The sequence below is a fragment of the Janthinobacterium sp. PSPC1-1 genome (assembly GCF_049897625.1).
Lineage (GTDB): Bacteria > Pseudomonadota > Gammaproteobacteria > Burkholderiales > Burkholderiaceae_D > Janthinobacterium > Janthinobacterium tructae.
In genome coordinates this window covers 340,750-395,549 of record NZ_JAFCWP010000002.1, presented here as the reverse complement: position 1 = coordinate 395,549, position 54,800 = coordinate 340,750, and the positions used below count along the sequence as shown (strand labels likewise).

At 63.7% G+C, this 54,800-nt stretch carries 59 protein-coding genes and 1 tRNA gene (2 of these 60 only partly in view); 24 read left to right on the top strand and 36 right to left on the bottom strand.

Features of this window, described 5'->3' with window-relative positions; genetic code table 11:
* Positions 1-540 carry the 3' portion of a diaminopimelate epimerase gene (dapF, locus tag ACP7EG_RS09340; RefSeq protein ID WP_426087407.1) on the top strand. The gene continues 324 nt to the left of window position 1, outside the view, so the window shows 540 of its 864 coding nt (coding positions 325-864); its start codon lies off the left edge, out of view; its stop codon occupies positions 538-540.
* 11 nt (positions 541-551) lie between these two features.
* On the opposite strand, the gene ACP7EG_RS09335 is transcribed toward dapF, so the two are convergent.
* Entirely contained in the window at positions 552-2,054 is a 1,503-nt protein-coding gene (locus ACP7EG_RS09335) for a tetratricopeptide repeat protein (protein WP_096233312.1), read from the bottom strand.
* Positions 2,055-2,469: 415 nt separating this feature from the next.
* Between ACP7EG_RS09335 and ACP7EG_RS09330 the strand changes: the two genes are divergently transcribed.
* The 8 genes from ACP7EG_RS09330 (at position 2,470) to ACP7EG_RS09295 (ending at position 9,888) form a co-directional block, all read left to right on the top strand.
* Positions 2,470-3,546, top strand: a complete 1,077-nt coding sequence (locus ACP7EG_RS09330) for a porin (RefSeq protein ID WP_426087406.1) — start codon at positions 2,470-2,472, stop codon at positions 3,544-3,546.
* A 178-nt stretch (positions 3,547-3,724) separates the two neighbouring features.
* Positions 3,725-4,402, top strand: coding sequence for a DUF484 family protein (locus ACP7EG_RS09325; protein ID WP_426087405.1), 678 nt, complete (start codon positions 3,725-3,727; stop codon positions 4,400-4,402).
* A gap of 7 nt (positions 4,403-4,409) precedes the next feature.
* Positions 4,410-5,357, top strand: a complete 948-nt coding sequence (locus ACP7EG_RS09320) for a tyrosine recombinase XerC (protein WP_426087404.1) — start codon at positions 4,410-4,412, stop codon at positions 5,355-5,357.
* A 139-nt stretch (positions 5,358-5,496) separates the two neighbouring features.
* Entirely contained in the window at positions 5,497-6,597 is a 1,101-nt protein-coding gene (locus ACP7EG_RS09315) for a CobW family GTP-binding protein (RefSeq protein WP_426087403.1), read from the top strand.
* 481 nt (positions 6,598-7,078) lie between these two features.
* Positions 7,079-7,531 (top strand): RNA polymerase-binding protein DksA, encoded by a 453-nt coding sequence (gene dksA, locus ACP7EG_RS09310; RefSeq protein ID WP_071079830.1) that lies wholly within the window; start codon positions 7,079-7,081, stop codon positions 7,529-7,531.
* 211 nt (positions 7,532-7,742) lie between these two features.
* Positions 7,743-8,279, top strand: coding sequence for an ATP-dependent protease subunit HslV (gene hslV, locus ACP7EG_RS09305; protein WP_010394217.1), 537 nt, complete (start codon positions 7,743-7,745; stop codon positions 8,277-8,279).
* Between the two features lie 37 nt (positions 8,280-8,316).
* Complete coding sequence (gene hslU, locus ACP7EG_RS09300; RefSeq protein ID WP_426087402.1) at positions 8,317-9,675, top strand: ATP-dependent protease ATPase subunit HslU; 1,359 nt, start codon at positions 8,317-8,319, stop codon at positions 9,673-9,675.
* Between the two features lie 18 nt (positions 9,676-9,693).
* Complete coding sequence (locus ACP7EG_RS09295; RefSeq protein ID WP_426087401.1) at positions 9,694-9,888, top strand: hypothetical protein; 195 nt, start codon at positions 9,694-9,696, stop codon at positions 9,886-9,888.
* Between the two features lie 66 nt (positions 9,889-9,954).
* On the opposite strand, the gene ACP7EG_RS09290 is transcribed toward ACP7EG_RS09295, so the two are convergent.
* The gene (locus ACP7EG_RS09290; protein WP_426087400.1) at positions 9,955-10,569 is read right to left on the bottom strand and encodes an outer membrane protein; all 615 of its coding nucleotides are present in this window, start codon (positions 10,567-10,569) and stop codon (positions 9,955-9,957) included.
* Positions 10,570-10,737: 168 nt separating this feature from the next.
* Between ACP7EG_RS09290 and ACP7EG_RS09285 the strand changes: the two genes are divergently transcribed.
* A complete protein-coding gene (locus tag ACP7EG_RS09285) occupies positions 10,738-11,511 on the top strand; it encodes a helix-turn-helix domain-containing protein (RefSeq protein ID WP_071079832.1) in 774 nt (257 codons plus the stop codon).
* Here the strand turns inward: ACP7EG_RS09285 and ACP7EG_RS09280 are convergent.
* The 17 genes from ACP7EG_RS09280 to gpmA form a co-directional block, all read right to left on the bottom strand.
* On the bottom strand, positions 11,484-13,745 hold the full coding sequence (locus tag ACP7EG_RS09280; protein ID WP_426087399.1) for a patatin-like phospholipase family protein: 2,262 nt from the start codon (positions 13,743-13,745) through the stop codon (positions 11,484-11,486). The genes ACP7EG_RS09285 and ACP7EG_RS09280 overlap by 28 nt on opposite strands.
* A 70-nt stretch (positions 13,746-13,815) precedes the next feature.
* Positions 13,816-14,364 carry a type II secretion system protein N gene (locus ACP7EG_RS09275; RefSeq protein ID WP_426087398.1) on the bottom strand — a complete coding sequence of 183 codons (549 nt, stop codon included), beginning with the start codon at positions 14,362-14,364 and terminating at the stop codon, positions 13,816-13,818.
* 16 nt (positions 14,365-14,380) lie between these two features.
* Positions 14,381-15,601 carry a type II secretion system inner membrane protein GspF gene (gspF, locus tag ACP7EG_RS09270; protein WP_426087397.1) on the bottom strand — a complete coding sequence of 407 codons (1,221 nt, stop codon included), beginning with the start codon at positions 15,599-15,601 and terminating at the stop codon, positions 14,381-14,383.
* Positions 15,602-15,611: 10 nt separating this feature from the next.
* Complete coding sequence (gene gspE, locus ACP7EG_RS09265) at positions 15,612-17,033, bottom strand: type II secretion system ATPase GspE (RefSeq protein WP_426087396.1); 1,422 nt, start codon at positions 17,031-17,033, stop codon at positions 15,612-15,614.
* A 10-nt stretch (positions 17,034-17,043) separates the two neighbouring features.
* The gene (gene gspD, locus ACP7EG_RS09260) at positions 17,044-19,281 is read right to left on the bottom strand and encodes a type II secretion system secretin GspD (protein ID WP_426087395.1); all 2,238 of its coding nucleotides are present in this window, start codon (positions 19,279-19,281) and stop codon (positions 17,044-17,046) included.
* A complete protein-coding gene (locus ACP7EG_RS09255; protein ID WP_099760994.1) occupies positions 19,278-20,054 on the bottom strand; it encodes a type II secretion system protein N in 777 nt (258 codons plus the stop codon). Before ACP7EG_RS09255 ends, gspD begins: the two co-directional genes overlap by 4 nt.
* Positions 20,051-20,584, bottom strand: coding sequence for a type II secretion system protein GspM (gspM, locus tag ACP7EG_RS09250; RefSeq protein ID WP_426087394.1), 534 nt, complete (start codon positions 20,582-20,584; stop codon positions 20,051-20,053). The genes ACP7EG_RS09255 and gspM overlap by 4 nt, the downstream gene beginning before the upstream one ends.
* A complete protein-coding gene (gene gspL / locus ACP7EG_RS09245; protein WP_426087393.1) occupies positions 20,581-21,810 on the bottom strand; it encodes a type II secretion system protein GspL in 1,230 nt (409 codons plus the stop codon). Before gspL ends, gspM begins: the two co-directional genes overlap by 4 nt.
* 19 nt (positions 21,811-21,829) lie before the next feature.
* A complete protein-coding gene (gene gspK, locus ACP7EG_RS09240) occupies positions 21,830-22,804 on the bottom strand; it encodes a type II secretion system minor pseudopilin GspK (protein ID WP_426087392.1) in 975 nt (324 codons plus the stop codon).
* On the bottom strand, positions 22,801-23,436 hold the full coding sequence (locus ACP7EG_RS09235) for a PulJ/GspJ family protein (protein ID WP_096233280.1): 636 nt from the start codon (positions 23,434-23,436) through the stop codon (positions 22,801-22,803). Before ACP7EG_RS09235 ends, gspK begins: the two co-directional genes overlap by 4 nt.
* Positions 23,436-23,831: a type II secretion system minor pseudopilin GspI gene (gspI, locus tag ACP7EG_RS09230; RefSeq protein ID WP_426087391.1), complete on the bottom strand. Its 396-nt coding sequence runs from the start codon at positions 23,829-23,831 to the stop codon at positions 23,436-23,438. The genes ACP7EG_RS09235 and gspI overlap by 1 nt, the downstream gene beginning before the upstream one ends.
* Positions 23,828-24,307: a type II secretion system minor pseudopilin GspH gene (gene gspH, locus ACP7EG_RS09225; RefSeq protein WP_096233276.1), complete on the bottom strand. Its 480-nt coding sequence runs from the start codon at positions 24,305-24,307 to the stop codon at positions 23,828-23,830. Before gspH ends, gspI begins: the two co-directional genes overlap by 4 nt.
* A gap of 12 nt (positions 24,308-24,319) precedes the next feature.
* Positions 24,320-24,772 (bottom strand): type II secretion system major pseudopilin GspG, encoded by a 453-nt coding sequence (gspG, locus tag ACP7EG_RS09220; protein WP_426087390.1) that lies wholly within the window; start codon positions 24,770-24,772, stop codon positions 24,320-24,322.
* Positions 24,773-24,865: 93 nt separating this feature from the next.
* Positions 24,866-25,627, bottom strand: coding sequence for a HesA/MoeB/ThiF family protein (locus tag ACP7EG_RS09215; RefSeq protein WP_426087389.1), 762 nt, complete (start codon positions 25,625-25,627; stop codon positions 24,866-24,868).
* Positions 25,628-25,711: 84 nt separating this feature from the next.
* Positions 25,712-27,205 carry a S41 family peptidase gene (locus ACP7EG_RS09210; RefSeq protein ID WP_071079847.1) on the bottom strand — a complete coding sequence of 498 codons (1,494 nt, stop codon included), beginning with the start codon at positions 27,203-27,205 and terminating at the stop codon, positions 25,712-25,714.
* Between the two features lie 34 nt (positions 27,206-27,239).
* A complete protein-coding gene (locus ACP7EG_RS09205; protein WP_426087633.1) occupies positions 27,240-28,700 on the bottom strand; it encodes a murein hydrolase activator EnvC family protein in 1,461 nt (486 codons plus the stop codon).
* A gap of 76 nt (positions 28,701-28,776) precedes the next feature.
* Positions 28,777-29,523, bottom strand: a complete 747-nt coding sequence (gene gpmA / locus ACP7EG_RS09200; RefSeq protein ID WP_141171394.1) for a 2,3-diphosphoglycerate-dependent phosphoglycerate mutase — start codon at positions 29,521-29,523, stop codon at positions 28,777-28,779.
* A gap of 106 nt (positions 29,524-29,629) precedes the next feature.
* On the opposite strand from gpmA, the gene ACP7EG_RS09195 reads away from it, so the two are divergent.
* The 5 genes from ACP7EG_RS09195 to ACP7EG_RS09175 all read left to right on the top strand — a co-directional run bounded on the left by ACP7EG_RS09195 (position 29,630) and on the right by ACP7EG_RS09175 (position 32,703).
* Complete coding sequence (locus ACP7EG_RS09195) at positions 29,630-30,046, top strand: rhodanese-like domain-containing protein (RefSeq protein WP_071079850.1); 417 nt, start codon at positions 29,630-29,632, stop codon at positions 30,044-30,046.
* Positions 30,047-30,071: 25 nt separating this feature from the next.
* Positions 30,072-30,338, top strand: coding sequence for a glutaredoxin 3 (gene grxC / locus ACP7EG_RS09190; protein ID WP_096233262.1), 267 nt, complete (start codon positions 30,072-30,074; stop codon positions 30,336-30,338).
* 160 nt (positions 30,339-30,498) lie between these two features.
* The gene (gene secB, locus ACP7EG_RS09185) at positions 30,499-30,972 is read left to right on the top strand and encodes a protein-export chaperone SecB (RefSeq protein WP_010394167.1); all 474 of its coding nucleotides are present in this window, start codon (positions 30,499-30,501) and stop codon (positions 30,970-30,972) included.
* 180 nt (positions 30,973-31,152) lie between these two features.
* The gene (locus tag ACP7EG_RS09180) at positions 31,153-31,614 is read left to right on the top strand and encodes an SH3 domain-containing protein (RefSeq protein ID WP_116742969.1); all 462 of its coding nucleotides are present in this window, start codon (positions 31,153-31,155) and stop codon (positions 31,612-31,614) included.
* 36 nt (positions 31,615-31,650) lie between these two features.
* Positions 31,651-32,703 carry an NAD(P)H-dependent glycerol-3-phosphate dehydrogenase gene (locus tag ACP7EG_RS09175; RefSeq protein ID WP_426087388.1) on the top strand — a complete coding sequence of 351 codons (1,053 nt, stop codon included), beginning with the start codon at positions 31,651-31,653 and terminating at the stop codon, positions 32,701-32,703.
* Between the two features lie 138 nt (positions 32,704-32,841).
* Here ACP7EG_RS09175 and ACP7EG_RS09170 read toward each other — a convergent pair whose 3' ends face one another.
* From ACP7EG_RS09170 to mscL, 4 genes are read right to left on the bottom strand one after another with little or no spacing between them, the layout of a single operon-like run.
* Positions 32,842-33,186 (bottom strand): cupin domain-containing protein, encoded by a 345-nt coding sequence (locus ACP7EG_RS09170; protein WP_426087387.1) that lies wholly within the window; start codon positions 33,184-33,186, stop codon positions 32,842-32,844.
* A gap of 15 nt (positions 33,187-33,201) precedes the next feature.
* A complete protein-coding gene (locus ACP7EG_RS09165) occupies positions 33,202-33,894 on the bottom strand; it encodes a DUF2461 domain-containing protein (protein WP_426087386.1) in 693 nt (230 codons plus the stop codon).
* Between the two features lie 21 nt (positions 33,895-33,915).
* The gene (locus tag ACP7EG_RS09160; RefSeq protein WP_096233252.1) at positions 33,916-35,076 is read right to left on the bottom strand and encodes a Do family serine endopeptidase; all 1,161 of its coding nucleotides are present in this window, start codon (positions 35,074-35,076) and stop codon (positions 33,916-33,918) included.
* A gap of 39 nt (positions 35,077-35,115) precedes the next feature.
* On the bottom strand, positions 35,116-35,565 hold the full coding sequence (gene mscL, locus ACP7EG_RS09155; protein ID WP_070223752.1) for a large conductance mechanosensitive channel protein MscL: 450 nt from the start codon (positions 35,563-35,565) through the stop codon (positions 35,116-35,118).
* Between the two features lie 412 nt (positions 35,566-35,977).
* Between mscL and petA the strand changes: the two genes are divergently transcribed.
* The 7 genes from petA to ACP7EG_RS09120 all read left to right on the top strand — a co-directional run bounded on the left by petA (position 35,978) and on the right by ACP7EG_RS09120 (position 40,688).
* Entirely contained in the window at positions 35,978-36,586 is a 609-nt protein-coding gene (gene petA / locus ACP7EG_RS09150; protein WP_099761011.1) for a ubiquinol-cytochrome c reductase iron-sulfur subunit, read from the top strand.
* A gap of 2 nt (positions 36,587-36,588) precedes the next feature.
* Entirely contained in the window at positions 36,589-38,001 is a 1,413-nt protein-coding gene (locus ACP7EG_RS09145; RefSeq protein ID WP_141171390.1) for a cytochrome b, read from the top strand.
* 36 nt (positions 38,002-38,037) lie between these two features.
* The gene (locus ACP7EG_RS09140; protein WP_071079858.1) at positions 38,038-38,802 is read left to right on the top strand and encodes a cytochrome c1; all 765 of its coding nucleotides are present in this window, start codon (positions 38,038-38,040) and stop codon (positions 38,800-38,802) included.
* Positions 38,803-38,922: 120 nt separating this feature from the next.
* Positions 38,923-39,534 carry a glutathione S-transferase N-terminal domain-containing protein gene (locus ACP7EG_RS09135; protein ID WP_010394154.1) on the top strand — a complete coding sequence of 204 codons (612 nt, stop codon included), beginning with the start codon at positions 38,923-38,925 and terminating at the stop codon, positions 39,532-39,534.
* Between the two features lie 105 nt (positions 39,535-39,639).
* Complete coding sequence (locus ACP7EG_RS09130; protein WP_071079859.1) at positions 39,640-40,152, top strand: ClpXP protease specificity-enhancing factor; 513 nt, start codon at positions 39,640-39,642, stop codon at positions 40,150-40,152.
* Positions 40,153-40,178: 26 nt separating this feature from the next.
* A tRNA-Thr gene (locus ACP7EG_RS09125) sits at positions 40,179-40,254 on the top strand.
* Between the two features lie 227 nt (positions 40,255-40,481).
* Entirely contained in the window at positions 40,482-40,688 is a 207-nt protein-coding gene (locus tag ACP7EG_RS09120; protein WP_034753599.1) for a dodecin, read from the top strand.
* A 14-nt stretch (positions 40,689-40,702) separates the two neighbouring features.
* Here ACP7EG_RS09120 and ACP7EG_RS09115 read toward each other — a convergent pair whose 3' ends face one another.
* The gene (locus tag ACP7EG_RS09115) at positions 40,703-41,014 is read right to left on the bottom strand and encodes a hypothetical protein (RefSeq protein WP_426087385.1); all 312 of its coding nucleotides are present in this window, start codon (positions 41,012-41,014) and stop codon (positions 40,703-40,705) included.
* 151 nt (positions 41,015-41,165) lie between these two features.
* On the opposite strand from ACP7EG_RS09115, the gene ACP7EG_RS09110 reads away from it, so the two are divergent.
* Both ACP7EG_RS09110 and ACP7EG_RS09105 read left to right on the top strand, forming a co-directional pair.
* Positions 41,166-41,540 carry a hypothetical protein gene (locus ACP7EG_RS09110; RefSeq protein WP_426087384.1) on the top strand — a complete coding sequence of 125 codons (375 nt, stop codon included), beginning with the start codon at positions 41,166-41,168 and terminating at the stop codon, positions 41,538-41,540.
* Positions 41,541-41,752: 212 nt separating this feature from the next.
* Positions 41,753-42,742: an EDSAP-1 family PEP-CTERM protein gene (locus ACP7EG_RS09105; RefSeq protein WP_426087383.1), complete on the top strand. Its 990-nt coding sequence runs from the start codon at positions 41,753-41,755 to the stop codon at positions 42,740-42,742.
* Positions 42,743-42,811: 69 nt separating this feature from the next.
* On the opposite strand, the gene ACP7EG_RS09100 is transcribed toward ACP7EG_RS09105, so the two are convergent.
* The 12 genes in view from ACP7EG_RS09100 to ACP7EG_RS09045 are tightly spaced (at most 56 nt apart) and all read right to left on the bottom strand, a layout consistent with a single transcriptional unit that may run on beyond the window.
* Positions 42,812-43,876 carry a LytR C-terminal domain-containing protein gene (locus tag ACP7EG_RS09100; protein ID WP_426087382.1) on the bottom strand — a complete coding sequence of 355 codons (1,065 nt, stop codon included), beginning with the start codon at positions 43,874-43,876 and terminating at the stop codon, positions 42,812-42,814.
* A gap of 11 nt (positions 43,877-43,887) precedes the next feature.
* The gene (locus tag ACP7EG_RS09095; protein ID WP_426087381.1) at positions 43,888-44,826 is read right to left on the bottom strand and encodes a type II secretion system F family protein; all 939 of its coding nucleotides are present in this window, start codon (positions 44,824-44,826) and stop codon (positions 43,888-43,890) included.
* A 14-nt stretch (positions 44,827-44,840) separates the two neighbouring features.
* Positions 44,841-45,818: a type II secretion system F family protein gene (locus tag ACP7EG_RS09090; RefSeq protein WP_426087380.1), complete on the bottom strand. Its 978-nt coding sequence runs from the start codon at positions 45,816-45,818 to the stop codon at positions 44,841-44,843.
* 12 nt (positions 45,819-45,830) lie between these two features.
* A complete protein-coding gene (locus ACP7EG_RS09085) occupies positions 45,831-47,177 on the bottom strand; it encodes a CpaF family protein (protein WP_426087379.1) in 1,347 nt (448 codons plus the stop codon).
* Between the two features lie 50 nt (positions 47,178-47,227).
* Entirely contained in the window at positions 47,228-48,397 is a 1,170-nt protein-coding gene (locus tag ACP7EG_RS09080; RefSeq protein WP_071079867.1) for an AAA family ATPase, read from the bottom strand.
* Between the two features lie 56 nt (positions 48,398-48,453).
* The gene (locus ACP7EG_RS09075; protein WP_426087378.1) at positions 48,454-49,065 is read right to left on the bottom strand and encodes a TadE/TadG family type IV pilus assembly protein; all 612 of its coding nucleotides are present in this window, start codon (positions 49,063-49,065) and stop codon (positions 48,454-48,456) included.
* Entirely contained in the window at positions 49,055-49,537 is a 483-nt protein-coding gene (locus ACP7EG_RS09070; RefSeq protein WP_426087377.1) for a TadE/TadG family type IV pilus assembly protein, read from the bottom strand. The genes ACP7EG_RS09075 and ACP7EG_RS09070 overlap by 11 nt, the downstream gene beginning before the upstream one ends.
* Positions 49,534-50,958: a pilus assembly protein TadG-related protein gene (locus ACP7EG_RS09065; protein WP_426087376.1), complete on the bottom strand. Its 1,425-nt coding sequence runs from the start codon at positions 50,956-50,958 to the stop codon at positions 49,534-49,536. The genes ACP7EG_RS09070 and ACP7EG_RS09065 overlap by 4 nt, the downstream gene beginning before the upstream one ends.
* A complete protein-coding gene (locus ACP7EG_RS09060) occupies positions 50,948-51,250 on the bottom strand; it encodes a hypothetical protein (RefSeq protein ID WP_426087375.1) in 303 nt (100 codons plus the stop codon). Before ACP7EG_RS09060 ends, ACP7EG_RS09065 begins: the two co-directional genes overlap by 11 nt.
* 16 nt (positions 51,251-51,266) lie before the next feature.
* Complete coding sequence (locus ACP7EG_RS09055) at positions 51,267-52,700, bottom strand: type II and III secretion system protein family protein (protein ID WP_426087374.1); 1,434 nt, start codon at positions 52,698-52,700, stop codon at positions 51,267-51,269.
* 18 nt (positions 52,701-52,718) lie between these two features.
* Positions 52,719-53,573, bottom strand: a complete 855-nt coding sequence (cpaB, locus tag ACP7EG_RS09050) for a Flp pilus assembly protein CpaB (RefSeq protein WP_426087373.1) — start codon at positions 53,571-53,573, stop codon at positions 52,719-52,721.
* Positions 53,570-54,800: the 3' portion of an ATP-binding protein gene (locus ACP7EG_RS09045; protein ID WP_426087372.1), read on the bottom strand. Its footprint extends 143 nt past the window's final position; the window shows 1,231 of its 1,374 coding nt (coding positions 144-1,374); its start codon lies beyond the right edge, outside the window — the gene reads right to left on this strand; its stop codon occupies positions 53,570-53,572. Before ACP7EG_RS09045 ends, cpaB begins: the two co-directional genes overlap by 4 nt.

Sequence of the window (54,800 nt, the reverse complement as noted above, 5' to 3'; positions counted from 1 at the left end):
CGCCTGGAGGCGGATGGCAGCATCACGGTCGACATGGGCGCGCCTGTGCTGGAACCGGCACTGGTGCCGTTCGATGCCGCTGGCCTCGCCGGTGTAGCGGAAGGCAGCGACACCTTGTGGCCGCTGGTCCTGGCGCTGCCGGGCCACAGTAGCCCCGTGCTGGTGTCCGTCGTCTCGATGGGCAACCCGCATGCCGTGCAAGTGGTCGAGGATGTCGATGCGCAAGACCTGGAACAATCGGGCCCGCTGATCGAGCACCATCCGCGCTTTCCCCGCCGCGTCAACGCCGGCTACCTGCAGATCGTCGACCGGCATCACGTGAAACTGCGCGTGTATGAACGGGGCGCGGGCGAAACCCTGGCGTGCGGCACGGGCGCCTGCGCCGCTGCCGTGGCCGGCATCCTGCGCGGCCGGCTCGATTCCCCCGTGCGCATCAGCGCGCGCGGCGGCGAACTGTCGATCGCCTGGCAAGGCCCAGGTCATCCCGTCCTGATGACGGGCCCGGCCGTGACCGTGTTCGAAGGCACGATCGAGCTGTAAGCAAATAAACGTCAGGCCGCCAGGAACTGCTGTTCCTGCGCGACACCCAGTTCAGCCAGATAGCACTTCAGGCGGTACAGGCGTTGCCGGTAATTGCCTTCCGGCCCCGTCACGCCGCAATCGACGCGTTCGAACAGGCGCACCACCTGATCGAGCAGCTGGCGCTCCTGCGCCGTGCGGATCAATACCAGGCGCCGCTTGCCGCGCCCATGCGTGGCACTGATATCGATCAACAAACAATGCCCCTGGTCGGCCGCATGCAGATCGAGCAGCAAGGCCTCGGCACGCGACAGGTGAAAGCGGCGCGCCAGCTCCAGCCGCGCCGCCAGCAAAGGGTGGCTCTGGCCCAGCTGGCGCAGTTGTCCATCGGCATGCAGGGCGGCACACTGGCCCCAGTCGCCGGATTCGCCGTGTGGCGCGATCTTCGCCAGCGCCGCCTCCGCTTCACTGCTGCCCTGCGCCTGCGCCTGCAGCAGCCAATAGGCGGCACGCACATCGTTGTTGACATCGTCGCGGCGATTGCGCCAGGCATGCATGCCGCACTCGAGCTGGGCCGGGCCATGTCCCAGGTCGGCGGCACGCTCCAGACAGGAATGGGCTTCGATCACATTGCGCTGGGAAAATTCCGGTTTTGTATAGATGCGCGACAGCACGAACCAGGCTTCGGCCAGGCCCTGCTCGCCCGCCTGCGTCAGCCAGCGCACGGCCCGCTTGAAATTGGCCGCGCCGTTGCGCGTGGCCAGCCGCTGGCCATGCGCATCCATGCGCGCATAGCCGAGTCCCAGCTCCAGCTGCGCCGTGCGGTCGCCGCCATGCGCGGCCAGCTCGCAACATTGCCATCCCTCAGCATCGCCGCCTGGCGCCAGTGCCTGGGCGCAACGCGACAGCAACTGCACCTGCTGCGTATCCAGCGCAATCGTGCGCGCCCCCGCAGCGGCCTGGCGCTGCAACAGCTCGCGCGCCAGCGGCAAGCCTTGCGACAGGAAGCCGGCGTGGTTGCCCTGGCTCCAGGCCTGCTCCAGCCAGGCGTACAGGGGCGTATCGCCATCGAGGGCATGCTTGCCAGCGACGCCGGTATCCGGCACGCAGCTTGCGGACGATCCTTCTTGCATGGATAACAACCATTGCGCGTCGGGCAAGCCGGCGCGCACGGCGGCGTCCAGCGCCACGCGTGCCTTGGCGCGCAAGGTTTCACAACTGCTGGCGGCGTTGCCCAGCACCAGTTGCGCCAGCACCAGGCCCGCCTGCACCAGACCCGCATCGAACGCCTGCGCGTAATACGGAATCAGCGTCCTGGCAGCCGGTTGCGCCACTTCAAACGGCACGTGCGTACCGATCAGCAAGCATGCTTCCTGGCTATCTTCCTGGGCCGCCCGCGCCAGCCAGTGCAAGGCGGTCGGCAAGCTCTGCGGCACACCCTGTCCGAACAGATACAGCCGTCCCAACGCCAGCTGGCAAGCCACATCGCCCGCGCGTGCGCCCTTGATCAATCCTAATGTTTCGCGATTTGCCATCGATTCTCGATATTGAGTCAATGATTCTAATAATAGTGCGTCGTCTCCGGACCCATCAGCGCAGGCCGTCCCTTAGTGTACCGTCCTTGTGTCATAAATCCGCCACAGCCGGCTCAAGAACTTGATTCAACGCAACAATGTTCCGGCCAAAACACGCCAATATGGCAAGGTGCCGCCACCGTGGCGATGGGAGAACGCCGGCTATCGGCGCAGGATCGGCAGAAACCGCGCGTTACAAAAATACAACAGGGCCATGGATTTATGACGCTTTTCACCAATCTTTTCACGCACATTTGACCAATCCCGCACGTCTTGCGCGCCGACGAATTAAGGTTCACTCATCGAAACGCGGTAATTGGCGCATTTCAATCTGCTCGGATCTCGGACGGAACTCACTTTTAATAGGGAATAAGACATGAAAAAATCACTCGTTGCCCTCGCACTCTTCGGCGCCTTTGCCGCAACCGCACAAGCGCAGTCGTCCGTCCAAATCTACGGCACGGTCGATGCTGGCCTGGGCAAAGCGACTGGTTCGACCACCTCTGTCACCAAGCGCGACAACAACAAGCTGGGTTTCAAGGGCACGGAAGATCTGGGCAATGGCTTGAAAGCTATTTTCCAACTGGAAATTCGCTATGAATCCGATACGGGTACGCTGGAAAGCAACTCCCGTCCGCTGTTCCAGGGTCAAAGCCGCGTCGGCCTGCAAGGCAACTTCGGTACCGTACGCCTGGGCCGTGGCCTGACCGCCTTCCAGGAATCGAGCACCGCGTTCGAACCATGGTCGGGTATGCCTACGCCAGCCGGTTTCCAGACCGACATCACGGTCGCCGGTTACACCAGCGATCCGCTGAGTGCGGATGGCAACTCGCGTAACCGCTTCTCGAACGCCGTGTTCTATAACTCGCCAGTCATCAGCGGCTTCCAGTTCAACGCCACCGTGGCCGCCAAGGAAGCCAATAACAATGCCGTCGTCCCAGCGCGTGCGCCGATCAACGCATTCACATTTGCCTCGGGTAACTACGCGGTGGCAGCAAACGTTGCGCCAGCGTCGAATCCGTACTCGATGTCGGCTACCTATACCAACGAACAGTTCGCCGCCATGGCCGCTTACGAGCGCAATGGCCTGCAAGCCAAGCTGTGGTCGGTTGCCGCATCGTTCAATCCGAGCAAGGAATTGAAACTGATGGCGTCGTACCAGCATCAGGATGATGGCAACTTCAAGATCATCAATACAGATACCAAGGCATGGCTGATTGGCGCCAATTACGACGTCGGCCCAGGCAAGATCCGCGCTGGCTATGGCCAGAAAACACCAGATGGCGTCGTCAAGACCAAGCAAGCATCACTGGGCTATGACTACAATCTGTCGAAACGCACCTACCTGTACGCGGATATTTCGAACAAGAAAGCAGCCGTTGCTAACAGCATCAACTACACCGTTGCGAAAAGCGTCAACTACATCGGTCTGGGCGTACACCACAATTTCTAATGCCCCGCACGTCACCCGCCACGGGTGATTGCTGAGCAAGAAATGCAAGGCGGCATGGGTAACCATGCCGCTTTTTTCATGCGCGCGCGGAAAATGCATCGGCGCCCTGCCCTTTGCGCCTATGCCGGCGCACTCTCGGTTAGAATGAAGCGTTCATCCTTCTCTCTTCTGACTATCAATGACCGCCACACTCGATTCCAGCACCGTCGCCCAGTACCTGAGCGAGCATCCGACTTTCTTCGCAGAGCATACCGCGCTGCTCGGCGAGGTCAAGCTGAGCAGCCCGCTGACGGGACGCACCATCTCGCTGCAGGAGCGGCAGATGGAAGTGATGCGTGACAAATACAAGGCGCTGGAACTGCGCATGTCCAAGCTGAGCCGTCTGGCCGAGGAAAATGGCGACATCGCCAGCAAGTTCCACGGCTGGAACCAGGCCATGCTGCAAGTGCGCAGCGATGCGGCCATGCCGCGCGTGCTGGTCGATGCCCTGCAAAGCAATTTCGACGTGCCCTATGTCAGCCTGCGCCTGTGGCAAGTACTGCCGGAACACGCCAATGGCTGGTTCACGGAAGATGTCACGGCCGACGTGCGCATGTTTGCCAACAGCCTGCAAGCGCCGTACTGCGGCAGCAACCGCGATTTCGAAGCCGTGCACTGGTTGCAGGCGGATAAAATCGAATCGACCGTCATGATCGCCCTGCGCGCGCCCGGCACCACAGGCACCTTCGGCTTGCTGGTGCTCGGTTCGCCCGACAGCGAACGCTTTACCTCCAGCATGGGCACGGACTTCCTCGTGCACATCGGCGCCACGGCCAGCGCCGCCCTGGCCGCGCTGCGCGCCGGCTCGCCTGCCTGAGAACCCCGTGGGCGAGACGCGCAGCAAGGCCGAATGGCTGGCCGCCTATCTGGCGCAGCTGGCCACGCAGCGCAAACTCTCACCGCATACGCTGGACGCCTACGGGCGCGACCTGCGCGCCTTGCTGGAACTGAGCGGCAATACGCCCTGGACGGCGCTGGCGCACAACGAAGTGCGCCGCTACACGGCCAAGTTGCATGCCGGCGGCCTCGATCCGCGCTCGATCGCCCGCAAGCTGTCGTCGTGGCGGGGCTTTTTCAACTGGCTCAGTGGCGAAACGTCTCTCGACGCCAACCCCGTCGACGGCATCCGCGCGCCCAAGCGGGCCAAGACCTTGCCCAAAGCCCTGTCGGTGGACGACGCCGTGCGCCTCGTGGCGCCCGCGCAACACCAGCAGGGCGCTGCCGAGCCCGAGCAAGTGTGCAACCGCGCCATGTTCGAGCTGCTGTATTCGAGCGGCTTGCGCGTGTCGGAACTGACCAGCCTGGATACTCACTACTGCAAGGCCGAGGGCGGCCAGCCCGCCTCACTGGGCTGGCTGGACATGGCCAGCTTCGAAGTCATCGTCACGGGCAAGGGCAGCAAGATGCGCAAGGTGCCCGTCGGCAAGGCCGCCCTCGTGGCGCTGGCCAGCTGGCTGGCCGTGCGTCCGCCTGCAAAGGATGGCAGCGCTGCCTTGTTTTTAAGCACGCGCGGCACGCGTATCTCGCCGCGCGTATTGCAGCTGCGCCTGAAGGCGCATGCGCAGGCGACGGACATTCCCGCGAATGTGCACCCGCACGTGCTGCGCCACTCGTTCGCCTCGCACCTACTGCAATCATCGGGCGACTTGCGCGCCGTGCAGGAAATGCTGGGCCATTCCAGCATCACCTCGACCCAGGTCTACACGGCCCTCGATTTCCAGCATCTGGCGCACGTGTATGACCAGGCGCACCCGCGCGCCAAGCTCAAGTAGGCAGCCGCAGCCGTGGGCCAGCCTGATCCATATCAAGCGGGTGGGCGCGCATTTGCAAGCATTTGCAAAATTCCGGCATAATCGTCCGCATTCTTCCGCTTGCGCGGCGGCACCATCGATTACAGCATAGGCATCTCTCATGGCACTGATTCCAACCACCATCCTCACCGGTTTCCTGGGCGCCGGCAAAACCACCTTGCTCAACCGCATACTGCAGGAAGACCATGGCATGCGCATCGCCGTGATCGAGAACGAGTTTGGGCAGGAAAACATCGACAATGAAATCCTGGTGCAGGATAGCAACGAGCACATCATCGAGATGAATAACGGCTGCATCTGCTGCACCGTGCGCGGCGACCTGATCGTGGGCTTGACGGAACTGGCGCGCAAGCGCGACGCCGGCTTGCTGGCATTCGACCGCGTCGTCATCGAAACAACGGGCCTGGCCAATCCCGGCCCCGTGGCGCAAACCTTCTTTGTCGACGAAGAAGTAGGCAGCCACTACATGCTCGACGCCATCATCACGGTGGTCGATGCCCGCCATGCGATGAAACAACTCGATGAATATGAGGAAGCCCAGCGGCAAGTGGGCTTTGCCGACAAGCTGCTGCTGTCGAAAACCGACCTCGTCAGTGAAGACGACGTGGCCACGCTGACGCGCCGTTTGAAGCGCATCAATCCGCGCGCGCCCATCGCCAAGGTCGATTTCGGCCGCGCGCCGCTGGCCGAAGTGCTCGACATCCGCGGTTTCAACCTGAACGAAAAGCTGGAACTGGACCCGGATTTCCTGGCTACCGAAAGCGAGCACGTGCATGATCACGATCATGCGCACGAGCACGCAGATAAGCACGCAGAGGAGCACGAGCACAAGCATGTGCACGAGCACAGCGACGCCTGCGCCACCGATTGCGGCCATGCAGACCACCACCATGCGCAGCACAGCGACGATATCGCCGCCTTTGTTTTCAAAAGCACGCAACCGTTCGACAGCGCCAAGCTCGACGAGTTCCTCGGCGGCCTGGTGCAAGTGTATGGCCCGCGCATGTTGCGCTACAAGGGCGTGCTGCTGATGCAGGGCGCCGAACGCAAAGTCGTCTTCCAGGGCGTGCACCAGCTGATGGGCAGCGACCTGGGTGCCAAATGGGGCGAAAACGAAGTGCGCGGCAGCAAAATGGTGTTTATTGGCAAGAATCTCCCAAAAGACATTTTTATTCGCGGACTCGAACAATGTTTGGTATAAACTAGCCGGGTTTTGCAAAATATCCGTTGCAAAGCAGAAACAAAAGGGAAAGTTAAGCACGCTTTCCCACTGTCCGACACCCGTCTTGCTGGTATAAACCAACAAGTAGCCGTCTCTGATCGGCTAGGCAACAAATCGGGATGGCAATATAAGGCAAAGCGTGCCAAAATCAGCGACGAAAACGGCCCATGTCGTTCGCCTGTCATAAAATGCTGGCAAACTGCCGCTGGCCGCATGCCAGGCATGCAAGCGATCCACCCAACACGCCCGTTGTCGCGCGCATAGCGCGACTGGCATAGAGCGGTAAAAAGTTATCAACATGGCACCATAGCCTGCCGGTAGTCCTGGCTTTCGCCGGCAAGCCAAGGTCGCACGCAGTACAGCGGGACAGCAATGCCAAGCGGAACCTGTACAGTTGCTCGGTATCGCCGCATCAACTGATCAATTTGAAAACTCTGTCGTATCGAAGGTAAGCGAAGTTATGACCAAAACTAATAAATCGACCCCGGCCGCCAGCCAAGACATCCCTCTCATCAGCGAAGACCAAATTCGCGCCATGAGCGAAGATGACTACATGAATCCGGCACAACTGGCATTCTTCAAGGCACGCCTGCAGCAGCTCGAAAAAGACCTGCTGAAAAACGCCGGCGAAACCACGGAACACTTGCGTGAAACCGTGCTGGTCCCGGACCCTGCCGACCGCGCCACCATCGAGGAAGAGCATGCGCTGGAACTGCGCACGCGCGACCGCGAGCGCAAATTGCTGAAGAAAGTGCAGCAATCGATCGCCAGCATCGACGCCGGCGACTATGGCTGGTGCGAAGAAACGGGCGAGCCTATCGGCATCCCGCGCCTGATCGCCCGTCCGACCGCCACCCTGTCGCTGGAAGCCCAGCAACGGCGCGAACTGAAACAAAAGCTGTACGGCGATTGATCGCCCTTCCCCTTGCGCGGCCGCCCTGGCGGCTGCGTGGCAGTAGCAAAAAAAGCACACAACCTGCGTTGCGTGCTTTTTTTTCGCCCTGCGCCGACTACACTGAAGCAGGCACTGCCGCTTGCAATTGCCTTTTCCATCCCCACTTTTGAGCCATGGGCGCGCAGGCACATGACGCTGCACGCATCGGCACGAATCTTTTGAGGTCACTATGGAACAATTTCACGGCACCACCATCCTCTGCGTACGGCGCGGCAAGCAAGTCGCCCTGGGCGGCGACGGCCAGGTCACGCTGGGCAACATCGTCATGAAGGGCACGGCCCGCAAAGTGCGTAAGTTGTATCAGGGCAAAGTCCTGGTCGGCTTTGCCGGCGGCACGGCCGACGCTTTTACCCTGCTCGACCGTTTTGAAGGCAAGCTGGAAAAGCACCAGGGCAATTTGCTGCGCGCCTCCGTCGAACTGGCCAAGGACTGGCGCACCGACCGCGTGCTGCGCCGCCTGGAAGCGATGCTGCTGGTGGCCGACAGCGAATCGACCCTGGTCATCACGGGCAATGGCGACGTGCTGGAACCGGAAGACGGCATCGGCGCCATCGGCTCGGGCGGCACCTATGCCCAGTCCGCCGCCAAGGCGCTGCAGGAAAACACGGACTTGTCGCCGGCCGAAGTGGTCAAGAAATCGCTGACCATCGCCGCCGAGCTGTGCATTTACACGAATATGTCGCACATCATCGAGACCTTGGACTAAGCGTCCCCGAGCAAAGAATGGAAAGCCAACTATGATCATGAACATGACCCCGGCGGAAATCGTCACCGAACTCGACAAACACGTGGTGGGCCAGGCCAAGGCCAAGCGCGCCGTCGCCATCGCCTTGCGCAACCGTTGGCGCCGCCAGCAGGTGGCCGAGCCCCTGCGCCATGAAATCACGCCCAAGAACATCCTCATGATCGGCCCCACGGGCGTCGGCAAGACGGAAATCGCACGCCGCCTGGCCAAGCTGGCCGAGGCGCCATTTATTAAAATCGAAGCGACCAAGTTCACCGAAGTGGGCTATGTGGGCCGCGACGTCGACACCATCATCCGCGACCTGATCGACATCGGCATCAAGCAGACGCGCGCGCTGGAAATGAAGAAAGTGCGCGCACGCGCCGAAGATGCGGCCGAAGACCGCGTCATCGATATCCTCGTGCCGCCGGCACGCGACTTCGGCTTCACGCCGAATACGCCTGCGGCCGTGGACAGCGGCAGCGGCAGCGGCGACAGCACGCGCCAGACCTTCCGCAAGCGCTTGCGCCAGGGCGAGCTCGATGACAAGGAAATCGAGATCGAGCTGGCCGAGGCGGGCCCGCAGATGGAAATCATGGCGCCGCCGGGCATGGAAGAAATGACGGAGCAGATCAAGTCCATGTTCTCGGGCGTGGGCGGGCAGCGCAAGAAGGCGCGCAAGGTCAAGATCCGCGAAGCATTGAAACTGCTGGTCGAGGAAGAGGCGGCCAAGCTGCTCAACGAAGATGAGCTGAAACAGAAGGCCATCCAGAACGTCGAGCAGAACGGCATCGTCTTCCTCGATGAGATCGACAAGATCGCCTCGCGTTCGGAGTCCGGCGGCGCCGACGTCTCGCGCGCCGGCGTGCAGCGCGACCTGCTGCCGCTGGTCGAAGGCACGACCGTCAACACCAAGTACGGCATGATACGCACGGACCACATCCTGTTCATCGCTTCGGGCGCCTTCCACCTGGCTAAGCCGTCGGACCTGATCCCGGAACTGCAGGGGCGTTTCCCGATTCGCGTGGAACTGGAGTCGCTGTCGATTTCGGACTTCGAGCGCATTTTGACCAGCACCGACGCCTGCCTGACGATGCAGTACGAAGCCTTGCTGGCGACGGAAAACCTGACCTTGCAATTCGCCCCGGAAGGCATCACGCGCCTGGCGGAAATCGCCTATGCAGTCAACGAGCGCACGGAAAATATCGGCGCGCGCCGTCTGCACACGGTGATGGAAAAACTGCTGGAAGAAGTGTCGTTTACGGCCAGCGAAGGCAGCAGCACGACGGAAAACCTGCTGGTGATCGATGCCGCGTACGTGAATGAACGCCTGGAAGCGCTGTCGGTCAACGAGGATCTGTCGCGCTACGTGCTGTAATCAGGGAGGGGAAAACCGATGGCAAACAAGGCATTGGCGACGCGGCAGAAAATGCAGTTCCGCGTCGAACCCTCGCAAAAACCGCGCAATCCGGTCGCCACCGCCGCCTTGCAGCGCGCCGCTGGCGCGCACGTGAAAACCGTCTCAAGCCAGCGCCAGCAGGAAAAACGCCTGCTGGCGAAATTGCTGCTGAAGGTAGAAACGGATAAATAAGCCGCCCGCGGACACCCCCATCGGGGCGTCCGCCATCAGGCCACTCTCTGCCGCAGCAGCATCCCCTTAGAAGCGGTAGGACGCGCCCAGCGAAAACATGTCGACCTTGGTCGTTTGCTTGTCGTTGTACTTGACGGGCACGCGGTCCCAGTCAAGGTGCAGCGACCAGTTCTGGTTCAGCGCATATGCGGTGCCGATGCCGTAGATCAGGCCAGCCTTGTTCTTCTTGGCCGAACCGCCGCCCAGATAATCAACCTTGCCCTGCGTGTAGGCCACGCCGGCGCGCCCGCTCAGGGTGAAGGCATCGAACTGGTAGCCGAGCACGCCCTGCACGCCGAGGCCGGAGAATTTGCCGCGACCGGCAACCTTGCCGGCGCCCGTGTCGAAGCCGGACTTGACCTCACCGCCTGTGTACCCCACCAGTTCAACCGAAGGCAGGGCCACGCCGCCCTGAAACGGCAGCGCGTCGAAACTGTAACCCAGGTAGGCCTTGCCATTGCGCTTGCTGCTTTTGTCGCAGTCGGCTTGTCCTGGCAGGCAATCGAGGCCGCTATTGGCGCGAAAGCCATAGCTGGCGCCCGCATAGATGGGGCCCGGTGCAGGCTCGGCAGCGGTGGCATGCAGGGGGGCGATGGTGGCCAGCGCCAGCAGCGCTGCGGGAAAACGGAAAGATGGGAACATGGATAACCTCTACAAGTGGATGGATTGCCTGGTTGTAGCGCGCTGCGCGAGCCACAAGCGGGAGTGTCATCGCTTTTGCCGAAAAGTACTATCACCTTGTGCAAAGTGTCATTAAGGGCTACATTCGGTACCGTCATCCGCCACCAAACTTGTAAAAAAGGATATCTCGTGAGTTCACCTGAACTGGTTTTGCGCGTGCTGCGCACCCAATTGCGTGCCGCCGGCATCACGTACAAGGTATTGGCCGAGCGCATCGCCATGAGCGAATCGAGCGTCAAGCGCATGTTTGGCCAGCACGACATGTCGCTGTCGCGCCTGGCCCTGATCTGCAAGGCCTCGGGCATCGCCATGGAAGATGTGCTGCGCGGCGCGGCCGACATCACGCCGCATGCCGATACGCTCACCCTGGTGCAGGAAAAGTCGCTGGTGGCGCATCCGCGCCTGCTGCTGGTGGCGATCTGCTGCCTCGGTCACTGGAGCCTGGAGCAGGTGGTGGAAACGTATGCGCTGACGCAGGCCGAATGCATCGGCTGCCTGGCCGAGCTGGACCGCCTGGGCTTGATCGAACTCAAGCCGCTGAACCGCTACAGCCTGCGCGTCTCGAACGCCTTCCACTGGCTGGCCGACGGCCCGGTGCAGCAGTACTTCCGCGAACACGTGGTGGCCGATTATTTCAGCGGCCACTTTGACGGCGCCGGCGAAACCCTGATGTGCATTCCGGCGCGCCTGTCGCTGTCGAGCGCGCAAGAACTGGTGCAAAAAATCCGCCAGCTGGCCGAGGAACTGGCGCGGCTGCACCAGAACGACCGGCGCCTCGCGCCCGCCGAGCGCGATGGCTTTACCCTGCTGCTGGGATTTCGCTCATGGGAATTTGCCGCCTTCACGGCCCTGCGCCGCAGCACGGCCCCCGCCGGCTACCAAACGGGCCCCAGGAACAGATAGAAGGTGCTCTCGCCGCCCTTCGATGCGCCCGAGGCCACGTACACGGGGCCGAAACGCGTATCGACGGAGATGAAGGCGCTGCTGGCCTGCGTGAACTTGCTGGCTTTCCAGCGCTCGCTCTGATCGAAGCCGCCGCCCATTTCCAGCGAAAAACCGGCCCGCACGACGCCGCCCAGGGTGCTCGGCAAGGAACCGATGCGGCGCGCCATCACGAAGCGCGCGAAGGCGATACTGCGTCCTCTCACCGAGTCAAATTCCGTGCCGGACAAGCGCAGGAAACCACCGAGATTGAGCGGCGCTTCGTCACGCTGTGAGCGCGCCCATTCGCCATACACGTGACCGGCCCAGTTGCCGCGGCCAAAGGCCTTCAACCCCGTTATGGACGATTGGCCCAGGGCCGCCTCGCCCGCCCCCGTCGTCGTATCGCGCGCCCAGGTGGCCTCAAGCAGGACGCCGCGCGTGGGAAAGCCCGGCGAATCGAGCGTATCGGCGCGGAATCGCACGAACTGCGTGGTACCCAGCGCGCGCGACTCCGGCTGCGTAGGGTCGGCCGGAATCGCCAGCTTGCCCTTGACTTCCGTACGAGAGACGCCGAACTGCAGATCGCCCCAGGTACCGAACTGGCGCCCCAGCACCAGTGCAGCTGTCTGGCCGTTATACGCCAGGCGGGCGCTGCGCCGGCCATTGTCAAACAAATCCATCGCCGACGAAGTGTATTGCAACTGCGGCGCGATATACCACGGGTTGCCGGCGCCCAGCGGCTGCCAGAACTGCACGCCATAGCCGCGCGTATTACCGATCTGCGCCGTGCTGCGCAACTCGCCGCCCCAGCTGTTCAGGTTCGAGCGCGCATGCAGCAGCTTCAGGGCGAAATTATTGCTGTCCCTGAAATCGCTGGCCAGTTCCAGGCCCACGCGCAAGCGGTTGCTGGCCCACGGCGCTTCGACCGCCTTGATGCTGACGGCGCGCTGGTCGCCGGAATCGACCACGTCCGTCTCCACGCGCGCCACGTCGCCGCGGCCATACAGCCTGGCCGCCGCCTTGAGCACATCTTCCTGGCTGACCGCCTGCCCTTCCACCAGGCCCGATTGCACCTGCAGGATGCGCGGATTGATATCGCCTTCGCTCTCCACGGCCAGGCGCGTGAGCGGCAGGGCCACGTCCAGCAAGGCCGGCGCCGCCAAGCGCAGCTGCTCGCGCGCCGCGTACTGTTCCGGTGGCAGGGCCAGCGGCGCCAGGCGGGCGGCCAGCGCCTGCGCCGCCTGTTCGCCGGCGCGCATGGCGCGCGCATAGTTTTCGAAGTCGAGGAAACTGACGCCCGTCAGATCCGGCGCCACCAGGATATCCTGCGGACGCAATTCCTTGAGCGAGCGCTGCACGTTCTGCTCCGTGAGGATCTGCAGCATCTGCTGCGCCACGCCGATGGCGCTGCCCAGGTCTTTTTCCGGCGCCAGCGGCGTGCCCACGTTGACGGCGATGATGATGTCGGCACCCATGGCGCGCGCCATGTCGACGGGCAGGTTGCGCACCAGGCCCCCGTCCACGACCAGGCGGTTATTCACGCGCACGGGGGCAAACACGCCAGGCACGGCCAGCGAGGCGCGCATCGACAGGAACAGCGGCGTGTCGACCAGCTCCACCAGCTCGCCATTGACCAGGTCGGACGCCACCGAGCGGAAGGGCAGCGGCAGCTGGCTGGCGGGGCGGTCGCGCATGCCGGCCGGCAGCAGCCGGTTCAGCGCCATTTCCAGCGCCGCATTGCTGGCCGCAGCCGGCGGCGTGGAAATGCCGTTGCGGCTGATGCCAAACTCGATGCGCGACGGCAGCAATAAATCTTCCTCGCGGCGGCGGAACGCCAGTTCGTCGCGCGGCGGCCGGTCGGCCACCACGCGCGCCCAGTTGGTCTCGCGCGCCATCTTTTCCAGGTCCGCCACGGAAGCGCCGGCCGCATACGCGCCGCCCACCACGCCACCCATGCTGGTGCCGACCACCATGTCGATCGGCACATGCAGCTCCTGCAGCACTTTCAATACGCCGATATGCGCGAGACCACGCGCGCCACCGCCCGACAGCACCAGAGCGATGCGCGGGCGCGCCGCTACGGGCGCAGGAACGGCCAGGGCGGGAGCGGAGGTAGCGGTGGTGGCGGGAACGTCAGCGGCGGCGCCAGCTTGCGGCAAGGCGCACAGCGCCGCCACGCAGCCTGCTGCCAGGACGGCACGGATCGAAAACATGATGACTCCTGTCGCGATGGCGGCACGGCGCCATCAGCATGATGGTAATGGGGTGGTTCCGAAAATCAGCTCAATTCGACGGCGGCGTGCTGGTGGTGCTCACCTGCGGCGGCGGCGGCATCATGGTTGCCGGACGCTGCTGCTCCATCGGCAGCGGCGGCGGTACCAGATTCGTTGCTGGCACAGGGCTGGCAGACACTGGCCCCGGCAAGGCCAGCGCCTTGTCGTCGGCCACCAGGTCGATGCGCTTGCTCACGCCGCCATCGCGCAGCAGCACATGGCGCGCATGCACTTCCAGCACCGTCACGCCGGGCACCACCTCGGCGCCTTCGGGCAGGGCCACGGACGGCTTGCCGTCAGTCGCGATGATGGCCACGCTGCCGCGGCCATTGCCGGCGGCAACCACGCCCTTGAGCTGGTAGTTGCTGGCCGTGGCCACGCTGACCTGGCCGCCGAACAGCGAAGCGCCCGCCTCCACGCTGGCATCCTGCACCACCGGCACGGCGGGTGGATTGATGGGGCGCTGCGGCGCCTTGAACAGCTGCATGGCCCAGTAGGCCAGCGACACGGACAGCGCCACGACGGCGAGCAAACTTGTAAATTGAGGCAAACGCTTCATGGCTTCCTTGAGTTTCTTATCTGACGAGCTGATTGATTTCGATAATCGGCATCAGCACGGCCAGCACGATCAGCAGCACCACCACGCCCATGGCCAGGATCAGGGCCGGTTCCAGCAGGCCCGCGATGGTCAGGGTGCGGCGTTCCAGGTCCTGCTCCTGCGCACTGGCGGCACGTTCCAGCATGGCCGGCAGCTCGCCCGTGATTTCGCCCGCGCGTATCATGTGGATCAGCATGGGCGGAAAATGCTTTTGCGCCGACAGCGCGCGCGCCAGGCTGACGCCCTCGCGCACGGCGCCGCTGGCTTCTTCCACCAGTTCCTGCATCGCCACATTGGTCAAGGTATCGCGGCTGGTGTCGAGTGCGCGCAGGATCGGCACGCCGGAGCCCGTGGTGATGGCCAGGGTGCTGGCGAAACGCGCCGTATTCAGGCTGCGCTCGAACTTGCCGTACAAAGGCGCCGTCAGCAGCCAGGTATGCCAGCGCCGCTTCAAGGCCGGCTGCTGCAGCGCGCGGCGCCAGGCGAACCAGGCGCCAATCAGGACGATGCCCACCACGATGCCATAGTGGCGCACGAAGTCCGACAGCGCCAGCATGATCACCGTCAGCAGCGGCAGCTTCTGCTTGGTATTGGCGAATACCGAAACGATCTGCGGCACCACGTAGGTAAGCAGGAAGATCACGATGGAAAACGCCACCACCGTGACGATGGCCGGATAGGTAAACGCCAGCTTGACCTTCTGCACCAGCGCGTTGCGCCGTTCGATGTAGTCGGCCAGGCGCGACAGCACGCGCGACAAATGGCCGATCTGCTCGCCCGAGGCCACCAGCGCCCGATAAATTTCCGCGAAATCGCGCGGATGGCGTGCCAGCACGTCGGAAAACGCGGCGCCGCCGATCACTTCCGAACGGATCGAAGCGATCAGGTCGCGCAGATACGGCCGCTCGGCCTGTTCCAGCAGCGCGGAAAACGCCTGCTCCAGCGGCAGGCCCGCTTCCAGCAGGCTGGCCAGCTGGCGCGTAAACAGGGCCAGCTCGGTGCTGGACAGGCGCTCGCCGAAGCCGCGCCGCTTGGTGACGCCGGCGGCATCGACCTGCGCGGCGATCGGCTCGACGGCCAGCGGCACCAGGCCTTGCACGCGCAGTTCGGCGCGCGCGGAGCGGGGACTGTCGGCATTGAGCACGCCTTTGCGGGTGGCGCCCTGGGCGTCGACGGCTTCATAACGGAATGCGGGCATGGTGGCGGGCCTAGTCTTTGGTCACGCGCAGCAATTCAGCCTGCGTGGTGGTGCCGTCGCGCAGCCAGCGTTCGCCGTCGTCGCGCATGCTCGTCATGCCGTCCTGCAGGGCAACGGCGCGCACTTCCGCTTCCGAAGCGCGGTTGTGGATCTGCGCGCGGATCTGCTCCGTCGTGCGCAGCAGCTCGTACACACCCACGCGGCCCTGGTAGCCCGTCTGGCCGCACTGCTCGCAGCCGACCGCCTGCCAGTATTGCCCGTCGAAGGTCTTGCAGGAACCGCACAATTTGCGCACCAGCCGCTGCGCCAGCACACCGAGCAAGGACGACGACAGCAGGAACGGCTCGATGCCCATGTCCAGCAAGCGCGTGACGGCTGCCGAGGCGTCGTTCGTGTGCAGGGTCGCCAGCACCAGATGGCCCGTCAAGGATGCCTGCACGGCGATCTGCGCCGTTTCCAGGTCGCGGATCTCGCCGATCATGATCACGTCAGGGTCTTGCCGCAGAATCGCCCGCAGCGCCTTGGCAAAGGTCATGTCGATGCGCGGATTGACCTGCGTCTGGCCCACACCGGCCAGGTCGTACTCGATCGGATCTTCCACCGTCAGGATGTTCGTGGTGGTGGCGTTGAGCATCGACAGCGCCGCGTACAGGGTCGTCGTCTTGCCCGAACCGGTGGGACCGGTGACGAGCACGATGCCGTGCGGCTGCGTGATCAGGCCGTCGAACTGTTTCAACATGGGCGCGCTCATGCCCAGGTGCGGCAGGTCGAGGCGGCCCGCTTCCTTGTCCAGCAAGCGCAACACGGCCCGTTCGCCATGCCCGGTGGGCAAGGTCGAGACGCGCACGTCGACGGGCTTGCCGCCCACGCGCAGGGTGATGCGGCCGTCCTGCGGCAAGCGTTTTTCGGCGATGTCGAGCTGCGCCATGATCTTGATGCGCGAAATGAGCGAACCGTGAATGGCTTTGCGCGGGCGCACCACATCGCGCAGGCTGCCATCGATGCGGAAGCGCACGACGGACGTCTGCTCGAACGGCTCGATGTGGATGTCGGACGCGCCTTCGCGCAGCGCCTGCGTGAGCAGCGCGTTGATCATGCGGATGACGGGCGCGTCGTCGGACGACTCGAGCAAATCCTCGATAGCCGGCACGTCTTGCAGCAGCTTGGTCAAATCCAGGTCGGCATCGAATTCATCGGCCATCTGCGAGGCGTCGCCGCCGCCGCCCGCGTAGGCACTGGCAATGGCCGTATCGAGTTCGCCGCGTGGCAGCACCGTCAACTGGATCTGGCCGAAACGGCGCGATACTTCGGCAATGGCCGCCGGCGCCGTGGATGCGGCCACCAGCACTTCGACCGGGGCGCCATCGACCGCGCCGGGCCGGGCCAGCAAGCCGAAATCGCGCGCGTAGGCGTAGGGAAGCAGATTGCTCATAGCTGTCCCATCACTTCTGTGGCTGTTGCTGCTGCTGGTATTGCTGCAGCAGCGGCTGCGGCGGCGTGGCCGCGTTGGCCGGCGCGCCTGGCGGCGGCGTCGGCGCCGGCGGCACGGGACGCGTCACCATGTTGCCGCCCACCGGCTGGCCATCCTGCAGGGCCGGCAGCACAGGCGTACCCAGGTCTTTCAGCATCAGGTTGCCCGTGGCCGGCACGGCGGCCGTCTCGGCCGAGCGCATGTAGTCGTAGCGGTCGGCCGCCAGGCTGCCGCTCTGCTCCTTGTTGCGCACGATGACGGGGCGCAGGAAGATCATCAGATTGGTTTTCTTGCGCTCGCGCGTCTGGTACTTGAACAGGTTGCCGATCAGGGGAATGTCGCCCAGGCCGCGCACTTTCTCCGCGTTGTCGCCCGTGGTGTCCTCGATCAGGCCACCCAACACGATGATCTGACCATCGTCGGCCAGCACATTGTTTTCGATCACGCGGTTGTTGATGGTGATGCCGCTGACGGCCGACGCGGTGGATTTGTCCACGCTCGACGTCTCGTGATAGATACCCAGCTTGATCGTGCCGCCCTCGGAAATCTGCGGGCGCACCTTCAGGGTCAGGCCCACTTCCTTGCGGTCGATGGTCTGGAACGGGTTCGTATTGGTGCCGGCCGTGCTGGTGTACTGGCCCGTCAGGATAGGCACGTTCTGGCCCACCTTGATGGTCGCCAGTTCATTGTCCAGGGTGATCAGGTTCGGCGTCGACAGGATATTCGCATTGCCGTCCGATTCCAGCGCATGCGCCACGGCGCCCAGACCCAGCGCGCCGTTGATCTGCTTGAAGATGCCCAGGGTCAGGCCGCCCGTCGGCAAGACCTTGCCGCCGCCCGTGGCGATGGCGCCGATGTTGTTGGTGGTGCCGCCGGCGAACGACTGCAAGGCGCCCACGCGGTAGTTGCTGGTGCTGTCGCCCGACAGCCCCAGCCACTGCACGCCGAATTCGGACGCCTTGGCCGACGTCACTTCGACGATCAGCGCCTCGATGTAGACCTGAGCGCGGCGCACGTCGAGCTGGTCGATCACGGCGCGCAGGTTGCGGTAGACGGCTTCGTTGCAGGTCAAAATCAGCGTATTCGTCGACGCATCGGCCTGGATGAAACCGGCCGCGCCGCCGGACGACAGCTGCTGCGGCGCGTTGTTCAGCGAAGCGCCGCCCGTGCTGCCGCTTTGCGTATTGCCGCCCAGGCCAGTGCTGTTCATGCCGCTGTTGTTCTGGCCGATCTGGTTGTTCGTGTTCTGGTTGCCGACGCCCTGCTGCGCCGTGGCGGCCGTGCCGTCCGACGTCACCACCGAGCGCAAGGTCTGCGCCAGCTTGGTGGCGTCCGCATTTTTGAGGTACACCACGTGCACATTGCCCAGCTGCGTGGTGGGCTGGTCCAGCTTCGAGATCAGCGACTTGGCCAGGTTGGCGCGCGCCGCCGACGGCGCGCGCAGCACCAGCGAATTGGTGCGCGGGTCGGCCAGCACGGAGACCTTGCCAGCGTCGGCCCCTGCGGCGGCCCCCGCATTCCCGCCTTCCATCAGTTTATTCACCATCGAGGCCAGGTCGGACGCGATGGCATAGCGCACGGGGATCACGTCCAGGTCCGTCGAGGCGGGCACGTCGAGCGCGGCGATGATCTTCGCCAGGCGCTTGAGGTTATCCGCGTAATCGGTGATCACCAGCGAGTTGTTGCCCGGATTGGCGTTGATCGTGTTGTTCGGCGAAATCAGCGGGCGCAGCACGGCCAGCAGGTTGGCCGACGATTCGTAGTTCAGGTAAAACACCTGGGTAGCGATCTGGTCGCCCTTCACCTGGCTGGCGCCGTTGCCCACCTGGGTCGGCACGGATTGCAGCTTGGCGTCCGCTTCCGGCACCACTTTCGCGTAGCCGTCGCCGGAGACCACCGCATAGCCCTGCAGGCGCAGCGCGGAGGCCAGCAGCCCGAAGGCCTGAGTTTTGCTGATCGATTTTTCCGACACCAGCGTGATCGTGCCCTTGACGCGCGGGTCGATGACGAAATTGATGTTGGTGTAATGGCCCACGGCCTTGATCACCGACTCGATGTCGGCGCCGACGAAATTGAGCGCCGCTTCATCGCCGGGTGCGGCCCAGGCGGATGCCGGCATGCCGGCCACGGAACAGCACAGCAAGGCGGCGGCCGACAGGCGGCGCAGCGAAAAGGAGAAAGTATGGGGGCTCACGGATGGTTTTTTCATTGTCTGAACTCTAAGGCGATGATGTTTTTTTCGCTATTGCTACGGCGCTGTCCCAGCAAATTCAACAAACTCGCCAAGGTCTCTTCATATCCTGCTGCGGCCTGGGCCTGGCCGGAAAACTGCATGCGCCCCTGTTGCAGGCTGCCGCTGCCGTCGAGCAGCAGCGGTCCCTTGATGGAGCGCAAGGTCAACGTCGCCTGCTGCCCCTGCCAATCGAAATCGAGCTCGTAGCTGCCCAGCGGACGCAAGGACGACAGGCGCGACGCCATGTCCGTCATCTGCAAGGTGGTGCGGCCGACGGCGGAAAACTGCCGCTGCTCCAGCGCCAGCTGCAAGGTGCTCCACGACAGGCGCATGCTGCCCGTCGGCGCCACGGTATTGAGCGGTGCACCGAGGCCGCCCAGGCCATCGGCCGGCAGCAGCAGGGCCGCCGGGCTGACCTGCCAGTGCGACCACGAACCGCGCAGGTTCACCGGCTGCGACAGCGCCTGCGGGTTTTGCAGTTCCACGTCCGCCGATCCCCACAGCACCGAGGGCGAAATGCGCCAGCTGAAACGCCCCGGCAGCAGCGGCGTCACGGCGCCATTCGCGCTGGCCGCCCCGCCGATAAAGGCCGAGCCGCGCCACAGGGTACCTTGCGCATCGCCCAAGGTCAAACGTCCGCCCGTCTGCTTTTCCACGATGCCGGCGACCCAGCCGGCCGGGAAAAATACCAGTAGGGTGACGCAGACGCTGACGATGATGGCCAGCAGCCAGCCAAGCAAGCGCCTCATCGTGCCGCGACCGGGCTCTGGTGCAGGGTCAGGCTGGCGTCGACCAGCCCCGCCTTGCCCTGCGCCGTGATCTTCGCGTCCTGCACCGCCACGCGGCCTTCGCGGCGCAAGCCGTCCAGCCACAGCATGACACTGGCAAACGGCACGCCGTTCAGCTGCACGCGCGCGTATTCGCCCGTCAGCGACAGCGACTGTGGCGCCAGGCCGCGCGCTTTCAGCGACGCGTCAATACTGTCACGGCTCATGGGAGCGACCTGCACGGGCGCCTGGCGCGCCAGTTCGCCCGCCTCGCGTGCCAGCGCCTGCAGCTGGGCCGCGTTCTGGCGCAGCTCGGGCAAGCTCTTTTGCAAGGCGATGCGGCCCGTCCAGGCCGGCTCGAAAAACACCGCGTAGACAAGGGCCAGCCCCGCCACCACACCGCCGATGGTCAAGAGCTTGCGCTCCTGCTGCGTGCGCTCGGCCCAGAAGGCCTGCACATTTTGCCGTTGTCCCGCCAGCGCGGCGCGCGCCTGGTTGACTGCTGCACTCATGCTTTTGCTCCCGTGGCCGGCGTGATCTTCCACACGCCCGGCGCCGTTTCATTCAAGGCCAGCTTGCGCGCGGCCAGGCCGTCGCGCACCTGCGCCTGGGCGCTGGCATCGACCATATCCGGTTTCAATGTGACGATCAAGCTGCGCTCGCGGTATTCCAGCGAGGCCACCACGCCGCGCCCGGCCAGCCCGCCCAGCGCCTCGCCCAGCGCCGCGCTCATGCTGGTGAAATCATCCATGCTCGCTTGCCCGCTTTGCAGGCGGGCGGCAGCGATATTGCGCCGCATCTGCTCCGCTTCCAGGCCATACACCGGCGCTTCATTCGGATACGCGGCCTTGAAGGTTTGCTGCATCGAGGTGCGCACGGTGGCGGCCTCGCGCTTCAAGCGCATCCATTCGATATTCATGCCGGCCAGGTTGACGATCACGGCCAGCAGCGCCAGGCGCAGCGGCCAACGCCAGCGGCGCCATTCGGTGGCCGATCCCGTGGCCGTGCCCAGCGCGGGCGCCAGGTCCAGCCCAGCGCCCTTGGCGCCGGCGATCCAGTGCGCCCAATGGTCGCTCTCCAGCGTCACGCCGTCCATGCCGGCAGCGAGCTGCTGATACTGTGCCAGCTCGGCCTGCGCCACGTAGACCGTCAGGGGCACGTCGCCGGCAAACGCACGCGTCGTCAGCAGCGCCTGCTGCGGCTGGGCCGGCAAGACCAGGCCCAAACCCTCTTGCGGCGCCTGGCGCAAGGCCAGTTCCAGGCCGTCGCCGGCCGCCTGCAAGGATGCCGTCACGCTACCCGGCTGCAAGGGCAGGCATAGCTGCGACGGCAGCAGCGCCACCTTGCGCGCCCCCTGCACCAGCAAAGCTTGCATCAGTACCGCGGCCCAGGCGCGCTGCGCCACGGCGACCGTGCGCATGCCGGCAGCATCGGGCGCACCGGCGGCCAGCAGGCAATCCTGAGTGTCACCGAGGATATGTTCTTCCACCAGGCCCGGCAAGGCCGCGCGCAGGCGGGCGCCGGCCAGCGGCGGGGTTTTCAGGCGCAGCAGGGTCACGTCGGCCGCCGCCAGCAGCAAGACCACCTGCTTCGCGCCGGCAATCAGCTGCCCCAGGCTGCCCAGCGGCGCGCTGCCCTGCTGCAACAGGGCGCCACCGTCGCCGGCCAGCACGAAGGAGCAGGCAGGCGCGCTGTCGGTGGACGCCCTGGCCGGGTGACGGATATACAATATTGTCAAAGTGACTCGCTTTCAGGGGTTAATTTTCCCGCAACCAGACCAGGCTGGTGGTGCGCTGCGGATCCGTTTTTCGATTGACAAGCGCCACGGCATCGAGGGCGGCGCGATCCAGCCGCACGCGGATGACGGTGAGGAAGTAGCTGCTCTTCACGTCGACTTCCACGGTAGCAATCAGTTCGGCATTAATATTATTCTGGAAATTTGACTTATCGACAAACTTTTTGCGCGGATTGCTCAAGGTCAGGGCGCTGGCCTCGGACAAGGACATCATCGTCACGGCCGCCAGCACCGCAGCCGGCGCCGTATTCACGTTGACCGCCGTGAGTTCCGGCAAGATGATGACGAAATCGCGCAACTGCTCGATCATCTGCGGCGTGTAGCCGGGCACGGCCAGCAAATCTTCGATCTGCGTGAACGCCACCGGCTCGCTGCTGCCGTCCGATGGGGGCGCAGCGGCGGGCGTCTTGCCATCGCTGCCGCTGTCCATGGCGCGCAGTTTCGGCTTCGCGCGCAGCACGGCATCAGCCGTCGCCTGCGCCAGGCCGCTATCGAGCCGCAGGTTCGACAGCAAACGCTGGTAAGCCAGCACCTGCTTCGGATTGATGCCGCCCGTGGCGGCGACCAGGTTGGTAATATTAAACCGCGCCTGCGCATCGAGCGCGCGGCCCGAGACGGTGGCGTCAAATTTTTCCGTGTCGACCTTTTCGCGGTCGACGTAATCATCGAGCCGCGCTTCCTCGATGGGCGTGGCCCACACGCCGTCCAGCGCAGTCAGCGAGGGATTATCCTGGCGCAGCCAGAAGCGGGCGAAGTCGACCATGCCGCGCATGGCCCACTGCGTCTGCAGGCGCAGGCGCTGGTTTTCCATCGAGCGCACCTGCACTTGCTGCTGCCAGAACAGGCTGGTGACGACGGTAATGGCCAGCGCCGTCAGCAGCAGGGCCGTGATGACGGCCACGCCGCGCTGGCGGCCGGGGCGAATAAACGGCTTCATCCCGGCCCCAACAAGAAGACTTTGGACAGGCCCGCGTCCTGGCCCGGCATTTGCAAGGTCACTTCCAGGCCGACAAAATCCTCTGTTTTTGTACCGGCAAGCATGCTGATCCACTCAGGATTCGGCGTATTTTGGCGCTTTTGACCGCGCATGACCATGCTGTCGACGCCATGCATCAGGGCCACGTCGGCGTTGGATGTATCGGTATCGTCGCGCGCCGCCTGCCACAGGGTGTCGAGCACGGCCAGGTCGCGCGTGCCGTTCGACTCGCGCCGCGTCAGCACGCCGCCGCGTAGACGGTAAGTGACCACTTGCAACTGTTGCGGCTCCTGTTCCGATGCGGCCAGGCGCACCAGGGTCAGGCGGTCATTTTCCGCCGACAGGTTCAGGCGGCCATTCAGCAGGCTGTTGTTCAGCCCGGCGCCGGCCAGGTGGTCGCAATCGCTCTGCATCTGGGCAAACGCCAGCTGCATGCCGCGCGCCTGCTCCAGCTGGCTGGTCAGCACTTCACGCGAACGCATGATGCTGTCCAGGCCGCGCCAGCCCAGCACGGCGACCATGGCCAGGATGCCGATCGCCACGAGCAGCTCGATCAAGGTGAAACCCGCGACGGAAACAGTGCGGCGCGCCATCAGTCGTTAAAGGAAAGTAACACCAAGCGCACGATGCGCCGGGCCGGGTATTGCACGTCGTACACATTCACGCGCACTTGCCGGATGCGGGGATTCGGCGTGGCCACCACTTCCTCCTCGCAGATCAGTTTTAAATCGCCCTGCGGGCAGTCGACCGTGCGCTTGCCCGTCTGCGGGAAGGTTTTCGCCAGGCGCAGGCGCACCAGGTGGTTTTCCGCCGACCAGGTGGCCATCATGGCGCTGCGCAAGCCGTCGCTGTTCTGCGTCAGGCTGCCGACGGCGCGCAGCGAGGCGCCCAGGGCCGTGCCGACGATGACCAGGGCCACCAGGACTTCCAGCAAAGTAAAACCCCACTGCGAGCCGCGCTGGCGGCGTGATCGGGAGAGGCCCATCATTGCTCGACCGTGAAATGGCCGATGCCGTCGGCGCGGATGGCCACGCTGCGCTCGCCGCTGGCCAGGGTCAGCACGAAAGGCTTGTCGACCGGTTCGCGGCCGAAGATGATGCGCAGCGGCTGGGCCACGCTGTTCGACGGCTGCACGCTGAGCAGCATGGGCGTGTTGGCAAACGCGCGTTCGCGCAGCAAATCGTCCTGCGTCACGGGTTGCCACAGCTTTTCATTGAGGACCAGGAAACGGTATTGATTTTCGTCCGCCTCGAACGCCACTTGCCGGCTGCGCACGATGGCTTCATCGCGCGCCAGCTGCAGCAGCAGGGCGATGCGCTCGGCTTCCTTTTGCAGCGCTTGCTGGCCATTCGGCATGGCGTTCAGCGACACCAGGCCCAGGGTCACCCCGATGATGACCATCACCACCAGCAATTCGATCAGCGTGAAGCCGCGCTGGCGCAGACCGGTGGTCATGGCAGGCATGCAATGAAAAACTTACAGTTCCCAGGAGCCGATATCGGCATCGTCGCCGCTACCGCCAGGCTGGCCGTCGGCACCCAGCGAAATCAGGTCGACTTCGCCTTTCACGCCCGGTGACAGGAACTGGTATGGGTTGCCCCAAGGATCCTTCGGCATCTTTTCCAGGTAGCCGCCGGCTTTCCAGCCATTCGCGGCCGGTCCCGTGGTCGGTTTTTCGATCAGCGCATGCAAGCCCTGCTCGGTGGTCGGGTAGCGCTGGTTATCCAGGCGATACAGTTTCAAGGCTTGCATCACGGTGGCGATGTCGACTTTCGCCGCCGCCACTTTCGACTCGCCCGTGCGGGCGATCAGCTTGGGCACCACCAGCGAAGCGAGGATGCCCATGATCACCACCACGACCATGATTTCGATCAAAGTGAAGCCGCGCGCGCGGCGCTGGCGTATCGGATGGTTTGCTGCGTTTTGCATAAGAAAGAGAGAAGAAGGTGAGTAATGAGTGCAGAGTATAAAGCGGAAATATGACAAAGCCTGTCATATGGGGAAAAATTTGTGCGGGGCTATTCAGAGCGGCAAGACCACTACACCGCAAACGGCGCAGCCGGGGTCGCGCGCGACGCGCATGCTGCTCCATTCCATGTGCAAACCGTCGAGCAGCAGCAGGCGCCCGGCCAGCGATTCCCCCACGCCCATGATGAGTTTCAGCGCTTCGGCCGCCTGCATGGCGCCCACCACGCCCACCAGCGGCGCGAACACGCCCATGCTCGAGCACGCCTCGTCCGTGAACTGCTGCTCTTGCGGAAACAGGCAGGAATAACAGGGTTGCGTGCCCGTGCGCGGGTCAAACACGCTCACTTGCCCATCGAAACGGATCACGGCGCCCGACACCAGCGGCACCTTGCCCGCCACGCAGGCGCGGTTGACGGCGTGGCGCGTGGCGAAGTTGTCGGTGCAGTCGAGCACCACCGTGGCGGACAAGACCAGTTCAGCCAGGCGCGCGCCGTCGAGGCGCTCTTGCAAGGCGACGATGTCGATTTCGGGATTGATGCCGGTCAAGGTTTCGCGCGCCGACAGCACTTTCGGCTGGCCCACGCGGGCCGTGGTGTGGGCGATCTGGCGCTGCAGATTGGTCAGGTCGACCGTATCGTCATCGACCAGGGTCAGCTTGCCGACGCCGCTGGCGGCCAGATACATGGCGGCCGGCGAGCCGAGTCCGCCCGCGCCGATCACCAGCACATGCGCATCGAGCAAGGCTTGCTGGCCTTCAATGCCGATCTGATCAAGCAGGATATGGCGCGAATAGCGCAGCAGTTGATTGTCGTTCATGGTTTTACGTCTACTGCAAACCCAGATCAAACCCTGGGGTCGGACCCTCAGGGTCCGACCCCGGCACTTGCATTGGGTTAAGCATCACGGCTTCTGCACTGGAATCTTTTTATCGTCCGCCTTGATGTCGGAAGCAATTTCCGGCTTGGCGCCGATCTTCTCCGCCTTCGGGTCCACCTTGGCCAGCTGCACCGGCAAGCCCTGGAAGTGGTTCAAGGCTTGCTGCAGCTGGAAATCGTCCTTGGCGCCGTATTCGAGCGGCTTGCGCTTTTTCGCCGTGGCGATCAGGCGCTGCTCTTCTTCCAATTGATCCTGCATGCCTTCCATGGTCGGCTTGGCCGCTTCCGGCTTGCCATCGTTGCTGCTTAAGTGTTTTTCCAGGTCCGCCTCGCGCACGCGCAGGCTGTTCCAGCCATCGCCTTCGGCCGTTTCATCGACCAGCAAGTCGGGCACGATGCCGCGCGCCTGGATGGCCCGGCCTTTCGGCGTGTAGTAGCGGGCCGTCGTCAGCTTGACGGCCGTGTCGGCTGTGATCTGGCGCAAGGTTTGCACAGAACCCTTGCCGAACGTTTGCGTGCCGATGACGGTGGCACGCTGGTAATCCTGCAAGGCGCCGGCGACGATTTCCGAGGCGGACGCGGAGCCAGCATTGACCAGCACCACCAGCGGCACGGTTTTCAGTGCGGCCGGCAGCTTGGCCAGCGGGTCGGCCTTGGCGCCCGGCGGCGCATAGAATTCGCGGCGGCCATAAAACACTTGCTTCGACTCCGGCAACTGGCCCTTGGTGGAAACGATCACGGAATTACCCGGAAGAAATGCCGTCGCCACGCCGATGGCACCCGGCACGACGCCACCGGGATCGTTGCGCAAGTCCAGCACCAGGCCCTTGAGCTTGGGATCTTGCGCATACAGCGCGTTGATCTTTTTGACCATGTCATCGACGGTCGGTTCCTGGAACTGGGCGATGCGTAGCCAGGCATAGCCGGGCGCGACCATCTTGGCCTTCACGCTTTGCACGCGGATTTCCTCGCGCACGATGGGGAACACCAGTGGGCGGCTTTCGCCCTTGCGCGACATGGTCAGCACCAGCTTGCTGCCCGGCTGGCCGCGCATCTTCTTGATGACGTCCTCCAGCTGCAAGCCCTTCAGGGGGATATTGTCGAGGCGGGTGATCAGGTCGCCAGCCAGGATGCCGGCCTTGGCGGCCGGGCTGTCCTCGATGGGCGAGACGACTTTCACGTAGCCGTCTTCCATGCTCACTTCGATGCCGATGCCGACAAACTTGCCTTGCACGCTTTCGCGCATTTCCTTGAAGGCATTTTTGTCCAGGTAGACGGAATGCGGGTCCAGCGACGAGACCATGCCGGAAATGGCTTCCGTCAAGAGTTTCTTGTCTTCCACCTTCTCGACATAATCGGACTTGATCAGGCCGAAGACGTCGGACAGCTGGCGCAGCTCGTCGAGCGGCAGCGGGGCATTCGTGATTTTCTGCGCCACGGCCGGGAATTGCAGCGACATGCCGATGCCGGCCAGGACGCCCAGACCGATCAGGCCGATACTTTTGACTTTGATACCCATGTATTCTTCGCAATCTACAAATTCGCTGGGGAACTTAAAACTTCACCCAGGTGGCGGGGTCGAAGGCGCGGCCCTGATGGCGCAATTCAAAGTATAGCCCTGATTCCTCGTTGCCGCCGCTATTGCCCGCGCTAGCAATGGCGTCGCCACCCTTGACGGCATCGCCCACGCGTTTCAGCAAGGATTGGTTATTGCCATAAATACTCATGTACTGGCCGCCATGGTCGACGATGATCAAATTGCCGAAACCGCGCAGCCAGTCGGAAAACACGACCCGGCCGCCAGCGATGGCGTGGATTTCGCTGCCTTCGCCCGTGCGGATGAACACGCCCTTCCAGCTGGGGCCGTCACCGCGCTTGCTGCCGAAGCGGGCGGCGATCTTGCCCGCCACAGGGGCGCGCAACTGCCCTTTCAGGCTGGCAAAGGCGCCGGCCGGCGCGGCCGGGCCCAGGCTTGGGCGTTCCGGCTCCGGTTCCGGCTTCGGCTCTGGTTTCGGCGTTACCTTGGCCACCTGCGGCGGCTCGTCGTCGTCGATCGGTTCCAGTTTCACGGGCGCTGGCGGCGTCTGCGGCTTGATCTTGCCCGATTTGTTTTGTTGTTCTTTCGCCAGGCGTTCGCGTTCGGCCTGCGCCTGGGCGGCCTTGGCGCGCGCGGCCAGCAAGCGTTCGCGTTTTTCCGCGGCGATCTTGGCGTCGGCGGCCGCTTTCGCGGCGGCGCGCTGCTCGGCCAGCAATTGCTGGCGTTTCTTTTCGGCCGCAGCGGCAGCGGCCTGCTCTTCGATCAGTTTCGCCAGCTTGTCGACCAGGCTGCCCATGCGCTGTTCGTCGCGCTCGACATTGCCCACTTCCTTGCGCTGCGCCACCAGGCGCTGCGACAAGCTCGTCAGCAAGGCGGCGCGGCGCGCCTTCTCCTGCACCAGCAGGGCCTTCTGGTCGCGCTCTTCCTGTGCGATTTCTTCCAGTTCATCCTTGGCGTTCTGCACGTCCGCCTGGTTTTTCTCCACCGCCAGCAAGTTGGCGCGCAAGGCCTCCAGCAGGCGCGCCTGCGCCTGCGACACATAGGCCATCAATTGCAAGTCGCGGTTGATGCGGTTCGGATTGTCGCCCGACAAGAGCAGCTTGATGCGGTCTTCGTTGCCGGCGACATATTGTTCACGCAGCAATTTGGACAGCTGCGCTTTTTGTTTTTCGACGGTGACCGTCAGTTGCTGGTGCTCTTGCCCCAGCGCATTGAGTTTCACGCCCGTCGCGCTTTGCTCCTGCGCCAGGTCGCGCAAGGCACGGTTGGCGTTGGAAATGGCCTCTTCCGACTCGGCCAGGGTATCGGCCGCGTCATCCTTGGCAGTTTCCGTGCGGCTGATGTCGCGCTTGAGCGCCGTCAGCTTTTGTTGCAATCCAGCACGTTGTGCTTCCGCGGCCGCTTTCTGCTTGCTGCGTTCGGTGGGCTTGGCACCCTGTGCGGCAGCGCTGGAGAACAGCAGCGCTGCGCACAGCATGGCGCCGGCGCGCCACGCCGGCAGGGGTCGTTCAGCAGAGGGGGCGATGGCTGTGCCGCGGAAGAAAGACAACAAGTTACTTGGCCTTCCCTTGGTTCGCCACGGCCGCTTGCGCTGCCGCAATCGCTGCCGGGTCGCCCAGGTAGTAATGACGGATCGGTTTCAGGTCGGCGTCCAGTTCATACACGAGCGGCTGGCCGTTCGGAATATTCAGGCCGACGATATCGCTGTCGCTGATGCCATCGAGCATCTTGATCAGCGCGCGCAGGCTGTTGCCGTGGGCCGAAATGATGATTTTCTTGCCGGCACGGATGGCCGGGGCGATTTCCTCATCCCAGGACGGCATCACGCGCGCCACGGTGTCTTTCAGGCATTCGGTCAGCGGAATCGACGCTTTCGGCAAGCCGGCGTAGCGCGGATCGTTGAACGAGGCGCGGTCATCGTTCGCTTCCAGCGGCGGCGGCGGCGTGTCGTAGCTGCGGCGCCACACCAATACTTGCTCGTCGCCATACTTGGCGGCCGTCTCCCCCTTGTCCAGGCCTTGCAAGGCGCCGTAGTGGCGCTCGTTCAAGCGCCAGTCGTTCTTGATTGGCAAATACATCATGTCCATCTCGTCGAGCGCCAGCCACAGGGTGCGGATGGCGCGCTTCAGGACGGAAGTGTAGGCCACGTCGAACGTAAAACCTTCCTGCTTGAGGATCTGGCCGGCGGCCCTGGCTTCGTTGACGCCCTTTTCCGTCAGATCGACGTCGGTCCAGCCGGTGAAGCGGTTATCGAGATTCCAGGTGGACTCGCCGTGACGCATGAAAACGATTTTGTACATAGTTCTATCTTCTCAAGGGGTTCAAATCAAAAAAGCAAAACGTAAAAAGACCTCGTCCAGCTTCTATTTTATAATGCGCGGATTGACTTAAACCATTGGACCCTACGTGAAATTCATTATCGACCACATTTTTCTGTTTGCCATCGTCATTATTTCCGGCGGCGCCCTCCTCTGGCCACTGCTGTCGATGCGCGGCAAACGCGCGACCGTGCTGGAAGTCACGCAACTGATCAACCGAGGCAAGACCATCATTGTCGACGTGCGCAGCGCGGAAGAATTCGCCACGGGCCACTTGCCTGACGCAAAAAATATGCCGCTGCCGGAACTGGCAAAACGCCTGGGCGAGCTGGAAAAATTCAAAACACGCCCCATTGTAGTGGTTTGCCAGAAAGGTTCGCGTTCGGCAACGGCCGTCGGCCTGCTGGGCAAAGCCGGTTTCGCTGAGGCAACGAGCCTGGAAGGCGGCATCGACGAATGGAAAAAGCAGGGTTTGCCATTGAAAACCTTGTCGCTGGCGAAGTAAGCCGGCCTTAACTGAAGGAAGCATCATGACCGTACCAGTAATTGTTTACAGCACCGCCGTGTGCCCGTATTGCGTGCGCGCCGAGCGCCTCTTGGAAGCCAAGGGCGTGACCGTGCAAAAGATCCGCGTCGACCTCGACCCGGAAGAGCGCATCAAGATGATGGAACGCACGGGCCGCCGCACGGTGCCGCAGATCTATGTGGGCGAAACCCACGTGGGCGGTTTCGACGATTTGTATGCGCTCGATCAAGCCGGCAAGCTGGACCCCTTGTTAAATGGCACGGCAGCCTGATATAAAGCGGGTTCGAGAAATTGCTTGGTTTTTTGTCGTATTGTTTTGATACAATTGCCCTCGCACCTGATCTGGCCGCGCCTACCCGGCGCGGTTTGAATACCGCAAGCACCATATTTGAACGGTGTGCCGTTCTTGTCCTTTACAACGAAAGCGTTCCATGTCTGACGAAAATCTGCAACCAGTCTTCCAAATCCAACGCGTCTACCTGAAAGACATGTCGCTGGAACAACCAAATTCCCCAGCTATTTTCCTGGAACAAGAAGCACCAGCGATCGAAGTGGCTCTGGACGTGGGCGCTGCGCCTCTGGCCGACGGTATCTTCGAAGCCACCGTGACCATCACCGTGACCGCCAAAGTCGGCGATAAGGTCGCTTTCCTGGTCGAAGGCAAGCAAGCTGGTATCTTCGAAGCACGCAACATTCCTGCCGATCAACTCGATCCGCTGCTGGGAATCGGCTGCCCGAACATCATCTACCCTTACCTGCGCGCCAACATCGCCGACGTGATCACCCGTGCCGGCTTCCCGCCAGTGCACCTGGCCGAGATCAACTTCGAAGTGTTCTACCAACAACGTCTGCAAGCTATTGCTGACGCCGCTGCCGCAGCGCCAGCAGCCAGCGAAACGCACTAAGAACATCTCACCAAACCTGCTGCGCGGCGCGCCTTGCGGTCTGCGATGCTCGCTGTGCCCTGGCACAGCTGCGCTTCTCGGCCACAATGCACTGCCGCTCGCGACGGTTTTGTGAGTGTTCTATACTGCAGGTAAGAAACGGCGGCCTGGCCGCCGTGTTTCGTTAAGGTTCAAAATATCATGTTGAAAAGTGCGCTCTTGAGCAAGTTCCGCTGGATCGCCGGCGCCGTGCTGCTGCTGGCCACCGCCGCCAGTCACGCCGTCGATTTCAAAACGGTGGGAGCAAACCCCGTGATCCTGTACGACGCGCCGTCCGCCAAGGGCGGCAAGCTGTACGTGGCGCCACGCGGCATGCCGCTGGAAGTCGTGCTCAGCTACGGCGAATGGGTCAAGGTACGCGACGCCAGCGGCGAAATGGCCTGGACCGAAGCCAAGGGCCTGTCGGCCAAGCGCAACGTTGTGGCGCGCGCTGCGAACCTCAAGGTTCGCGCCAGCCCCGATGACACCGCCTCCGCCATCATCCTCGTCGACAAGGGCGTGCTGCTGGAAATGAGCGAGCAACCAAGCTCCGGCTGGATTAAAGTGCGCCACAAGGATGGCCAGAGCGGCTACGTCAAGACCAGCGAAGTGTGGGGCTTGTAAGCACCGCGCCCGTCCCCCCTGCCCTGTTGAGGTTGCATGCAAGTTTCTCCTGAAGTCACTCCCGATAGTATTCCCGCCGTCCGCAAGATCACCGTCCTGGGCGCCGGCGCCTGGGGCACGGCCGTGGCCATGGCCCTGGCCGGCCGCCATGACGTGCTGCTGTGGGGCCGCAACGCCGAAGCCATGGCCGCCATGACCGCCAGTGGCGAAAACAGTTATCTGCCCGGTTTCCCTTTACCGCCTCAACTGCGCATCAGCGCCGATTTCGACGCCGCCGTCGCGCATGCCAGCGGCGAACACGGCCTCTTGATCGCCGCCTGCCCCGTGGCGGGCTTGCGGCCGATGCTGCATCAACTGAAAGATCAACTGAAAGACAGAGCCATCGGCAACCTGGTGTGGCTCTGTAAAGGCTTTGAAGGCGGCACGGGCCTGCTGCCGCACCAGATCGTGCAGGAAGTGCTGGGCGACAAGATCCCCGGCGGCGCCCTGTCCGGCCCCTCGTTCGCGCAGGAAGTGGCGCGCGGCTTGCCGTGCGCGCTGACCATCGCCTCGCACAGCGCCGCCTTGCGTGGCGCCGTCGTCTCGGCCTTGCATGGCGGCACCATCCGCGTGTATGCCAGCGACGACCTGGTGGGCGTGGAAGTGGGCGGCGCCGTGAAAAACGTGCTGGCGATCGCCACCGGCGTGGCCGACGGCCTGGGCCTGGGCTTGAATGCGCGCGCCGCGCTGATCACGCGTGGCCTGGCGGAAATCACGCGCCTGGGCACGGCCCTGGGTGGCCAGACGGAAACGTTCATGGGGCTGACGGGCATGGGCGACTTGATTCTCACCTGCACGGGCGACCTGTCGCGCAACCGCCGGGTCGGCCTGGGCCTGGCACAAGGCAAGGCGCTGGCCACCATCGTGGCCGAACTTGGTCATGTGGCCGAAGGCGTGCCGTGCGCCAAGGCCGTGCGCGAACTGGCGCGCCGCATGGGCGTCGACATGCCGATCACCAACGCGGTGGCCGGCGTGCTGTTCGATGGCGATTTGCCGCACGTGATGGTGCAGCAACTGCTGTCTCGCGATCCGCGCGCCGAGGCGGCCTGAGCACGTGTACGTGTAATAACGCCTAACAAAACCGTAGCGAGCGGATGCGAGTTGTGGCTGAGAAGCGGAGCTGTGCTTTAGCACAGTGAGCATCGCAGGCCGCAAATCGCGCCGCGCAGTAGGTTTGGTTAGGTGTTCTTAGCGCCCCGCCTTGGCCATCAAGATCGTCAGCAGCACCAGACTGTCTTCGCGCGCTTCCAGCGCATGCGCCTGGCCGCCGTGCAGATACAGCATCTGCCCCGGCCCCAGCACCTGCTCCCCGCCATGCGCCGTCACCGCCACCTGCCCTTGCAGGCACAGCAGGGTGATTTCACCAAGCACATGATGCTCGGGCATGGTCTTGCCCTTGGGCATGCACATGCGGATCAATTCCAGTTCATCCGTCTTGGCCAGCGCGATGGCGGAAAACTGCGACAGGTCGTCGCCGTCCCTGCGCAGCACCTCGATCACCTGTCCTGAACTTGCGTGCTCCAGTGCCATCATGTGCTCCTTCAGCAATTACTCGGGGACTTCCTCCGGCTCTTTCGCGCCGCGCATCCATTCGACCAGCGGCCATGCGTCCTGCAAGCCTTGCGCCAGGGTCGGCAGCAGTTTTTCCGGTTCGTTGACGGGCAGCGGCACTTCGGTCCAGACAAAAAAGCTTTTCAGCTTGATGAATTCGATATGTTCGGCATCCGCGTCAAACCCCTTGGGCGGGCGCTGCAACTTGCCCTCGTTCTGGATGCTGCCGAAACGGGCTTTCAAACGCTTATTTTTCAGCACTTTGGAAAAACCTGGCGCGTCGTTGACCATGTGTTCGCGCAGCGCCTTCAGGCGGCCTGGTGGCGGCATGTATTCGCCGGCACCGAACAGCAAATTGCCCTGACCATCGATCTGCAGATAATACGTGGGGCCGCCCGCCTTGCTGGGACGGCGCATGTCGTTCGGCGCGATGGCGGCCGAAAAACGCGTTTTATACGGGCTTTTATCGTGCGCGAAACGCACGTCGCGGTTGATGCGGAACATGGCCTTCTTCGGATTGCAGTATTTCACGGCCGGATCGAACTTGCCGAGCTCCGCAATGAGTGACGTCACCAGCGCCAGGAATTCCTCGCGCAGGATGTCGTAGCGGGGCTTGTTCATGACAAACCAGGGACGGTTGTTGTTGTCGCTCAGTTCACGTAAAAATTGGGTCAAATCACGCACATGCATGTGTCAAATTCCGATCAGCAACTATTTGGAAAGCTCTTTCGGGATGGGGCGCTTGCCCACCATCACATCGAGCGCCGCTTCGCGATTCTTGCGCAGCACCGTCATTTTAGCTTTTTCGCCGGGCGGCAGTTGGGCGATCAGGTTCAGCATTTCCGTCGTGTCGCCCACGGGCTTGCCTTGCACCGTCAGCAGGATATCGCCGGGCACGATGCCCGCCTTGTCGGCCGGGCCGTTGCGCACCACGCCGGCGATGATGGCGCCGCTGGAGCGCTGCAAGTTGAAGCTTTGCGCCAGCTCGGGCGTGATGTCCTGCGTTTCCACGCCGATCCAGCCGCGCACCACGTGGCCATCCTTGATGATGGCTTCCATCACCGTCTTGGCCGTCGAGACGGGAATGGCGAAGCCGATGCCGACGGAACCGCCGCTTTGCGAGTAAATCGCCGTATTGATGCCGATCAAGTTGCCGCGCGTATCGACCAGGGCGCCGCCCGAATTGCCGAAGTTGATGGCCGCATCCGTCTGGATGAAGTTTTCAAAGCTGTTGATGTGCAGGTTGTTGCGGCCCAGCGCGGAGATGATGCCCATGGTCACCGTCTGGCCCACGCCGAACGGGTTGCCGATGGCCAGCACCACGTCGCCCACGCGCGCCAGTTCCGACTGGCCCAGCACGATGACGGGCAACTTGTCGAGGTTGATCTTGATCACGGCCAGGTCCGTTTCCGGGTCCAGGCCGACGATCTTGGCGGGCGCCTTGCGGCCATCGGTGAGCACCACTTCGATTTCGTCGGCGCCTTCGACCACATGGTTGTTGGTCAGCACATAGCCTTCATGGCTGACGATGACGCCGGAACCGAGGCTGTTTTTCAAGTCCTCGCCATCCTCAGCGTCCGGGTCGCGCTCGCCGAAGAAACGTTTGAAGAAGGGATCGCGCGCCAGCGGATGGGCGCCGCGCTTGGGTACTTGCAGGGTGAGGATGTTGACGACGGCGGGCATGGCGCGCGCCGCCGCGTCGCGGTAGGAACCGGGCGCCAGGCTGCTCGACGCCGTTTCCACCACGGGCACCGGCTTGGCGGGAGAGCCCAGTTGCTGTACCCGGCTGGCCGGGCGCAGCGCGCCGTACACAAAGTACAGCGCCAACGCGATCGTCACGGTTTGCGCAAACAATAACCAGAATCGTCGCATAGTTCTCAGCCCAGGTCAGCCGGCCGGTGCCGGAACGGCTTATTTTGCCAGATTGTTGCTGTTGCGTGCGTTCTGCTGCAGGGAATCGCGGATTTCACGCAGCAGCACGATGTCTTCCGGCGTGGCCGGTGCCGGTGCTGGCGCGACCGGTTCGCTGCGGCGGGCCTTGTTCATCAGGCGCACCATCTGGAAGATGATGAAGGCAAGAATGATAAAGTTGAGCAAAATGGTCAGAAAGTTACCGTAGGCCAGCACGGCACCCGCCTTTTTCGCTTCCACCAGGGTCATCGTCGTGGCTTGGCCGTTCAGGGGCAGGTAGTAATTGGCGAAATCGAGGCCGCCGAAAATGCGGCCGATGGGCGGCATGATCACGTCTTGCACCAGGGAATCGACAATCTTGCCGAAGGCGCCGCCGATGATGACACCGACCGCCAGATCGACAACGTTGCCTTTCATTGCAAATTCTTTAAATTCTTTCATCATTGCCATGAATTTCTCCTTCGGATAGATATAAAAACATGCCGATCATACTATTGATTCCCAGCGCCACCAACTTGTGGTTGTAGTCAAGACCAATTCGTGCACAGCCGGGCGCATCTAGTTCGAAAGAACTAGCCACCTCCTGCAAAAGTATATAAATTATGGTACAAGCAACGTTTTTATTCTATTCGTTGTTTGCTTCACTTATAATTTGCGGTTGCCAGAAGTGGATTTTTCACTTCCGGATAATCAACAAGAAACTGGCATGGGCTGCGCCATTGGCCGAAGTTCCGCAGGGATGTTGCCACTTTACCGCGCAAAGACGCGGGTTGCGGCAATCAGTGGGAAAGAGCTTCGGCGACGGGTTTTTCGCGGCTGCCACTCATAATAAAGATTCGCATTTTGACTGATTGGGGTTTGCATGAGTAACGAAAAGCAGGTCGATTCAGGCCGTCGCGGCTTGCTCGTCGCCACGTGCGCGGCGGGCAGTGTAGTTGGATTGGCAACCGCGGGAGCCTTGGTAAGCACCTTCCAGCCGTCGGAGCGCGCGAAAGCGGCTGGCGCGCCGGTCGAAGTAGACATCACCACCTTGCAACCCGGCGAAATGCGCACCGTCGAATGGCGCGGCAAGCCGGTCTGGATTCTGAAGCGCACGCCGGAAATGATCGCGTCCCTGAAAAAGACCGATGGCAAAGTCGCCGATGCCAATTCGCAACGCAATCCCGCCGAATTCACGCCTGACTACTGCATGAACGAAGCGCGCTCGATCAAGCCTGAAATTCTCGTCGCCGTCGGCATCTGCACCCATCTGGGCTGCTCCCCTTCCTCGAAATTTGCCCCCGGCCCGCAACCGTCGCTGCCCGATGACTGGGAAGGCGGCTTCCTGTGCCCTTGCCACGGCTCCACCTTCGACATGGCAGGCCGCGTGTTCAAGAACAAGCCGGCGCCGGACAACCTGCAAGTGCCGCGCCATATGTACCTGAGCGACACCAAATTGCTGATAGGTAAAGACGAGAAAGGCGAGGCTTGATCATGGCAGCTTTTAAAGAAACGAAATTCCCGGCAGACGCTCCCGTCGCCGAAAAAGCGCTGGGCTGGGTCGATGACCGCTTTCCCCTGACCAAGCTGTGGAACGACCAATGGGGCAAGTACTACGCCCCGAAAAACTTCAATTTCTGGTACATCTTCGGCTCGCTGGCCATGCTGGTGCTGGTCTTGCAGATCGTCACCGGCATCTTCCTGACCATGCATTACAAACCGGATGCGGCCCTGGCCTTCAATTCCGTCGAGTACATCATGCGCGAAGTACCGTGGGGCTGGCTGGTGCGCTACATGCACTCGACGGGCGCCTCGGCCTTCTTCATCATCGTCTACCTGCACATGACGCGCGCCCTGCTGTACGGCTCCTACCGCAAGCCACGTGAGCTAATCTGGCTGTTCGGTTTCGCCATCTTCCTGTGCCTGATGGCCGAAGCGTTCTTCGGCTACCTGCTGCCATGGGGCCAGATGTCGTACTGGGGCGCCCAAGTGATCGTCAACCTGTTCGGCGCCATCCCGTTCATCGGCCCTGACCTGTCGCTGTGGATCCGCGGCGACTACGTTGTGTCCGACGCGACCCTGAACCGCTTCTTCGCCTTCCACGTGATCGCCATCCCGCTGGTACTGCTGGGCTTGGTTGCAGCGCATTTGATCGCCCTGCATGAAGTCGGTTCGAGCAATCCGGACGGCATCGAAGTGAAGGAAAACCTGGGCGCCGATGGCCACCCGCTCGATTCGATTCCATCGCATCCGTACTACACCGTGCATGACCTGTTCGGCGTATCGATCTTCCTCGTCATTTTCAGCGCCGTCGTGTTCTTCGCGCCGGAAATGGGCGGCTATTTCCTGGAATACAACAACTTCCTGCCCGGCGATTCGCTGAAAACCCCGCTGCACATCGCGCCAACCTGGTACTTCACGCCGTTCTACTCGGTGCTGCGTGCCACCACGGCCGACTTCATGTACGTGCTGATGGGTGTCGTGGCGGCCTACGTGGTGTTCATCTGGCTCAAGTCGCGCCTGTCGACGACCGTCAAGTCGGCCATCGCCGGCATCGCCATCGTCGCCATCATCGGCATGCTGCCGCAGGTGCTGGACGCGAAATTCTGGGGCGTGGTGTTCTTTGGCGGTTCCGTCGTGATCCTGGCCTTCCTGCCATGGCTCGACCATTCGCCCGTGAAATCGATCCGCTACCGTCCGAGCTGGCACAAATATGTGTACGCCATCTTCGGCCTGTCGTTCCTGATCCTCGGCTACCTCGGTACCCAGGCGCCAACGGATACGAAAACCATCGTGTCGCAAGTGTGCACACTGATTTACTTCAGCTTTTTCCTGCTGATGCCATGGTGGAGTGCAATGGGCAAGTTCAAGACCGTGCCGTCGCGTGTGACGTTTCACCCGCACTAAGCCGCTCTCACGCCACGCTCAAAGGACATACATCATATGAAGATTGCAAAAAAACTGCTCGCCATCCTGGCCTTCGTGCCCGCCATGGCTCTCGCCAACGAAGGCGGCTTTCCGCTGGACAAGGCTCCTGACCGCCAGACCAACATGGCAGCGCTGCAGCATGGCGCCAAATTGTTCGTCAATTATTGCCTGAATTGCCACGCCGCCGTGTCAATGCGCTACAACCGCCTGCGCGACCTGGGCTTGACGGAAGACCAGATCAAGCAGAATCTGTTGTTCTCAGGTGATAAAGTCGGCGACTTGATGACGACTAGCCTGGCACCGCAGGACGCCAAGGCCTTCTTTGGCGTCGTACCGCCGGATTTGTCGGTAATTTCGCGCGCGAAATCATCTTCCGCTGGCACTGGCGGCGACTACCTGTATACTTACCTGCGTACGTTCTATAAAGACGACACTCGGCCGACCGGCTGGAACAACATGGTCTTGCCGAATGTTGCCATGCCGCATGTATTGTGGGAATTGCAAGGTGTCCAGACTGCCAAGTTCGTGGAAGAGACGGATCCCCACGAGCCCAGCAAGAAGATCCACAAATTTGCCGGCTTCGAGCAGGTCAAGCCCGGCACGTTGAACAAGATCGAGTATGACAATGCGGTAGCCGACCTGGTCGGCTACATGGAGTGGATGGCCGAACCGGCACAGCAAACACGCAAACGCCTGGGCGTGTGGGTGCTGCTGTTCCTGTCGGTATTTGCTCTGCTGGCATGGCGCCTTAACGCGTCGTTCTGGAAGGAAGTCAAATAAGTGAGGCGCCGGCCATAGGCCGGTTTATGCCTGTTTCTGCATTGTCCGCATGAGTGGACAAGCGACCTGGGGTGAGCCGTTCGCGGCTTCACCCCCTTTGTTTCTAAGGAACTATAAAAAATGATGGTTCTCTATTCGGGTACAACCTGCCCATTTTCGCAACGCTGCCGCCTGGTCCTGTTTGAAAAAGGCATGGACTTCGAAGTGCGCGACGTCGACCTGTTCAACAAGCCGGAAGATATTTCGACCATGAACCCGTATGGCCAAGTGCCTATCCTGGTCGAGCGCGAACTGATCCTGTATGAATCGAACATCATCAACGAGTACATCGATGAGCGCTTCCCGCATCCGCAACTGATGCCGGCCGATCCGCTGATGCGTGCCCGCGCGCGCCTGATGCTGTTCAATTTCGAAAAAGAACTGTTCGTGCACGTGCACGTGCTGGAAAGCGAGCGCGCCAAGAGCAACGACAAGGCCCACGACAAGGCACGCGCGGAAATCCGCGACCGCCTGACGACCCTGGCGCCGCTGTTCCTGAAAAACAAGTACATGCTGGGCGACGAATTCTCGATGCTCGACGTGGCTGTCGCGCCGCTGCTGTGGCGCCTGGACCACTACGGCATCGAACTGTCGAAGACGGCCGCACCGCTGATGAAATACGCCGAACGCATCTTCTCGCGTCCAGCCTATATCGAGGCATTGACCCCTTCCGAAAAGGTCATGCGCCGCTAAAGATAATCCCGGCAGGCCGCGCCTGCCGGGATATCTGCGTCTTTTGAATTACCGGTGCGCCCGCCTCATGCTTGATGGGGGCGCTCCCGCCTCACAGTGTCTACCATGTCTGAAATCTCAACCAAACCTTATATGCTGCGCGCCATCTACGAATGGTGCACCGACAGCGGCTACACGCCTTATCTCGCGGTCAAAGTCGATTCGCGCACCACGGTACCGATGGAATACGTGAAAAAGGGCGAAATCGTGCTCAACATCAGCTTCGGCGCCACCAGCGGCCTGAAGATGGACAACGACGCCGTCCGCTTCCACGCCCGCTTTGGCGGTGTCTCGCGCGAAATCTACGTACCGGTCGACAACGTGATGGCCATCTACGCCAACGAAAACGGCCAGGGCATGGCCTTCGAGCCCGTGCTGGGCAACGATGACCCCGACGCGCAACCGACCGACAGCCCGGCCTCCGCCGACCTGCCACCGCCAGCGCTGGCCCCGGTCTCCAGCGCCCCGACCCTGTCGTCCGTGCCAACCAGTTCCCCCGAACAACGCGACAACGCCACGCCCGGCGACGACGAGCCACCAAAAAAAGGCGGCCGCCCGACCCTGACACGCATTAAATAGCGTATAATTCGCAACGCACAGTTTTTGCCGACTTAGCTCATTTGGTAGAGCAGTTGATTTGTAATCATCAGGTGGCCAGTTCGAAACCGGCAGTCGGCACCAGAATTCAGTAGAAAATCAAAGGGTTACCCGCTTCGGTTGGTAGCCCTTTTTTCTTTTCCCCTGCCTGCGGGACACTCCCAGGCCAATTGACACGCGTCCCGTCCAGATAAGCTTGTGCGCGCATTGCTGCACCGCGCAATGACGTCCAGCACATTTAGGCGCAAGATGAGCACGTGCTTGCGCAAAGCAGGCTCCCGATGTCCGGCTTTCCTACCTGGGGAAACATCATGTCCGCACACACTTACAAGCTCATCGAACTGGTGGGCACATCGACCGAGAGCAGCGATCAGGCGATACGCGATGCTATTGCCAAGGCGGCGCTGACGGTCAAGCATATGGACTGGTATGAAGTGACCGAATCGCGCGGCCATATCGTCGACGGCAAGGTGGCGCACTTCCAGGTCACGCTGAAGGTCGGCTTCCGACTCGAATAGGGTAAGGCGGCAACTCACCGCCGCCCGACCACTGCCCGGCTCTCCAGCCACTCGCGGCCGCCGGCCTCCAGCGCGGCTTGAATCACCTTTTCCGGCAAGCTGTACACGGTCGCCCAGCTGGCGCGGCCATCCTGCGTGTTGGCGGGAAAGCTGTGCGTCTCGATGGGCCAGTGGTACTTGCGTTTCAATGCCTTGACGATGGCGGCCAGGGAGACGCGGCCTTGCAGCGGCTCGGCGCCGGACTGGTCGCGGTTCGACAGCAGCACGGCCAGGACCTGGCCGCGGCCCGTGCGTGCGCCGGGGAAAGTGGGAGTTTTGTTTGCCATGGCCTATTTTACCGGGCGTGGCGCGATGTGCCGCACCTTTGATCTGGCGCAAGCGCCGCACCGGCTTTACGGCCACGATGGGTATTTCGCCAGGCGTGCCAGCGCCCCTCCGGCAGCCTGGGCCACTCATCACGGGGCACAGGAGCCTATCATGCACAGCCTGAACATCCACGCCATGCAATGGCAACCCGTTGCCGATATTTCCGCCGTCGACCCGCTGCTGCCTGCGGATCTGGCCTGCTTCCGCGAACTGCGCGACGTGCTGCAGCGCTATGGCGCACTCGACCGCTTCGGTATTTCCCTGATCCACCGCCATTTCGACATCGCCGACGACGAGGAGCTGATGGAATACACAGATGTGGAGCAACGCACCTTGACGGTCAAACCTGTCAAGAAAAGTGACATCGACTGGCAGCACACGACCATTACCAACTGGAAATTGACAGAAGGCGAGGAAGTGGTGCGCATCGGTTGCGGTTGCGCAAGCAATTCGGGTGGCCACCTGGGCTATCACCGCGGTACCTGAGGTTGGCCGAGGCCGCCCGCAAAGCGGCGTCGGCCTTTCTTACACTTGACCTCTTTCAGTTCAGCCCGCTTTAGGCAAGTACTTGATTCAATAAACTTTTTTTATGTGGCACGCAAGCTGCTTATCTGTGTCTACGAGATGAATCCAGGCATGTCATTCTGGATTCTTTGTCCCCCCGGATTTCCCGACACTGACCACGATAAGAGGCTGCGATGAACGTCAATCACACACGAAGCAAGACCCTGGGCTGGCTGGGCGCACTGGCGGCGGCAAGCCTGCTGGCCAGCGGCCAGGCGCAGGCCGGCGCGTACGGCCTGGCCGTCAATGAGTTGAACAATTTCCGCATCACCACCAGCGCTGGCGCGCTGTCGCTGGCCGGCGCCAACCGCAATGCCAGCGACAGCGCCTTCTTCGAAGGTGGCGTGGCCGTCAATCCGCGCGCCGTCAATACGGGGCCGGCCGCCAACGCCGACGTGCTGCAAGTGTGTTCGGGTGGCGGCTGCAGCGGCTTGCCGCAAAACCACTACGCACCCAGTCCCAGTTCCACCCTGGAATTCGCGCGCGGCGATGCGCACGCCTTCGGCAATATGCTCAATGGCGGCGCCAGCGTGCAAGCCGTGGCGGAAACACAGCGCAACACGGTCGGCGCCGCCACGGCCATGGCCGGCGACACGCTCACCGGCTCCGTCAACCTGACCCTGTCGAGCGCCGGCTTCATCACCTTCAGCTTTATGGGACGGCGCGACTTGCGCACCAGCGTGACGACCTTGGGCGACAAGTCGAACGTGTCGATCATGGATATCTTCAATATCTCCTGCAACAGCGCCAGCCCCGTCGGCTGCCTGTCGAACGCGAATGCCGATGGCGTGATCTTCCAGTTCGCCCCCGACGGCAACCCGAACAATGGTAGCGATATCAACGGCAACCATGGCGCCGGCAGCCTCGACCCGTTCAGCCTGAACTTGACGGCCGGCACGAATGACCCCGCTACCGGGCGCGCCTTCACGAATGGCTTTGCGCTGTTTTCCCTGACCTCGAGTTTCGCCCTGCCCGCCGGCAGCTATACCTTGAACTTTGCCAAGTCCACACGCACCGACATCGTCGTCATCGATCCCCTGGCCGTGCCGGAACCCGGCAGCCTGTTCCTGCTGGGTCTGGGGCTGGCCGCCCTGGCGTTCACGCGCCGCCGCCAGCCGGAATAGACACTGGCATGCCTACAACACGCGGCGCCTTTGCAGACGCCGCGTGTTGTAGACGCCGGCAGAGGCGTTTTACCCCAGCCGTGCCAGTGCCTGGCGCGCCAGTTGCAACTGCTGCAGATAGTAGCGGTGCAGCATGGCGGGGTCACTCAGGTCGCGCCCGAGTACCAGGCGCAGCTCGCTGGCCGGGCAGTCGGCGGCCTGGGTCTGCACCTGCGGCCCAAGCTGGCGGGCCAGCTGGCGCGCCGCCTGCTCTTGCGCGGGCCGGTATTCGACGCGCGTGCGCGCCACCTGGAAGCTGGTTTCATTGGCCAGGCGCACCACCTGCACAGGAGCGCCAGCCAGGCTGCGCGCCAGCGCGGCTGCCATGCCCGGCACACCGTTGCCATTCACAATTTCCAGGCGCGGCTGCGGCGCGGGCGCCGCCGGCATGGGCCGCTCGGGCACTGCGGCGGGTACGCTGCGCACCGCTGCCAGCACGCGCTGCAGCTGGGCCATACCATCGCTCTGCGTGATCTCCACGCGCGCCATGGCGGGCGCATCCGGCACCGGCGCGGGCACAGGCACAAGCTGCGGCGCCGCCGCGCCGCGCAAGACCGCCAGGTCGCGCCGCAAGTCGTGTTCCCGCAAGCTGGCCGCCTGGCGCCGCATGAGGACGGCGCGCTCGTGCTGTCCCAGGCGCTCCAGCACCTGCGCCAGGTGCTGCCAGGCCAGCGCATTGAGCGGATCGAGCAAACACGCCTGTTCCAGCGCGGGCAACGCTTGCGCATCGCGTCCGCTCAGAGAATAGGCATGGCCGAGATTGCTGAACAGATAGGCCTGATGCGGCCGCGCCATGCCCATTTCCTGCGTCAAGGCCAGCCAATGGGCGATCGCCGCGTCGTGTTCGCCCCGCTGCGCATGCAGCACGGCCAGACCGTTGCGCGCGTTCACGTGGCGTGGCGCAAGGCGCAGCGCTTGCTCATAGGCCGCTTGCGCGGCGGGCAAGTCGCCCCGCTCGAAATGCTGGCGCCCCGCCACATAGGCGGCATCGGCGTCAGGCCACGCCGGTACCGGTGCATGGGCCAGTTGCGTGGTACAGGCGGCCAGGCCAAGGCAGGCACAAGCGGCGGCCAGGCGGGAGAGCGTCAAGCGCATGGTAACTCCTTTCAGCGGCTGGCCATGGCCGGCACGAGCACGCGATAGACTTCGATCACGGCCGGCCCCATGAGCACCAGCATCAGGGTGGGAAAGACGCAAAATATCAGCGGGAACAGCAGTTTCAGGGCGATCTTCGCCGCCGCCTCCTCGGCCAGCAGACTGCGCTTGCTGCGCAGGTTTTCCGAATGCACGCGCAGCGAATCGCCCATGCTGGTGCCGAAGCGTTCTGATTGGATCAGCATGGCGACGAGGGTGTCGACATCTTCCACGCCGCTGCGCAGGGCCAGGTTGCGCAGCGCCTTTTCCTTGGAAAAGCCGGCGCGCATTTCCATCAGCACCAGTTGCAATTCCTGCGCCAGCACCATGCTTTTGATGTGGATCTCGCCCGATACCTTGACCAGCGCGCGCTCCAGGCTCAGGCCCGCTTCCACGCACACGGTCAGCAAGTCGAGCGCATCGGGGATATTTTCAAAGATGTCGCGCTGGCGCCGCTTGGCCGTGCTGGCCAGTACCATGTTCGGCAGGTAATAGCCGATGGTGGCGCTGACGCACAGCAGCAACAGCAGCACGCTGCGCAGCTGCGCCGCCATGGCGCTGGCCGCGTACAGCCCCAGCACGGTGGGAAACAGCAGGGCCAGCACGGTTTTCGCCGCAAAGTACAGGGCGGGCGCGCTTGCTTGCCGCCAGCCCGCGTTCATGAAACGCGTGCGCAGCGGCGAGCGCTCCCAGCCCTCTTCCGGCAGCGACAGCTTGCTGAACGGCTGCGCCACGCGCGCCACGCGCTCCACCCAGCCAGAGTCGGCCACCGCATCGCTGGCCGCCGGCGCCGTGGCGCCGAACAGGCGCTGGCGCAGGGCGCCGGGAAAGAAGATCAGCCACGCCAGCAGGGCCAGCGCCACCACCACGACGAAGACAATCACGAGAAACAGCAGTTGCGAAGCGCTCATGCCACCCCCTGTTGTTATATCCTGATACGTATCACATTGCGCATCCAGACCACGCCCAGCGCCACCATGCCGGCCGCGTACCACAGCAACTTGATGCCGCTGGGATCGGTCCACAGCAAGCGGATGTATTGCGGGTTGACCAGCGCCATGACGCCGATCATCACCACCGGCATCAGTCCCAGCACCCAGGCCGACATGCGCCCCTCGGCCGACAGCACGCGCACCTGCCCCAGCAGTTTCAAACGGGCGCGGATGATGCGCGCGATGCTGACCAGCACTTCGGCCAGATTCCCCCCTGATTCGCGCTGCACCAGCACGGCGATGACGAGGTAGCGCAAGTCCGTCAGCGGAATGCGCGCGGCCAGGTTTTGCAGCGCCTCGTTCATCGGCACGCCGTAATTGATCTCTTCGTGCGCCATCTTGAATTCGCCGCTGATCGGCTCATTGAGTTCGTCGCCCACCATCTGCAGCACATTCGAAAACGAGTGCCCGGCGCGCAAGGCGCGGGCCAGGAAATCGGCCGCTTCCGGCAATTGCGCCTCGATCTTTTTCAGCCGCGCCGCACGCGCGCGCAGCACCAACAGGCACGGTCCGCTCACGGCGCTGGCCAGCAGCAGCAAGGCGCCGGGAAAAGGCATGGGCCAGGCCGCCAGCAGCAGCAAGGCCGCCAGCAACAAGGCACCCATGACGCCGATGAATTGCGCCACCGACCAGGACAAGCCCGATTGCAGCAGCAGGTGGTCGAGCTTTGCCGCCTGCGGCACGCGCCGCAGCAAACGCTCCAGTCCGGGCGCACGCGCATAGCGGCGTTGCTTGAGGATGGAGATCCGCTCCCCACCCGCCTCGCCGCGCGCCGCCATCAGCCGCAAGCGCCGGTTGATGCGTCGCGCCGCGCTGCCATGCGTGCCCGACCACCACAGCCAGGCGCCTTCCACCATCAGGATGCAGGCGGCGAACAGCAGCACGGCAAAGCCGTAGAACACCAGGTCCATGATCCCTCTCCCTTACTCGTAAATGCGATCCGGGTCGAACACGCTGTCGGGCACGGGTGCGCCGAACATGCGCAGGCGCTCCGTGAAGCGGGGCCGTACGCCCGTGGCGCAGAAGTGGCCCTGCACCTTGCCCTCGGCATCGACGCCCGTCTGCTCGAAGCGGAAGATTTCATGCATGGCGATGATGTCGCCTTCCATGCCCGTCACCTCCTGCAAGCTGACCAGCTTGCGCGCGCCGTCCGTCAGGCGCGACACCTGCATCACCACCGTCACGGCCGAGCAGATCTGCTGGCGCGTGGCACGCGGCGTCAGGTTCACGTTGGCCATGCCAACCATGTTTTCCAGCCGCGCCAGCGCATCGCGCGCCGTGTTCGAGTGGATGGTCGCCAGCGAACCCTCATGGCCCGTGTTCATCGCCTGCAGCATGTCGAGCGCCTCGGCGCCGCGCACCTCGCCCAGGATGATGCGGTCGGGGCGCATGCGCAGTGCATTGCGCACCAGCGCGCGCTGGCTCACTTCGCCCTTGCCCTCGATATTCGGCGGACGCGTTTCCAGGCGCACCACGTGCGGCTGGCGCAACGCCAGTTCGGCCGCATCCTCGATGGTGACGATGCGCTCGCTGCCGGGAATGAAGCCGGACAGCACGTTGAGCAAGGTCGTCTTGCCGCTGCCCGTGCCGCCCGAGATCAGGATGTTGATCTTGGCCTGGCCCAGCGCCTGCAGCACCTGCACCATGGGCGGCGTCAGGCTCTTGTAGTCGAGCAGGTTGGCTATGGTCAGGGGCTGCACGGCAAAGCGCCGGATCGACAATATCGGGCCATCGACGGCCAGCGGCGGAATGATGGCGTTGACCCTGGAGCCGTCCGGCAGGCGCGCATCGACCATCGGGCTCGATTCATCGACGCGCCGTCCCACGCGCGAGACGATCTTTTCGATGATCTTCATCAGGTGCGCATTGTCGTGGAACGTCACGTCCGTCAGCTGCAGCCGCCCGCCCCGCTCGACATACACCTTGTCGCAGGTATTGACGAGGATGTCGGACACGCTGGCGTCGGCCAGCAAGGGCTCGAGCGGGCCAAAGCCCAGCATCTCGTGCTGGATATCGAGCACCAGGCTATGCCGCTCATGCTGGTTCAGCACGATGCGCTCTTCCTCGATGACGCGCTGCACCAGCAGCGCCAGCTCGTGCTTGAACTGCTCCGCCGTCAGGCGTTTCAGGCGCTCCAGGTCAATACGGTCGAGTATCGTCTGGTGCATGGTCTTTTTCAGTTCCTGGTAAGCGTGCAGCGCCAGCGCGCCTTGTCCATTCGTGGCGGGGCGCACCGTTTCATTTGCCGCCAGGCGTTCGCGTAAAGTCATCTCGGCTCCCATGATGGCCCCCGGCGGGAGCCTTGACATCTATTCCGCTCCTAGGCCTCGCTGCGGCTGAACAGGCGGTCGAACAGGCCGCGGCTTTCCGTCACGCGGCGCGCCGTCACCAGCTCCACCAGCTCGGCCAGGCTGCGCGCCACGGCGCTGGTGCGCGACAGCTGCAGCAGCGGGATGCCCTGGTTGACGGAATCCGTGGCGGCGATGTAATCGTTGGGCACCGTGTGCACCACTTCGGCGCCCAGCGCCTGCTCCAGGTCCGCCAGGCGCAGGCGCCCACCCTTTTCATAGCGGTTGACGATCAGGCGCAGGCGCTCGCCCGGATAGCCGAGCGAGCGGAAAATGTCGAGCAGACGGCGCCCGTCGCGGATGTCGGGCAGGGCCAGCTGCAGCACCGGATAGATGGCGTCGGCGTTGTCGAGCGCGCGCAGCGACAGCGCATCGATCTGGCGCCCCACGTCGAGCACGATGTAGTCGTAGTGCTGGCGCGCCACGGCCAGGATGCGGTCCATGTGCTCGGGCTGCATGTCGACCTTGTGCGCGGGATCGTCGGCCGCCGCCAGCACGCCGAAGTTCGGCGTCACGTGCACCAGGCACGAGGCGAGAAAGGCGCCATCCATGCGCGCGATCTGCGCGCAGATGTCGGACAGCGTCATGGCCGGCTTCTGGTCCGACACGTACAAAGTGGCGTCGCCGAACTGGCCGTGCAGATCGATCAGCAGCACCTTGCAACCGGCCAGGCTGGCTAGCGCGTAGGAAAAGTTCGTCGACAGGAAGGTGGCGCCGCTGCCGCCCTTGCACGAAATAAAGGCCAGCACCTTGCCGTCGCGCATCTGCGTCACGCCGGCCTGGATGTCGACCCGGTCCATCGCCTCGTGAAAGGCCTTGTGCACCAGCGGCAGTTGCAGCACTTCGCGCATGCCGGCGCGCATGGCGCGGATCAGCACATCCTGCTGCTGGCCGCGCGTGAGCAGCATCAGCACGGCCAGCGGATACTGGCGCGCCAGCCGCTCCAGCAAGTCCGCCTCTTCGGCGTCGATGCCGCTGGCGTCGACGATCACCAGCTCGGGCGCTTCGGGCAGCATGCGCTCGACGGCATCGCGCAGGCCGCTGCGCCGCTCCAGCAGACGCAGCACCGGCATGCGGGCCGCACCTTGCGCGGCGATTTCTTCATGCAAGCTGGCGTCGCGGCTAATCATCAAGGCTTTCATCGCACTTCCTCGCTTCTTTCAGGTCAACACAGTCGGCTGCCACCGTCCGGCGGCATTCAGGGACAGAAATTCGGGTTGTCCGGATAGCCCAGCGACTCGGCCACTGCCATGGTGCTCCCGCTGGGCAAACGCACGGCTCCTGCGCCGGAGGGAAACATCATCCCCAGCAGGGGCAGGATGGGCCGGTATGGCACGCGCTCGCAGCGCGCACCATCGCCCGGTACGCACAGGCGCGCGCGCACGAAGCGGATGCAGCTGGCGCCATGCGGATCGTCCTGGCAATTGATGCGGTTGCGTTGCGGACAGCCTGGCATCACCGTCACCGGCACTGCCGCCAGCGCGGCGCCGCCGCTGCTCTCCGACAGATAGTCGATGCGCACATACGCATCGCTGATACCGCCGCCCAAGGGCAAGGCGCCGGGGCCGGTGCGCAGCACGGCGTGTCCCCGCACGGCCTGCAGCGCGGCAGCGTTGCTGAAATCGGTCACGGCGGCGGCGCGCGCGGCGCGGCGCGTGATCTCGTGCACCATATTCCAGACATACACGGCGCGCGCCACTTCGATCATGGCAAAGACAAACAAAAAGAACAGCAGCGCCAGCATGGCGAATTCGACGGCGAAGACGCCGCCCTGGCGCTGCCGCCGCCGGATATGCAGATTAGTTGACATAGCGCAATGTCGCATTCGCACGCAGCGGAATCGGCGCCAGCTGCGGCAGCCATGCACGCGTCAGCTGGGGCAGGATATCGACGGGCATGTCCACGGACACCTTGATACGCACCTGCAGCGGCGCCGTCGGGTAGTTGCCGCAGTTATAGAAATCGTCGGCATAGATGCAATCGAGGCTGACGCTGAGCGCTTTCAGGTGCGGCGCCGTTTCCGCCATCGCATCGAGCACCAGCTGCCGGGCAAAAGCGCTGTGCTGCACGATAGCATCGCCGTTGGCCATCTGCGGCAACGGCAAGGTAGCCAGGTAGCGCGCCGCGTCATGTGCGCCTTTCTGCAAGGCGGTATAGGCGAAGAACGCCCGGCCAAACAGCAGCACGACGGGCAGCAGAGCCATGAAGAACAGCATGATCAGCGCCAGCTCGATGGCCGCCAGGCCATCCTGGCGGATTGATGCGCGGCAAGGCGGCTTCATTGCAGCAGCTCCGCCGGGCCGGCCAGTGCGCCTTCGGGCACCGTGCCGGCAAATTCGGCGCTCAGCACGCCATTGCTGGCCGGCGCCGTCATGTAAAAACGGCCGATGCCCAGCACCTGCGCCAGCACGTCGCTGCCGGCTGGCACGGGGCACGCCAGCAAGGCGATATTGAGCGCGCGCCGCTGCGCCACGCCCATGTTGCCGGTCGGCGCCGTCTGGAATCCCAGCGTCAGGTAAGGCGTGCCGCTGATCGGATAACCGGACTTCGCAACCGGCGGCGCCGGCGTCGCCGGATACAGCTTGGCCCAGTCGCCGGGGGCAAATGGCGGGTAGCCGCCGGCGGGCTTCGTGGCGCTGTACTTCGCCGCCCTGGAGAACGACCACAGCGGGCCGTAGCTGCCAAGCGCGGGCGGGATCGGAGGTGAGTTCGGGTCCGCCACGGACAGCAGCGGATTGCCCGTGCTGAGCGCACTGGGCGCGTCAGGCGCATTCATCATCCACCAGCTCGCTGCCGTATTCGGGAAGGCGCGGATATTCGTGTCGGGCGGCGCCGTGACAGGGTGGCAGCCGCTGCCCGCGTACTGATTGAAACGCGCGTTGAAGGCCGGCCACAGCGCGGCGGGAAAGGGCCGGTGCACGTGCACCTGGGCGCTGCCGACGCGCGGGTACAGCACCGTGCCGCTGCAGACAAACGGCAGCACGCTCGACTCGCTGATCTGCAACGACGATCCCAGTATGCCGGGTTGTCCAAGCGGATTGAGCACGAAATGTTCGGCTGCCGGGCCATGCGGATTGAGCTTCAACAGGTTATACGCCACGCCGCGGCGAAAGCCATATTCCAGCAACTCGACGGCCGGCAGCAGCGCCGCATTCGTACGCGGGCTGGCCGCGCTGGCCGACAGCGCGCAGACAGCCAGCGGCGTCAGGTGCAAGCTGGACCGCCCGGCCACCGCGCGCGCGCCCGTATCGAGCGTACGTAGCGCCGGCGACCAGGCGCCCAGGAACGCCGTCGCCACCTGCCCCAGCGATGGATCATTGGCCTGCGTATCGACGCGCACGAACAGCGCCGTGGAGGCATCGGGCACGGCGCCCGCCGCATGCCACTCGGTGGCGGGCGCATCGGGCGTGCTGGCGAAACGGATGCTGGCGTCCGACAGGATGGCACCCTGCATGCGGCGCCGCCATGCGCTCTTGTCGGCAGCACTGCTCTTGGCCTTCGTCACGGCGTTTGTCAGCCCTTCGGGCGTGCCCACCAGTTCCGCCGCCGCCGCCAACGCCGCGTTGTCGGCCAGGTTCTGCAATTCCGTCTTGCGGCCGATGACCTGCCCCACGTCCAGTGCCAGGCCGATAAAGCCCAGCACCACGATGAGCAGGATGGAAAAGGCGATCAGCATCGCCCCGCGCTGGCGTCTATTTGCCATTGCCGCCTCCCAGCATGAATTGCACGGGCTGCGGCGCCTGGCCGTTCGGTTCAGCAAACGAGGCGCGGTAGCGCTGCATGACGGCGTGCGCGCTGGGGCCATCGAGGCCATCGGCCGGGGTGCGATTGCCGGCGCTGGCCGGATCGCGTACCTGCTGCGCCATGGCCAGGCGCACGGCGTCGCCGAAGCGCCGGTCCAGCTGCGGCGTGCTGCCGTGTGTGCAGGCGGCCAGCTGCAACACCAGCAGCGCCGCCGCCAGGCGCCGCAGCGACATCAAAAGCGAGTTCGGCATGGCATCTCTCCCCGTCTCATTTCAGCTCGAAACCGTTGGCCGCGCGCAGTGGCGACACGGGCGGCGGCGCCAGCGTCCCTTCCATCTTGCCGCCCAACATCAAGTCCGTGCGTGAAGGGGGCGCCAGCTGCGCCGTCGGCAGCACGGCGTCCGCCGGCAAGGGTTTCACCAGGTGCGCGGTAATGACGAACAGCAATTCCGTGCGGTCATGCTGGAAATCCGTGCTGCGAAACAGCGCGCCGAGGATGGGCACTTCGCTGAGCCAGGGCACGCCCGTGATGTTGCTCACCTGGTTGTTCTTGATCAAGCCGCCGATGGCGTAGCTCTGGCCGTCGTACAGCTGTACCGTGGTCGAGGCGCGCCGCGTGGTGATGACGGGCAAGATCGAGCGGCCGCTGATGCCGGCGGCGGAAATGCCCACCCCCTCGCGCGACAGTTCCGACACTTCCGGCGCCACCTTCAAATTGATGCGCCCGCCCGACAGCACGGTGGGCGTGAAGCGCAGGCCGACGCCATACTCGCGCTCTTCCAGCGTGATCTTGTTGTTGTCCTGGCCGACGGGAATGAAGATCTTGCCGCCGGCCAAAAAACTGCCTTCCTGCCCGCTGATCGCCATCACCGTCGGCTCGGCCAGGATGCGCACCAGGCCATCCTGTTTCTGCGCCTCGATGGTCAGCTGCTGGCCATTCGACTTGCGCACGTCGAGCAAGCTATTGGCCTTGCCGCTGAGGAAATTCGACAGCAAGGTGGTGGCCCAGCTGCCGGACGCGAAGCGCAGGGTGGCGCCCACTTCCAGGCGTTCCAGCAGCGACTTCGACACTTCGGCGATCTGCACGGCCAGCATCACCTGCTGCGGCGCACTGACGTCGAGCATATTGATGATGCGGCTGTTCACGCCACCCGCACCGCCGGCCGGCGCCGTGGCCGCCACCGGCAAGGCGGCGCCATCGGCGGGCTTGGGCAACGCCAGCGGGTGCGTAGCGCGGCGCACATACGCGTGCGCCAGATCGACGGCGCGCAGCACGGCGCCCGCATCCTGCACCGTGCCCGACAGCACCAGGGTATCGGCCACGGCTGTCACGCGGATGGCTTTTTCTTCCGGCATCAGGGCCGCCAGGGTCGCTTGCAAGCCGGCCGGGTCCATGCTGACGCTGACGTTCACCACGCTGCACACGCCGCTCTTGCCCTGGATGATCATGTTCGTGCTGCCCACGTCGACGCCCACCACATATAAAGTGTCGGGCGCCACCAGCATGGCTTGCAGTACGGCCGGATTGCCGACGCTGCGCTGTTGCACGGCTTCAGGCAGGCGCAGCATGCTCGACTTGCCCACCTGCAGCTGCAAGTTGCCGGGTGTCGCCGCTTCGCCGCCGCAGCGCGGGCCAGGATCGGCCGCCGCACCGGCAAGCGGCAACAGCAGGCAGCAGAGTGTCAGCAGAGCGCGGTTCATGAGCGTGTCCATGGTTAGCTAAAAACATTCGCGCGACTGGCGCGTCCCGTCGATGACGCCGCTGCACTGGCGCGGCGGCTCCGCCGGCGCCTTCGCCACGCGCACCGGGCGCGGTGCCACGGCCAGCACGGGGGCAGCGGCAGGAGCGGGCTCGGCTTCGTGCGGTCCACCCAGCAGGGTCAGCTTGGTGGCGCCCGCCGTCACGCCCGGTTGCGGGTCGACCTGATTACGCAGCACCAGCGACAAGCTGCCCACGCTGCGCGCCAGGTCCAGGTTTTCCGCCTGTTCCGGCGTCACTTCCAGGGTCACCGCATTGACCACGCGCGGCTTGGTCTCGTCGCGCCCCACTTCCTGCGCCACGGCCAGCACCAGGATGCGTTCGAGCACGATCTTGGAAATGTTGCGGCTTTGCGGAAACGCGCGCTCGCCGGCATCTTGCTGGGTACTCACGATGATGTCGACATAGTTGCCCGGCAAGGCAAAGCCGGCCACGCCGATCACGTCGTTGACGCGCACGGTGATCGCACGCCGCCCTTCCGTGATCAGGGCTGACAGGCCGCCCAGGGTGCCGGCCGGCGCCAGCTTGGCTTCGCTCAGCGGTTCGCCGCGCAGCACGCTGGTTTTCAGCACCCGTCCCGCCAGTTTTGCCGGGTCTTGCAGCGCGCCCTGCGGCAAGCTTTCCGCCGGCCACTCGGCCAGGCGCAGCATCTCGGGCGTCAGGCGCTGGCCCAGGTTGACATCGCTGCCGGCCACGACGATCTTTCCCTTGCCGGCCGGCGTCTGGCGCAGCAGCCAGTGCGAGGCCAGCAACACGGCCAGCAGGCCCAGCACCACAGCCAGACCCATCATCAAGAGGGCGCGCCGGTTTTTCATGCGATACGCTCGCACAGGCTGGCGGCCGGCATGTCGCAGCTGGCAAACAGGCTGCTCCAGGCCTGCTCCAGGGCAGCCACCGTCAGGCGCGCTTCACAGCCGGCAAAGCCGGCAAAGTCGCCTATGCGCGCCAGCAACTCACCAGGATAGCTGGCCAGCAAGGGCCGTCCCTGCGCGCCATGCAGCTGCAGCAGGTGGTTCAGGGCCAGTTCGTCGATGGCCATGCCGGCCAGGCGGCATTGCTGGCGAAACAGGGCGCGATAGGCACTCTCGGCCAGCGGCCCCACCTGCACCTTGTAGCCGATGCGGCGCAGCAAGGCGGCGTCAAACAGCTCGCCCGGCGACACATTCGTGGCCAGCACCAGGGCATTGTCGAATGGCACGCTGATCTGCACGCCGCCGGGCAGGCCCAGCTGGTCGCTGCCCCGTGCCAGCGGCTGCATCAGCCGCGTCAGCAGTTCTTGCGCGCCCAGGCGCTGGCGGCCCAGTTCGTCGATGATCAGCATGCCGTTATTCGCCCGCACATGGGGCGGCGCCTGGTAGCAGCCACCGCTGGCGTCATGGCGCAGCTCCAGCATGCCCGCGTCGAGCTCAGCGCCCACGTGAATCACGGGACGCTGGCACAACACCCAGCGGATATCCGTGCTGCGCCGTTCGAGCGCCTGGCGCGCATGGCTGACATGCTGCGGCGCGGGCGGCAAGTGCTGCGCCGGATCGTACAATTGAATGATGTCCTGGCCGACAACGATGGCGTAGGGCACGGCGACGAGACCGTGCAGCAATTGGCCCAGTTGCAGCGCCAGGGTCGACTTGCCGCTGCCGGGCGGACCGTACAGCAGCAGCGAGCGCCCCGAATGCAGGGCCGCACCCACCACGTCGAGCATGCCCGGCCCCGCATGGGCGCTGCCCAGCACGGCCGCCAGGTCGTCGCTGCCCACGCGCTGTTCCTGTACCAGCCACGACTGGCGCGCCACCATGGCGCGGTACGCCTCCAGGGTGACGGGGGCCGCGCCGATATACGCACAGCGCTCAAGGAAGGCGTTGGCGCGCTGCTTGCCGGCGCCCGTCAGTTGATACTGCACGTCGATCTCGGATTCACCGCGCCAGGCCACTTCGGCCATCTGCTCGGCCACCATGAAATCAAGCACTTCGCGCAAGACATTGATCGACAGGCGCAAGCGCGTCGTCATGGCGGACAAGTGCGTCTTGCCGCTCACAAACATCAGC

Coding starts and splice junctions, on each gene's coding strand:
- ACP7EG_RS09160 (WP_096233252.1), bottom strand. CDS start 35,076: ATGCGACGATTCTGGTTATTGTTTGCGCAAACCGTGACGATCGCGTTG.
- ACP7EG_RS09335 (WP_096233312.1), bottom strand. CDS start 2,054: ATGGCAAATCGCGAAACATTAGGATTGATCAAGGGCGCACGCGCGGGC.
- ACP7EG_RS09290 (WP_426087400.1), bottom strand. CDS start 10,569: ATGTTCCCATCTTTCCGTTTTCCCGCAGCGCTGCTGGCGCTGGCCACC.
- gspI (WP_426087391.1), bottom strand. CDS start 23,831: ATGATGGGCCTCTCCCGATCACGCCGCCAGCGCGGCTCGCAGTGGGGT.
- ACP7EG_RS09280 (WP_426087399.1), bottom strand. CDS start 13,745: ATGTTTTCGATCCGTGCCGTCCTGGCAGCAGGCTGCGTGGCGGCGCTG.
- ACP7EG_RS09135 (WP_010394154.1), top strand. CDS start 38,923: ATGATGGTTCTCTATTCGGGTACAACCTGCCCATTTTCGCAACGCTGC.
- ACP7EG_RS09180 (WP_116742969.1), top strand. CDS start 31,153: ATGTTGAAAAGTGCGCTCTTGAGCAAGTTCCGCTGGATCGCCGGCGCC.
- petA (WP_099761011.1), top strand. CDS start 35,978: ATGAGTAACGAAAAGCAGGTCGATTCAGGCCGTCGCGGCTTGCTCGTC.
- ACP7EG_RS09325 (WP_426087405.1), top strand. CDS start 3,725: ATGACCGCCACACTCGATTCCAGCACCGTCGCCCAGTACCTGAGCGAG.
- ACP7EG_RS09080 (WP_071079867.1), bottom strand. CDS start 48,397: ATGAAAGCCTTGATGATTAGCCGCGACGCCAGCTTGCATGAAGAAATC.
- ACP7EG_RS09055 (WP_426087374.1), bottom strand. CDS start 52,700: ATGAACCGCGCTCTGCTGACACTCTGCTGCCTGCTGTTGCCGCTTGCC.
- ACP7EG_RS09065 (WP_426087376.1), bottom strand. CDS start 50,958: ATGGCAAATAGACGCCAGCGCGGGGCGATGCTGATCGCCTTTTCCATC.
- gspK (WP_426087392.1), bottom strand. CDS start 22,804: ATGAAGCCGTTTATTCGCCCCGGCCGCCAGCGCGGCGTGGCCGTCATC.
- ACP7EG_RS09110 (WP_426087384.1), top strand. CDS start 41,166: ATGCACAGCCTGAACATCCACGCCATGCAATGGCAACCCGTTGCCGAT.
- ACP7EG_RS09140 (WP_071079858.1), top strand. CDS start 38,038: ATGAAGATTGCAAAAAAACTGCTCGCCATCCTGGCCTTCGTGCCCGCC.
- cpaB (WP_426087373.1), bottom strand. CDS start 53,573: ATGAAAAACCGGCGCGCCCTCTTGATGATGGGTCTGGCTGTGGTGCTG.
- gspM (WP_426087394.1), bottom strand. CDS start 20,584: ATGAGTGCAGCAGTCAACCAGGCGCGCGCCGCGCTGGCGGGACAACGG.
- ACP7EG_RS09115 (WP_426087385.1), bottom strand. CDS start 41,014: ATGGCAAACAAAACTCCCACTTTCCCCGGCGCACGCACGGGCCGCGGC.
- ACP7EG_RS09170 (WP_426087387.1), bottom strand. CDS start 33,186: ATGATGGCACTGGAGCACGCAAGTTCAGGACAGGTGATCGAGGTGCTG.
- ACP7EG_RS09275 (WP_426087398.1), bottom strand. CDS start 14,364: ATGAAGCGTTTGCCTCAATTTACAAGTTTGCTCGCCGTCGTGGCGCTG.
- ACP7EG_RS09235 (WP_096233280.1), bottom strand. CDS start 23,436: ATGGCGCGCCGCACTGTTTCCGTCGCGGGTTTCACCTTGATCGAGCTG.
- ACP7EG_RS09075 (WP_426087378.1), bottom strand. CDS start 49,065: ATGTCAACTAATCTGCATATCCGGCGGCGGCAGCGCCAGGGCGGCGTC.
- ACP7EG_RS09295 (WP_426087401.1), top strand. CDS start 9,694: ATGGCAAACAAGGCATTGGCGACGCGGCAGAAAATGCAGTTCCGCGTC.
- gpmA (WP_141171394.1), bottom strand. CDS start 29,523: ATGTACAAAATCGTTTTCATGCGTCACGGCGAGTCCACCTGGAATCTC.
- ACP7EG_RS09130 (WP_071079859.1), top strand. CDS start 39,640: ATGTCTGAAATCTCAACCAAACCTTATATGCTGCGCGCCATCTACGAA.
- ACP7EG_RS09070 (WP_426087377.1), bottom strand. CDS start 49,537: ATGAAGCCGCCTTGCCGCGCATCAATCCGCCAGGATGGCCTGGCGGCC.
- ACP7EG_RS09105 (WP_426087383.1), top strand. CDS start 41,753: ATGAACGTCAATCACACACGAAGCAAGACCCTGGGCTGGCTGGGCGCA.
- ACP7EG_RS09060 (WP_426087375.1), bottom strand. CDS start 51,250: ATGCCGAACTCGCTTTTGATGTCGCTGCGGCGCCTGGCGGCGGCGCTG.
- ACP7EG_RS09255 (WP_099760994.1), bottom strand. CDS start 20,054: ATGAGGCGCTTGCTTGGCTGGCTGCTGGCCATCATCGTCAGCGTCTGC.
- ACP7EG_RS09210 (WP_071079847.1), bottom strand. CDS start 27,205: ATGGGTATCAAAGTCAAAAGTATCGGCCTGATCGGTCTGGGCGTCCTG.
- gspH (WP_096233276.1), bottom strand. CDS start 24,307: ATGCCTGCCATGACCACCGGTCTGCGCCAGCGCGGCTTCACGCTGATC.
- ACP7EG_RS09215 (WP_426087389.1), bottom strand. CDS start 25,627: ATGAACGACAATCAACTGCTGCGCTATTCGCGCCATATCCTGCTTGAT.
- ACP7EG_RS09100 (WP_426087382.1), bottom strand. CDS start 43,876: ATGCGCTTGACGCTCTCCCGCCTGGCCGCCGCTTGTGCCTGCCTTGGC.
- gspE (WP_426087396.1), bottom strand. CDS start 17,033: ATGAGCAATCTGCTTCCCTACGCCTACGCGCGCGATTTCGGCTTGCTG.
- mscL (WP_070223752.1), bottom strand. CDS start 35,565: ATGGCAATGATGAAAGAATTTAAAGAATTTGCAATGAAAGGCAACGTT.
- secB (WP_010394167.1), top strand. CDS start 30,499: ATGTCTGACGAAAATCTGCAACCAGTCTTCCAAATCCAACGCGTCTAC.
- ACP7EG_RS09145 (WP_141171390.1), top strand. CDS start 36,589: ATGGCAGCTTTTAAAGAAACGAAATTCCCGGCAGACGCTCCCGTCGCC.
- gspD (WP_426087395.1), bottom strand. CDS start 19,281: ATGAAAAAACCATCCGTGAGCCCCCATACTTTCTCCTTTTCGCTGCGC.
- ACP7EG_RS09120 (WP_034753599.1), top strand. CDS start 40,482: ATGTCCGCACACACTTACAAGCTCATCGAACTGGTGGGCACATCGACC.
- ACP7EG_RS09330 (WP_426087406.1), top strand. CDS start 2,470: ATGAAAAAATCACTCGTTGCCCTCGCACTCTTCGGCGCCTTTGCCGCA.
- ACP7EG_RS09205 (WP_426087633.1), bottom strand. CDS start 28,700: ATGCTGTGCGCAGCGCTGCTGTTCTCCAGCGCTGCCGCACAGGGTGCC.
- ACP7EG_RS09085 (WP_426087379.1), bottom strand. CDS start 47,177: ATGACTTTACGCGAACGCCTGGCGGCAAATGAAACGGTGCGCCCCGCC.
- ACP7EG_RS09175 (WP_426087388.1), top strand. CDS start 31,651: ATGCAAGTTTCTCCTGAAGTCACTCCCGATAGTATTCCCGCCGTCCGC.
- gspF (WP_426087397.1), bottom strand. CDS start 15,601: ATGCCCGCATTCCGTTATGAAGCCGTCGACGCCCAGGGCGCCACCCGC.
- ACP7EG_RS09090 (WP_426087380.1), bottom strand. CDS start 45,818: ATGGACCTGGTGTTCTACGGCTTTGCCGTGCTGCTGTTCGCCGCCTGC.
- dksA (WP_071079830.1), top strand. CDS start 7,079: ATGACCAAAACTAATAAATCGACCCCGGCCGCCAGCCAAGACATCCCT.
- ACP7EG_RS09315 (WP_426087403.1), top strand. CDS start 5,497: ATGGCACTGATTCCAACCACCATCCTCACCGGTTTCCTGGGCGCCGGC.
- hslV (WP_010394217.1), top strand. CDS start 7,743: ATGGAACAATTTCACGGCACCACCATCCTCTGCGTACGGCGCGGCAAG.
- ACP7EG_RS09165 (WP_426087386.1), bottom strand. CDS start 33,894: ATGCATGTGCGTGATTTGACCCAATTTTTACGTGAACTGAGCGACAAC.
- ACP7EG_RS09095 (WP_426087381.1), bottom strand. CDS start 44,826: ATGAGCGCTTCGCAACTGCTGTTTCTCGTGATTGTCTTCGTCGTGGTG.
- grxC (WP_096233262.1), top strand. CDS start 30,072: ATGACCGTACCAGTAATTGTTTACAGCACCGCCGTGTGCCCGTATTGC.
- hslU (WP_426087402.1), top strand. CDS start 8,317: ATGAACATGACCCCGGCGGAAATCGTCACCGAACTCGACAAACACGTG.
- gspG (WP_426087390.1), bottom strand. CDS start 24,772: ATGCAAAACGCAGCAAACCATCCGATACGCCAGCGCCGCGCGCGCGGC.